Annotated in this window: 45 protein-coding genes (1 of these 45 only partly in view); 12 read left to right on the top strand and 33 right to left on the bottom strand. The window is 35.5% G+C overall.

The features are described from left to right. Nucleotides 1-1,181, top strand: partial view of an alanine--tRNA ligase gene (alaS, locus tag WC644_03900; protein MFA5011079.1) — the final stretch only. It extends 1,549 nt beyond the left edge of the window; the window shows 1,181 of its 2,730 coding nt (coding positions 1,550-2,730); the start codon falls outside the window, past its left edge; its stop codon occupies nucleotides 1,179-1,181. Nucleotides 1,182-1,191: 10 nt separating this feature from the next. Then, nucleotides 1,192-2,181 (top strand): sugar phosphate nucleotidyltransferase, encoded by a 990-nt coding sequence (locus tag WC644_03895; protein MFA5011078.1) that lies wholly within the window; start codon nucleotides 1,192-1,194, stop codon nucleotides 2,179-2,181. A 51-nt stretch (nucleotides 2,182-2,232) separates the two neighbouring features. On the opposite strand, the gene lpdA is transcribed toward WC644_03895, so the two are convergent. The 10 genes from lpdA to WC644_03845 all read right to left on the bottom strand — a co-directional run bounded on the left by lpdA (nucleotide 2,233) and on the right by WC644_03845 (nucleotide 11,581). After that, complete coding sequence (lpdA, locus tag WC644_03890; protein ID MFA5011077.1) at nucleotides 2,233-3,639, bottom strand: dihydrolipoyl dehydrogenase; 1,407 nt, start codon at nucleotides 3,637-3,639, stop codon at nucleotides 2,233-2,235. Between the two features lie 77 nt (nucleotides 3,640-3,716). Further along, nucleotides 3,717-4,748 carry an MlaD family protein gene (locus WC644_03885; GenBank protein MFA5011076.1) on the bottom strand — a complete coding sequence of 344 codons (1,032 nt, stop codon included), beginning with the start codon at nucleotides 4,746-4,748 and terminating at the stop codon, nucleotides 3,717-3,719. 16 nt (nucleotides 4,749-4,764) lie between these two features. Continuing rightward, nucleotides 4,765-5,502 (bottom strand): ATP-binding cassette domain-containing protein, encoded by a 738-nt coding sequence (locus tag WC644_03880; protein MFA5011075.1) that lies wholly within the window; start codon nucleotides 5,500-5,502, stop codon nucleotides 4,765-4,767. Further along, on the bottom strand, nucleotides 5,502-6,263 hold the full coding sequence (locus WC644_03875) for an ABC transporter permease (GenBank protein MFA5011074.1): 762 nt from the start codon (nucleotides 6,261-6,263) through the stop codon (nucleotides 5,502-5,504). The genes WC644_03880 and WC644_03875 overlap by 1 nt, the downstream gene beginning before the upstream one ends. Nucleotides 6,264-6,267: 4 nt before the next feature. Beyond that, complete coding sequence (locus tag WC644_03870) at nucleotides 6,268-6,876, bottom strand: hypothetical protein (protein ID MFA5011073.1); 609 nt, start codon at nucleotides 6,874-6,876, stop codon at nucleotides 6,268-6,270. A 157-nt stretch (nucleotides 6,877-7,033) separates the two neighbouring features. Then, complete coding sequence (locus tag WC644_03865; GenBank protein ID MFA5011072.1) at nucleotides 7,034-7,894, bottom strand: bifunctional methionine sulfoxide reductase B/A protein; 861 nt, start codon at nucleotides 7,892-7,894, stop codon at nucleotides 7,034-7,036. A gap of 165 nt (nucleotides 7,895-8,059) precedes the next feature. Beyond that, entirely contained in the window at nucleotides 8,060-8,317 is a 258-nt protein-coding gene (locus WC644_03860; GenBank protein ID MFA5011071.1) for a hypothetical protein, read from the bottom strand. Nucleotides 8,318-8,559: 242 nt separating this feature from the next. After that, complete coding sequence (gene pyrE, locus WC644_03855) at nucleotides 8,560-9,138, bottom strand: orotate phosphoribosyltransferase (GenBank protein ID MFA5011070.1); 579 nt, start codon at nucleotides 9,136-9,138, stop codon at nucleotides 8,560-8,562. Next, nucleotides 9,138-9,938 carry a glutamate racemase gene (gene murI, locus WC644_03850; GenBank protein MFA5011069.1) on the bottom strand — a complete coding sequence of 267 codons (801 nt, stop codon included), beginning with the start codon at nucleotides 9,936-9,938 and terminating at the stop codon, nucleotides 9,138-9,140. Before murI ends, pyrE begins: the two co-directional genes overlap by 1 nt. 95 nt (nucleotides 9,939-10,033) lie before the next feature. After that, entirely contained in the window at nucleotides 10,034-11,581 is a 1,548-nt protein-coding gene (locus WC644_03845) for a DASS family sodium-coupled anion symporter (protein MFA5011068.1), read from the bottom strand. 98 nt (nucleotides 11,582-11,679) lie between these two features. Here WC644_03845 and WC644_03840 point away from each other — a divergent pair, with 98 nt between their 5' ends. Next, nucleotides 11,680-12,423, top strand: coding sequence for an ABC transporter ATP-binding protein (locus WC644_03840; GenBank protein MFA5011067.1), 744 nt, complete (start codon nucleotides 11,680-11,682; stop codon nucleotides 12,421-12,423). Here WC644_03840 and mnmA read toward each other — a convergent pair. After that, on the bottom strand, nucleotides 12,420-13,514 hold the full coding sequence (mnmA, locus tag WC644_03835) for a tRNA 2-thiouridine(34) synthase MnmA (protein ID MFA5011066.1): 1,095 nt from the start codon (nucleotides 13,512-13,514) through the stop codon (nucleotides 12,420-12,422). The genes WC644_03840 and mnmA overlap by 4 nt on opposite strands. A 99-nt stretch (nucleotides 13,515-13,613) precedes the next feature. Here mnmA and WC644_03830 point away from each other — a divergent pair, with 99 nt between their 5' ends. Then, nucleotides 13,614-14,168 (top strand): DoxX family protein, encoded by a 555-nt coding sequence (locus WC644_03830; GenBank protein MFA5011065.1) that lies wholly within the window; start codon nucleotides 13,614-13,616, stop codon nucleotides 14,166-14,168. Here WC644_03830 and WC644_03825 read toward each other — a convergent pair whose 3' ends face one another. From WC644_03825 to WC644_03795, 7 genes are all read right to left on the bottom strand, one after another. After that, a complete protein-coding gene (locus tag WC644_03825) occupies nucleotides 14,169-16,481 on the bottom strand; it encodes a TonB-dependent receptor (protein ID MFA5011064.1) in 2,313 nt (770 codons plus the stop codon). An 11-nt stretch (nucleotides 16,482-16,492) separates the two neighbouring features. Then, complete coding sequence (locus WC644_03820) at nucleotides 16,493-17,023, bottom strand: hypothetical protein (GenBank protein ID MFA5011063.1); 531 nt, start codon at nucleotides 17,021-17,023, stop codon at nucleotides 16,493-16,495. A 131-nt stretch (nucleotides 17,024-17,154) separates the two neighbouring features. Continuing rightward, complete coding sequence (gene priA / locus WC644_03815) at nucleotides 17,155-19,641, bottom strand: primosomal protein N' (GenBank protein ID MFA5011062.1); 2,487 nt, start codon at nucleotides 19,639-19,641, stop codon at nucleotides 17,155-17,157. 11 nt (nucleotides 19,642-19,652) lie between these two features. Next, nucleotides 19,653-21,146 (bottom strand): sodium:solute symporter, encoded by a 1,494-nt coding sequence (locus WC644_03810; protein ID MFA5011061.1) that lies wholly within the window; start codon nucleotides 21,144-21,146, stop codon nucleotides 19,653-19,655. Between the two features lie 15 nt (nucleotides 21,147-21,161). Then, nucleotides 21,162-22,007 (bottom strand): MBL fold metallo-hydrolase, encoded by an 846-nt coding sequence (locus tag WC644_03805; GenBank protein ID MFA5011060.1) that lies wholly within the window; start codon nucleotides 22,005-22,007, stop codon nucleotides 21,162-21,164. 76 nt (nucleotides 22,008-22,083) lie between these two features. Next, nucleotides 22,084-22,854, bottom strand: coding sequence for a hypothetical protein (locus WC644_03800; GenBank protein MFA5011059.1), 771 nt, complete (start codon nucleotides 22,852-22,854; stop codon nucleotides 22,084-22,086). A 17-nt stretch (nucleotides 22,855-22,871) separates the two neighbouring features. Beyond that, nucleotides 22,872-24,812, bottom strand: coding sequence for an ABC-F family ATP-binding cassette domain-containing protein (locus tag WC644_03795; GenBank protein MFA5011058.1), 1,941 nt, complete (start codon nucleotides 24,810-24,812; stop codon nucleotides 22,872-22,874). A gap of 551 nt (nucleotides 24,813-25,363) precedes the next feature. On the opposite strand from WC644_03795, the gene WC644_03790 reads away from it, so the two are divergent. Beyond that, nucleotides 25,364-26,995, top strand: a complete 1,632-nt coding sequence (locus WC644_03790; protein ID MFA5011057.1) for a nucleoside-triphosphatase — start codon at nucleotides 25,364-25,366, stop codon at nucleotides 26,993-26,995. 44 nt (nucleotides 26,996-27,039) lie between these two features. On the opposite strand, the gene pip is transcribed toward WC644_03790, so the two are convergent. The 11 genes from pip to WC644_03735 all read right to left on the bottom strand — a co-directional run bounded on the left by pip (nucleotide 27,040) and on the right by WC644_03735 (nucleotide 40,933). Further along, nucleotides 27,040-27,984: a prolyl aminopeptidase gene (gene pip, locus WC644_03785; protein MFA5011056.1), complete on the bottom strand. Its 945-nt coding sequence runs from the start codon at nucleotides 27,982-27,984 to the stop codon at nucleotides 27,040-27,042. A gap of 173 nt (nucleotides 27,985-28,157) precedes the next feature. Beyond that, nucleotides 28,158-30,179 carry an alpha/beta fold hydrolase gene (locus WC644_03780; GenBank protein ID MFA5011055.1) on the bottom strand — a complete coding sequence of 674 codons (2,022 nt, stop codon included), beginning with the start codon at nucleotides 30,177-30,179 and terminating at the stop codon, nucleotides 28,158-28,160. Between the two features lie 74 nt (nucleotides 30,180-30,253). Next, nucleotides 30,254-32,821 carry a T9SS type A sorting domain-containing protein gene (locus WC644_03775; GenBank protein ID MFA5011054.1) on the bottom strand — a complete coding sequence of 856 codons (2,568 nt, stop codon included), beginning with the start codon at nucleotides 32,819-32,821 and terminating at the stop codon, nucleotides 30,254-30,256. Nucleotides 32,822-32,976: 155 nt separating this feature from the next. Next, nucleotides 32,977-34,098: a UDP-N-acetylglucosamine 2-epimerase (non-hydrolyzing) gene (gene wecB, locus WC644_03770; protein ID MFA5011053.1), complete on the bottom strand. Its 1,122-nt coding sequence runs from the start codon at nucleotides 34,096-34,098 to the stop codon at nucleotides 32,977-32,979. A gap of 86 nt (nucleotides 34,099-34,184) precedes the next feature. Continuing rightward, nucleotides 34,185-35,576 (bottom strand): glycosyltransferase family 2 protein, encoded by a 1,392-nt coding sequence (locus WC644_03765; GenBank protein MFA5011052.1) that lies wholly within the window; start codon nucleotides 35,574-35,576, stop codon nucleotides 34,185-34,187. A 16-nt stretch (nucleotides 35,577-35,592) separates the two neighbouring features. Further along, nucleotides 35,593-35,985: a hypothetical protein gene (locus WC644_03760; protein ID MFA5011051.1), complete on the bottom strand. Its 393-nt coding sequence runs from the start codon at nucleotides 35,983-35,985 to the stop codon at nucleotides 35,593-35,595. Nucleotide 35,986: 1 nt separating this feature from the next. Then, entirely contained in the window at nucleotides 35,987-37,468 is a 1,482-nt protein-coding gene (locus tag WC644_03755) for a glycosyltransferase (protein MFA5011050.1), read from the bottom strand. Continuing rightward, a complete protein-coding gene (locus tag WC644_03750) occupies nucleotides 37,465-38,349 on the bottom strand; it encodes a hypothetical protein (GenBank protein MFA5011049.1) in 885 nt (294 codons plus the stop codon). Before WC644_03750 ends, WC644_03755 begins: the two co-directional genes overlap by 4 nt. 49 nt (nucleotides 38,350-38,398) lie before the next feature. Continuing rightward, nucleotides 38,399-38,635: a hypothetical protein gene (locus WC644_03745; GenBank protein ID MFA5011048.1), complete on the bottom strand. Its 237-nt coding sequence runs from the start codon at nucleotides 38,633-38,635 to the stop codon at nucleotides 38,399-38,401. Between the two features lie 253 nt (nucleotides 38,636-38,888). Next, the gene (locus WC644_03740) at nucleotides 38,889-39,689 is read right to left on the bottom strand and encodes a helical backbone metal receptor (GenBank protein ID MFA5011047.1); all 801 of its coding nucleotides are present in this window, start codon (nucleotides 39,687-39,689) and stop codon (nucleotides 38,889-38,891) included. 56 nt (nucleotides 39,690-39,745) lie between these two features. Next, nucleotides 39,746-40,933 (bottom strand): asparagine synthetase B, encoded by a 1,188-nt coding sequence (locus tag WC644_03735; protein ID MFA5011046.1) that lies wholly within the window; start codon nucleotides 40,931-40,933, stop codon nucleotides 39,746-39,748. 136 nt (nucleotides 40,934-41,069) lie between these two features. Between WC644_03735 and tsaD the strand changes: the two genes are divergently transcribed. Next, nucleotides 41,070-42,110 (top strand): tRNA (adenosine(37)-N6)-threonylcarbamoyltransferase complex transferase subunit TsaD, encoded by a 1,041-nt coding sequence (tsaD, locus tag WC644_03730; protein ID MFA5011045.1) that lies wholly within the window; start codon nucleotides 41,070-41,072, stop codon nucleotides 42,108-42,110. Here the strand turns inward: tsaD and WC644_03725 are convergent. Next, nucleotides 42,107-42,376 carry a hypothetical protein gene (locus WC644_03725; GenBank protein ID MFA5011044.1) on the bottom strand — a complete coding sequence of 90 codons (270 nt, stop codon included), beginning with the start codon at nucleotides 42,374-42,376 and terminating at the stop codon, nucleotides 42,107-42,109. The two genes, tsaD and WC644_03725, sit on opposite strands and share 4 nt — an antisense overlap. Nucleotides 42,377-42,461: 85 nt before the next feature. On the opposite strand from WC644_03725, the gene WC644_03720 reads away from it, so the two are divergent. Further along, entirely contained in the window at nucleotides 42,462-42,932 is a 471-nt protein-coding gene (locus tag WC644_03720; protein MFA5011043.1) for a hypothetical protein, read from the top strand. 144 nt (nucleotides 42,933-43,076) lie between these two features. Here WC644_03720 and WC644_03715 read toward each other — a convergent pair whose 3' ends face one another. Further along, the gene (locus WC644_03715; GenBank protein MFA5011042.1) at nucleotides 43,077-46,514 is read right to left on the bottom strand and encodes an ATP-binding protein; all 3,438 of its coding nucleotides are present in this window, start codon (nucleotides 46,512-46,514) and stop codon (nucleotides 43,077-43,079) included. A gap of 243 nt (nucleotides 46,515-46,757) precedes the next feature. Here WC644_03715 and WC644_03710 point away from each other — a divergent pair, with 243 nt between their 5' ends. The 4 genes from WC644_03710 to WC644_03695 all read left to right on the top strand — a co-directional run bounded on the left by WC644_03710 (nucleotide 46,758) and on the right by WC644_03695 (nucleotide 51,424). Beyond that, nucleotides 46,758-47,900 carry an acyl-CoA dehydrogenase family protein gene (locus tag WC644_03710; GenBank protein ID MFA5011041.1) on the top strand — a complete coding sequence of 381 codons (1,143 nt, stop codon included), beginning with the start codon at nucleotides 46,758-46,760 and terminating at the stop codon, nucleotides 47,898-47,900. 18 nt (nucleotides 47,901-47,918) lie between these two features. Further along, on the top strand, nucleotides 47,919-48,863 hold the full coding sequence (ftsY, locus tag WC644_03705) for a signal recognition particle-docking protein FtsY (protein ID MFA5011040.1): 945 nt from the start codon (nucleotides 47,919-47,921) through the stop codon (nucleotides 48,861-48,863). Between the two features lie 8 nt (nucleotides 48,864-48,871). After that, a complete protein-coding gene (gene mutL, locus WC644_03700; GenBank protein ID MFA5011039.1) occupies nucleotides 48,872-50,701 on the top strand; it encodes a DNA mismatch repair endonuclease MutL in 1,830 nt (609 codons plus the stop codon). A gap of 84 nt (nucleotides 50,702-50,785) precedes the next feature. Continuing rightward, nucleotides 50,786-51,424: a sterol desaturase family protein gene (locus tag WC644_03695; protein ID MFA5011038.1), complete on the top strand. Its 639-nt coding sequence runs from the start codon at nucleotides 50,786-50,788 to the stop codon at nucleotides 51,422-51,424. A 444-nt stretch (nucleotides 51,425-51,868) separates the two neighbouring features. Here the strand turns inward: WC644_03695 and WC644_03690 are convergent, their stop codons facing one another. Then, nucleotides 51,869-53,473 (bottom strand): PNGase F N-terminal domain-containing protein, encoded by a 1,605-nt coding sequence (locus tag WC644_03690; protein ID MFA5011037.1) that lies wholly within the window; start codon nucleotides 53,471-53,473, stop codon nucleotides 51,869-51,871. 296 nt (nucleotides 53,474-53,769) lie between these two features. On the opposite strand from WC644_03690, the gene WC644_03685 reads away from it, so the two are divergent. Then, a complete protein-coding gene (locus WC644_03685) occupies nucleotides 53,770-55,353 on the top strand; it encodes a methylmalonyl-CoA mutase family protein (protein ID MFA5011036.1) in 1,584 nt (527 codons plus the stop codon). Nucleotides 55,354-55,409: 56 nt separating this feature from the next. Here WC644_03685 and WC644_03680 read toward each other — a convergent pair whose 3' ends face one another. Continuing rightward, a complete protein-coding gene (locus WC644_03680) occupies nucleotides 55,410-57,491 on the bottom strand; it encodes a T9SS type A sorting domain-containing protein (protein ID MFA5011035.1) in 2,082 nt (693 codons plus the stop codon). Nucleotides 57,492-57,671: the final 180 nt, after the last annotated feature.

Genomic DNA, 57,671 nt, shown 5'->3' with positions numbered 1-57,671 from the left:
TAGATAGTAAGAACAATCATTTTATATATGTCAAAAATTATGACCATAAGAATCTCCTGAACAAAAACGTAACAGCTGTTATTGATATCAAAAGACGGGAATCGATTCAAAGAAATCATTCTGCTACTCATCTTGTTCATGAAGCGCTAAGACAGGTTCTAGGTCCTCACGTAAAACAAATGGGCTCTTTAGTTTCAGAAGAACATCTAAGGTTTGATTTTCCTCATTACCAAAAAGTCAGCACTGAGGAAATTAAATCTATAGAGAATTTGGTAAACTCTAAAATTTCTGAGAATATACAGGTTCAGACTCTCAATGACCTTCCAATAGATGATGCCAATAATATTCCACAAGTTAAGAAATTCTTCGGTGAGAAATATGGCAGCAGGGTAAGAGTTGTTATTATGGATAAAGATTATAGTATTGAATTCTGTGGTGGTACGCACGTTCAGAATACAGGTGATATAGGTCTTTTTAAAATAGTAAAAGAGGAAAGTATATCTTCTGGCGTAAGAAGAATTTTTGCTCGAACTGGCGAAGGTATAGTCAAACTGCTTGAAGATAGAACATCTGACATTGAAAAGATAATAAATGAATTACCCGAGAAGTATTCATCTAATTTTATTGCCGGTATTAAATCTTTCAAAGAAGGTTACAGAAAAACTGATTTCAAAGATACTTCTATCATGAAGCTTCTTCTTGAACAACAGGATAATAACATTAAATCTCTTTATGAATTCAGGGAAAAGTTTCTTGACGAAAAGAGGCTCCAGAATAAAAAGCTTATTAAACTAAATATTAAAAAACATACTAATATACTGAAGTCTAAGATTGATAAAGTTGAAAAGATAAATGGCAGTGTTATACTTGCAGAAGTTCTTAATATTGAAACTACAGATGAATTCAAAGAAATTGGTGAAGAAATGAGAAAGATACTAAAGAATGGTATAATCCTTGTTGCTTCTGTCATAGATAATAAAATTTCTCTCGTCTGCGCGGTTAGCGATAATCTTATAAAGGATAAAGGATTCTCTGCCGGTAAATTTATCTCCGAAATCGCTAAACAACTTGGCGGTGGTGGTGGTGGGAGACCTCAGCTTGCTACAGCTGGGGCAAAGGATGTATCAAAATTGAATGAAGTATTAAATTCGTTTATAAATAATATAAAAAGTAAACTTTAAAAATATATTCATGAATGTCATTATTCCCGTTGCAGGTGTTGGTACAAGATTAAGACCTCACACCCTGACTATGCCAAAAGTGTTAATGAATGTTGCAGGACATCCGATGATTTATTACATCGTAAATGAACTGATTCAAAAGAAAATTGCCGATCGAATAATTTTCATCATCGGTTATAAAGGTGATGAAATCAGGAATTATCTGAAACATACATTTAAATTCAGATTCGATTTCGTAGAGCAGAAAGAAATGCTTGGACTTGGCCATGCTGTCCTTTGCGCAAAAGAAAAGTTCGATCCAATAAAAAATGAAGAGGCATTAATTATTCTTGGTGATACGCTGTTCGATGTTGACCTGAAGGATATTGTTAAAAATAAATTCTCTGCTATAGGAGTCAAAAAGGTTGATGATCCTAAAAGGTTTGGGGTTGTTGAAACAAATAAAAAGGGATTTATTTCAAGGTTTGTTGAAAAACCTGCCTCGCCTGAAGTCTCATCTTCAGATGATGCAATTGTAGGCATTTATTTAATTAAAAATTCCAATTTACTTTTTAATTCTATAGAACACATAATAAAAAACAACATTACAACAAAGGGAGAATATCAGATCACCGATGCAATGGAAGTGATGATAAAGCAGAATGAAAAGTTTGTTCCGTATTATGTTGAAGGCTGGCTTGATTGCGGAAAGCATGAGACAATTCTTGAGACTAATCAATACTTGCTGGAAAAGAATATCAAAAAGTATAGTTATAAAAATTGCATGCTAAATTACCCTGTCTTCATAGGTAAAGATGTTACTCTGGACAATTGCATAATAGGACCGTATACTGCTATTAATGACGGCTGTATTTTAAAAAACAGTATAATTATGAATTCAATAGTTGAAAATAATACACATATAGAAAACTCAGTAATAAGAAATTCTCTTATAGGGAAACATTCAAAAATTATTAAAAAGAGTAAAATAATAAGTTTAGGAGAATATTCTGAAATATAATTAATAAAAATGGGGCTTACGCCCCGTTTTTATTTACATTTCTCTGTGAACTTATAGGTTTATTGCTTCGCCGTAAGCAACCCCTGCAGCCTCAAGTATTGATTCAGTAAGGGTTGGATGTGCATGTATTGTTTTTATAATTGACTCCCCTGTCCCCTCAAGTGATTTCACCATAACAAGTTCGCTAATAAGTTCTGTTGCTTCAGCTCCCACTATATGAGCCCCTAATAATTCACCGTATTCATCATCAAATATTAGTTTTACAAGACCTGCAATCTCTCCGGCTGCTCTTGATTTACCATTTGCTGAAAACGGAAACTTACCTATTTTAAGTTTATATCCTGCCGCTCTGGCTTTGTCTTCTGTCATACCAACTGAGGCAACCTGTGGCTGGCAATATGTACATCCGGGAATATTATTATAATCGATATCACCAGTTGTATGCCCTTTGATTTTTTCTACACAGTTAACAGCTTCTGCAGATGCAACATGAGCAAGCCATGGTTTTCCCTTTTCGTCTATCAATGCGACATCACCAATTGCATATAATCCGTCAACATTAGTCTTGTAATCACTGTCTACCTTTATAGCATTCTTGAACAACTCGACTCCAAGGTTTTCAAGTCCAAGATTCTCGATATTTCCAGTAACTCCAATTGCGAGAAGAACTGCATCGGATTCAAAAGAATCGTTTGCTTTTCCGCTAACCTTTGTAATCACCTTATTTCCTTTTACTTCGACACTTTCCGTCTTCGTTTCAGTAAATATCTTCATGCCACTTTTCTTAAATTCTCTGGCAACTACATCAGATATTTCCTTATCCTCAATCGGAAGAATTTGAGGCAGCATTTCAATAATCGTTACTTCAGATCCTAAGGCATTATAAAAATATGCAAATTCCATTCCAATAGCTCCGCTACCCACAATGGTGAGTTTTGACGGAAAATCCTGAACAAGCATTGCACCGGTTGAAGATAAAATCCTTTTCTCATCAAACTTAATGCCAGGTAGAGTCCTTGCACGTGCTCCTGTTGCTAGAATAATATGTTTCGATTTTATAATCTCAACTTCCTTACCGTCTTTATCTTTAATCGATATTGTCTTGTCCTTCTTAAAGGATCCTGTCCCATTGATAATAGTTATCTTGTTTTTCTTCATCAAAAACTGAACACCCTTCTCAGATGCTTCAGCAACTTTCCTTGATCGTTGTATTATTTTTGGAAAATCAAAACCAACTCCTTCAATCTTAAGTCCATAATCACCTGCATGCTTAACTTTGTTCATCATCTCAGCACTCTTTATAAGAGCTTTTGTCGGAATACAGCCCCAATTCAGGCATACCCCACCTAATTTATCTCTTTCAACAATGGCTGTTTTAAATCCTAATTGTGCGGCTCTTATAGCTGCTGTGTATCCTCCCGGACCACTTCCAATAACTGTTATATCATATTCCTGCATTTTATTATATTTTATATTTTTAATAGGTTACACTATTTAAAATTCATATTAGTTATTTGTAGTTCCCATACGAATAATTATTTCTCTTTCAATTTCCTTTCATAATTATTGATTAGATTATTAAGGCTGTCCAGTTTAATTTGTGATTCTTTGAGCTTTTGCATTCTGTTATCGTATTCTATCTCAAATTTTTCCTTATCCCAGTAACCCATATCCTCAAAGTATCCTTTAAAGAAGAAATTATGCTTTAGTGCTTCCATATTTTGATTAAAACTAAACGAACCTCCTTCAAGATTTTTTGCTGTATTCCTTGCCGATTCTATAGTTTCCTTCAAATTATTTGAGAAGAGTGTATCTGTTAATAATGTACCAATAAAACTCTCATTCGAATTAAGTTTACTCGTAATTGAAGACAGATCTTTTACTGTAGAATTAAGTTCTTTCGTTAGTTTATCAAAATCATTTGAAATTCCAGAAATAGCAAGACCAAGATTTGCAAATATTCCGTTTAAATCTTTTGAATGAGCTCCGAAACTTTGGAGTACATTATTAATAGATTCATAAAGTGAATCATTTGTTAATAGTTGTCCTACAGTGCCCTCCCCCTTATTAATACGGTTTGTAATATCCGCGAGATCCTTTGTAATTAAGGTAGCATTATCACCGGTTTCTTTTAACGATTTCATTATGTCCTCCGCTGTAAGCGGTTTAATCGATGTAAGTACAGCTCCATTTTCAATTTCTGGTAAACCCGGAGTACCTGCTGATATATCAATAACTTTACTCCCGACAAGTCCTTCAGATACTATCGAAACCCGTGAATCGGTTTTAATATATTTCTTCACCTTAGATTCTACACGCATTATTACTTCAATCTTATTCCCTTCCACAATATTAATATCAGTTACAGAGCCTACATCTATTCCCGAATATGTAACATTGGTTCCGGATTTTAAGCCGGAAACATTCTCAAAATATGTAATCACTTTTATTGTGTGTGTAAAAAGATTATCGTTGCTGCCTATATAAAATATTATAAATGTAAATAGACTAATGCCAACAATGGTAAATAATCCTACAATAAGGTTCTTTTTAAAATCACTATTCATATTATTATCTAAATTTTTATTCAAAAAATGATTTAATAAATTCGTCTTTTGATTTCCTGACTTCATCATAAGTGTCATTAATAATAAACTTTCCGTCCTTTAATACAACTACTCTGTCTGCAGTTATTTCAACACATTCCATATCGTGGGTTACTACAATTGAAGTAATATTTCTTTCTTTCTGTATATTTCTGATTAATCTACTTATTTCCCTTGACGTTGCAGGATCAAGACCCGTCGTGGGTTCATCATACAAAATAATCTCAGGTTGTAATATTAAAGTTCGTGCTAACCCTATCCTCTTTCTCATCCCGCCCGATACTTCTGACGGCATTTTATTTATAGCTTCGAGCAATCCAACCTCTTCTAAAGATTTTTTTACCCGTACTTCAAGTTCATTCTTTGAAAGTTTATAATGTCTCTTTAAAGGAAACTCAAGATTTTCTCGCACACTCATCGAATCATAAAGTGCTCCGCTCTGAAAAAGAAAACCTGTTTTCTTTCTGAATGCATTAAATCCTTTTTCAGACATAGAAAATATATCGTCTCCAAAAACTATAACTTCACCATTTTCAGGTATTAGGAGACCTATAATACATTGTAAAATCACAGATTTTCCGGTTCCTGACTTTCCAAGTACTACTATTGTTTCTCCTCTCTTTACATTGAGGTTGATATCTTCAATAATACGTGTACTATTGAAAGATTTGTTCAAATGTTTAATTTCAATAATATATTTATACTTATCAATCATTAAATGAGAGTTGAAAGTTGAACCATTATTAAATCAATTAGAATTATTAAAAGAGAAGATAAGACTACAGATGAATTTGCAGCAATTCCTACACTTTCTGTACCTCGCGAGCAATTATAACCTTTGTAAGAACCAACAATACCTATAGTAAATCCGAATAGAAAAGTCTTAAGAAATGACGGTAATACGTCAATAAATCCCAACACATTAAGTGCGGTCGTAAAGTATAACTGAAAGTTTGTGTTACTGATTAATTTCATTGCAATATATCCTCCGTAAAGGGCTAATAGATTGGCGTATACAATTAATAGAGGAACACCGATTGTAGTTGCAATAACCCTTGTGACCACTAAATACCTGAAAGGACGTACCGCTGAGACTTCCATCGCAAAGATCTGTTCTGTCACTTTCATTGAACCGAGTTCAGCACCAATAGCAGATCCCATCTTACCAGCACATATTAAAGATATAATAACAGGCCCTATTTCACGAAGTATTGAGACAGATAATAGTGAAGGTATCATTGCATCTGCACCAAAAGATCCAAGAGTAGGCTTTAATTGCAATGCGAGTGTTAATCCAATAATAATGCCTGTTATACTAACTAATGGAAGGGAATTAACTATTAGATAATAGAACTGTCTTGATATCTCTCGAATTTCGAAAGGAGGTTTCAATGATTCTCTAAAAAAACGCAGGCTAAAAAGAACTATAAGTCCTGCCTCGCTTATTTTAATTTTTATTAACTTAGTATATTTCATCTTCTCAAAATTTTTTTCTTACTTTGCTTCCGGTGAAAGGATTTGCGATTCCAAACATTACACCAAATGAAAAATCAAATAAATTCCCTTTCAAGTCCTGCATTAAAGTAAATCTAAATTTTGCATTTGGATATATGAGTAGCTTATTATTTCTTATTGAATACCCGATACCAATTTCTGGAGATATTCCGCTTAATGAAAAATCCGTAAAATAAGATAATCCAAAAGTGACTGCGGATGATGTTTGCAATGTGTTCGATGGCTCTATATCTTTCAGTAAATAATCATATTTGTACCCGAGTCTAAAATGCTGTGTATTCTCTTCTCTGAAGATATAGGCATAATCAGCTGAAATCCTGTGCTCGCCAAAGTGACCAAATCCAACAGAGAATTCTTTATTAAAACCAAGATTTATCCTATCATTTTCGAACAGTATTATTGGATTTAAAAGATAAATTATAGAAGCAAACACTATAGAATAAGGAAGAAAAGAATCAGCCGTTTTCGAAACCGAGAATGAATTTTTGTTGGATAGATCATATTTCTCTAAACTTTGACAAAATAAAGAATTGGAAGAATTTATAAAAACTAATATTATGAAAAGTTTTTTCAATCTTTTTAATTGTTTGACAGATTATTAAGTTAATTAAAAATGTGAGATTTATAAATATAAAAAACAGGTATTAGTACTTTAGATATTAATCACTTTTACACACAATACTTTTATTAAAGGATATATCTATTTAAAAATTAATGTTTTCATTCCGTTTTCAATCAAAAATCTTTTTATATGTATGACAGTATGGCTGTTTGCCGGTAACCTCATAATAATCCTGATGATAACCTTCTGCTTTCCAGAATTTATTAGCTTTCTTAATTTCTGTCGATACTTTGTAACCTTTTTCCGTTAATATTATAATTAACTTTTCCATTACTTTTTTCTGCTCATCAGTTGTATAGAAAACCCCTGAGCGGTATTGTGTTCCAACATCAGGACCTTGTCTGTTTACTTGTGTGAAATCATGTATCTCAAAGAAAAGTTTAGCTAATTCTTCAAATGAAATAATTTCGGGATTGAATAATATTTCAAGGACTTCAGCATGACCTGTTTTTCCAGTACAGACTTCTTCATAAGTCGGATTTTCTTTAACTCCACCAATAAAACCGACAGTAGTTGATATTACACCATTCTTTTTCTTCATTAGATACTCTACACCCCAGAAACACCCTCCCGCAAAATAGGCTGTTTCAGAATTCTGTGAATCTTCTTCAAATACCAGTGATATTGAATTGACACAATGCCTTGTGTTTTTTTCCGTAAATCCTTCTCCCATAAAAACATGCCCCAAGTGCCCCCCACAGTTACTACAGATAATTTCAGTACGCAATCCATCCGTATCAAGTACACGATTTACAGCACCTTTAATTTCAAGATCAAAACTGGGCCATCCGCAGTGTGAATCAAATTTATTCTCAGATTTAAACAAAGGTGCATTGCATCTTTTGCAACAATAAGTACCCTTTCTCTTATTGTCATTGTATTCCCCTGAATATGGTCTTTCAGTACCTTTGTTGACTAAGACATATTCTTCTTCAGGTGTAAGTGTTTTATATTTGTTAATAGAGTCCATGTTATTTATGTTTGTGTTTAATAATTTAGATACTGACCTATCCTGCAAGCAACCGGTTAATGATAAGGTTAGGTATAAAAATATTAGGAATATATTGCTTTTCATAATATTCAAAACGGAATTTATACTGAATAAATTCCGCTATTCCTTCCTTCTAAAAATTCATTATTTCCCGGATTCTTCTTCCTGAAAGTTCTTCTTCAGTGAGTCAAGAGCATGTTGATATTGTAGTAATTGTTCTTCTTTAAGCTTATTGACTTCATTAAGACTATCAAGTGTTTTATCATTAATTTGATTTAGTGTCTTCAGAGAATCTAAAGATATCTTAAGATTCTTAATATCCTCATTCAACTTACTTGAATCGGATGGAGAACAACCAATGAGAAACATAATTGGAATAATCAAAAAGTATATGTGCTTCATAATCATAAATTTTATTAAAGTTAGTTATATTAAGAAGAATATTCAAACAATAAACATCCTACATAAAAATGCTTAAATATTTGGATATGTTATCAGTTTTAGAATTCAAATACGGTTAGCAAAACTTATTAATTTAGAAGGATATTCGTTGAACTTTACTTTCAATCTTTGGGATCGAGTGATTTAGTAATAATAAGATTTTAAAATAAAGCTATAATTAAAAATTAAAAAACGAAAAACGATTATTTTTGATTACTTCTGCTCCCTGGTTTAGTTACTTGAATAGCAGCCAGCCATTCCGGTAATTCTTCTTCAGCATATTTAATTACATCAAATTTTGCTAAGGATATCTGCTTGGTTTTGAAATCAATCCTGCCATTAGAACGGTCAATTATAAATCCAACACCTGCAAGTTCACAAAAAGAATCCCTAACAATATTTATTAATTCAAAGACACTTCCGCCGGTTGTGACAACATCTTCAACACACAATACTCGGAGTCCATTATCTAACGAAAAGCCTCTTCTTAATTTCAGCTTGTTTTCTACTCTTTCTGCAAATATACTTCTTTTATTCAAAATTCGTCCTACTTCCGTACCCAAAACTATTCCACCAATAGCAGGGCTTAGAATTATATCAATTTCATCATTAATAAAATAACTTGCAATTTGTTTCGCAAAGTTAGTAAGATATTCTGGGTACTGTAATACTTTAGCACACTGAAAATAATGAGGACTATGATATCCTGACGTAAGTATAAAGTGACCCTCAAGCAATGCCCCTGTTTTCTGAAATATTTCTATAATTTCTTCCTGTTTCATCAATGAAGTTTTACAAGTTTAACATTTTTAATTTTCTTTCCAAGAAACCTCTCTGCAATTTGGTGAAAATTATTCGGAGAATCAGTCACAAAATATTTATGCTCTCCATTTTTCTTCTTAGTACTAAGTAAGTTTCTTTTTGCAAGAATATTTTTAACATCTCTGGCTGTTTCTTCACCCGAATCAATCAATTTAATTCTGCTTCCCATCACTTTGCCTATTGTTTTCTTTAATATCGGATAATGAGTACATCCTAAAATCATTGTATCTATCTTTTGATTTTTAAATCCATGAAGATATTCCCATGCTGTAAGTTCAGCAATTTTATTATCAGTCCATCCATCCTCGGATAATTGAACAAACAAACTGCATGACTTTGAATGAACTTCAATATTCTTATTTATCCTTCTTATGCATTTACCATATGAGCCGGAATTAATCGTTCCCCGCGTACCAATTACACCAATTCTGTTATTCTTTGTTGCTTTGACTGCTGCTTCAGATCCCGGTACTATGACTCCAATTACCGGTATTCTTGTAACTTTCTGAAGAAACGGAACAGCAACAGACGAAGCAGTATTACATGCAACAACTACCATTTTTACTTTTTTAGAAAGTAAAAATTTAAGACATTCAATTGAATAGAGTATAACTGTTTCTTTAGATTTTGTACCGTATGGAAGCCGGGCAGAATCACCGAGATAAATAATATCTTCATTCGGAAGCGATTCAAATAGTGCTCTTGCAACCGTAAGACCTCCGATTCCTGAATCAAAAACACCAATCGGGCGTTTATGCAAATTTTTAATCTGTAATGAATTCACTAACTAATTTATTAAATTAAATTTAATTATTTCAAATTAATTATTTATAATTGTTTATTAAATGTATTAAATCAGGCAAGATTAAATAATGGAAGCAGTAATCTAAGAATAATCCAAATCAACAATCCGCCAATAACATCAAAAAACACTCCTGACCTTATCATTTTAGTAATTGGAACCATTCCCGACCCATAAACAATAGCATTTGGCGGAGTCGATACCGGAAGCATAAACCCCCAGCTTGCACCAATCGTAGCACCTATAGCAGGCGGGACAGGATTTAAATTTCCAGCAATACAAATGGATATCACGACAGGAACGATCATGTTGGCAGATGCAGTATTTGATGTTGCTTCGCTGACTATTATAGATATGAATATAGCAGCGAATGTAATTCCCCAAATTGTATCAAGTCCGCTAAAATTAATAAATGACGTCCCGAGATATTCAGCAAGTTTTGTTTCAAACATCAAATTACCGAGAGAAAGTCCTCCGCCAAACAGTATCAAAGTACCCCAATCAATCTTAATTGCATCCTTCCAGTTTACGGTAAACTCAAGTTTCTTGACTCGTACCGGGAGCAGAAAAAGTAAAGCCGCTCCAATTAAAGCAGCTATTGATTCAGGCAGATGGTCATTATAAATTTTATATTCAGATGAATCCGTTCCGTAAATCAATGCTAGGAAACCGGGTATTAGCCACAATATAACAGTTATTACAAAAGCAATGATTGCATTAAATTCCCCTGCTTTCATAGAACCAAGTTTATTCTTAAAATCAGATATAAAAACAGAGGAAGTATTTAATTTTGAAGTTTCGGGTTTGTTTAGATAGTATATCAGAATAAAAAGAAAGCCATACATTATTAAAAGCATTGGTAACGCTATCATAACCCATTGAAAGAATGATATTTTGAAGAAAGCAAATTTCTCAATCATAGCAATGCCTATCAAGTTAGGAGGGGTTCCAACCGGAGTTCCAATTCCCCCAATAGATGCAGAATATGCTGTCATTAACATCATAGCAGTGCCAAATTTAAATCTCTTTGGGTCTATTTCAATTCCTTTTTCATCTCCAATAATTTTAGCTACAGAAGACACAACACCAATAGCAATTGGAAGCATCATTGCAGTTGCAGCTGTATTACTTATCCACATTGAAATAAATGCAGTAATTGCCCCGAAAGTGAATAGTATTCTTCCGGTACTTCTACCTACATACTTTAATGATAGAATTTTCAAGGCAAACCTTTTGTCAATTCCATGCTTACTCATTGCAGAAGCAATAATAAAGCTTCCTAAGAATAGAAAAACTATTGGGTCTGCAAATGGAGCAAATATCTTCTTGACATCGGCGACATTAAAGACGACGCAAAGAACTGCTCCAATCAGTGATGTTGCAGGAATTGGGACAGCCTCAGTAATCCACCAAACGATTACCCACAATATTATCGCAGCAAGAGTATGTGCTTGATAAGAAATTGATGAATATGGTAAGAAGTAAAATATAACAAAAATAACAGGACCTAAGAATAGACCTAACTTATTACGCCATTTTTCAAATTTTTCTTCTAAAGGGGAAATAACTTCCTTCGGAAAAACTTCATCAACTGAATCCATTAATAGTGCAATTTAAACTAAAATAAGTGTTCTTGATTTCAGTATAAAGGAAATTAATTTTCTGTATTAATTTACACAATAAAATCATAATTTTACACATGATCGAAATTAGAAATATCAAGAAAAGCTTTGGCAATAAAAAGGTTTTGAATGGTGTAAACCTTACAATAAATAACGGCGAGACTCTGATAATAATAGGAAAAAGCGGCTGCGGGAAATCTGTATTATTAAAGCTCATAGTTGGTCTCCTTGATCCCGATGACGGCGAAATTATAATTGAGGGACAATCACTTCAAGGAATGAAAGGGAAAGATTTGTATTCAATTAGAAAGAAATTTGGCTTTCTATTTCAGGGTGCTGCACTTTTCGATTCGATGAATGTTGAAGAAAATGTAGGTTTAAGCTTAAGGGAGAACAAAAGATATCCGGATAAGAAAATATCGGAGATTGTTGCTAATAAATTAGAACTGGTTGGATTGCCGGGAATTCAGAAACAAAGTCCGGCTGACCTTTCAGGTGGAATGAAAAAGAGAGTTTCTCTCGCACGTGCAATTGCAGACGATCCTGAATTCATCCTGTATGATGAACCAACAACAGGTCTTGATCCTGTGATGAGTGATAATATAGACGAACTGATTCTCGACTTAGCAAAAAAGCTCAAAGTAACATCAATAATCGTTACGCATGATATTTTCAGCGTTATAGAAATTGCCGATAGAGTTGTTATGATGGAGGGTGGAATAGTTTATTTTTCAGGGACTCCTAAAGAGTTGTTTGAATCAAATGATTCAGTCATTAAGGAGTTTTTAAACCGAACCAATAAACAATTTAAGAAGTCTTAGTCTATAATTTCCCTAATCACTCCCCCGCCGATTACATCATCATCATCGTAAAATACAGCAGACTGACCCGGGGTTATTGATTTCTTTGGTTCATCGAATATTACTTTTACTGTGTCATTATCCGTCTGTTCGATGGCAGCAACAGAACCTTTATCTTTGTAACGTATCTTTACATTTGCTTTCATTGGATTCTTAATGTTAGCATACTTCATCAAATTAATTTCTTTTGCAATAAATCCCTTTTTATAAAGCCCTTGTTCGTCATCAATATAAACTCTATTACCTTCAGCATCTATCTTTGTGACATAAACGGGTTTACCTAAAGCAAGGTTCAGTCCCTTGCGCTGGCCAATCGTGTAATAAGGGAAGCCTTTGTGCTCACCGACTTTTTGATTGTTGTAAATTATTTCACCCCGGCTTAACTTTTCCTTAATTCCTTGAATTCTCGCTTCAAGTAGTTGCCTGTAATCGTTATTCGGCACGAAGCATATTTCCTGTGAATCGGGTTCGTTTGCAGTTTTTAGATCGAGTGATTCAGCAATTTTCCGAATTTCAGGTTTTTTAAAGTCACCGAGAGGAAAAAGAGTTCTGCTGAGCGCTTCTTGCGAGACTCTCCAAAGAGCATATGTTTGATCTTTACGTTCATCCTTTGAATTTGAAACATAGTATCTGCCATCTTCTGAATTAATCTTTGCATAATGACCGGTAGCTATGAAGCCGGCACCAAGTTCTTTCGCTCTGTCGAGCAGCACGCCCCATTTGATGGTCTTGTTGCAAAGTACACAGGGATTCGGTGTCTGGCCGCTCATGTATTCAGTAATAAAATTCTCAATTACTATTTGATTGAATCGTTCCGTAAAATCAAATGTATAGTGGGGTATGCCAAGCTTTGCGGCAACGTTTCCTGCATTGTAGATTGCTTCAAGTGAACAGCATCCTGAATCGTTAACGGGCAAATCATCATATCCCCAGGTCTTCATTGTAATGCCGATTAGATTATATCCCTGCTCTTTTAGCAGGGCTGCTGCGACTGAGGAATCAACACCGCCGCTCATGGCTACAACAACGGTTTTATTCGAATTAGTATTCATATAAATGTAAACGATTAGTGACCATAAAAAGTTAACTTTTTATTTCAATAAAATGCTTATATTCAGTAAAAGTATAGAATCAATTAATCATATAATAATATGAGTATTTTCTTTAAAGCAAGAGGTTCATCGTCTTTCGGTTTACTTTTAATCCGATTAGTAATTGGCTTTACTTTCCTTATCGCAGGCACGATTAAAGTGCTAAACCTTGAAGCGTTTGTTAACCACGTAAAATCTTTTGAGATATTTTCACAAAATGCTGCTTTCATTCTTGGGTTTATTCTTCCCTTCATGGAAGTTTTTTTCGGTGCACTCTATATTATTGGTTTCTTCACGCCGCTGACAAGCCTTGTTCTTACGGTTTTGACCATAAGCTTCTTAACTGCCGGCGAAGGACTTTTTACTGCACCTGAACCATTTACGCTGCCCGTCGGGGTTTATTACTTTATCATTCTCTCATGCACGTTAGCGACCCTATTCGGTGGCGCTGGTGTAGTTTCTTTCGATGCTTTATTCGATAAGAAAAGGAAAATAGCTGAGGTGCAAAAGCAGGAGCCAATAATTCCTGAATTAGTTAAACCACCGGAAGCGATTAAGGATGTCAGTTACACCGATTTAGAAAAGGAGAAGCCGAAGGCTGATGAGATTCAGTAATTAGAATTCTAAATTAATGCCCGCGTTGAAGTTTCTATTCGGAGCGGCGATTCTTTCAAGCTCCTGGTAGAACTTATCTGTGAGGTTATTAACGGCAACAAATAACGAGACGTGCTTTCCCAGAGTTTTTGAAAGCTTCATGTTCATTATGAAATAGTCTTTGGGTTCTTCATACTTATAGAAATAGACTTCCTCAATCTCGCTGACGTATTTTCCGTTAACATTTAGATTAAAGCCGAAGTAAAATAGATTAATGGTCGAATTTAAAAGGTGCCTGGGCTTATAGGGCAACAAATCGTCGCCTCTTCCCTGCGACAAGTCCCTTGCATCCAGATAAGTATAATCGAACTCAATGCCGTATTCGAATTTTTCCCCTAAGAAATTAGTGTGTGATTTATAATCTATAAGAAATTCGAATCCTCTCACCTGAGCTTTAGCGACATTTTGAACCTGAAATGGTCCGTTTGGAGTAGGTCCGATGTTGACGTACTGTATTAAGTTTTCATATACATTGAAGAAGAAGGAGACGTCGATGTTAAATCGCTTTTTGAATTGCTTTCTAAAGCCGATTTCAAGGGAAGTCATATCTTCCGGCATTAAATTAGGATTGTATATGAAGTTAAACCCTCCGAATAACTCCTTCTTAAAGTAGAGTTCGGCGATTGAGGGTGCTCTGAAGGCTCTTCCAAGAAGGAACCTATAAGAAGTGTTGTTCAATACAGGAGATTTTGACTGAGGGGAATAAAGAAGCGACAGCTTTGGACTAACTTTCAACTCCTCGAAACTACCAATGAATTTGTTATAATCGAACCTGCCGCCTATGGTTGCGGAAAGCACAGGTATTTCCTCCTTCATAAATATATTCCATTGTTCCTGAATGTATGCACCTATATTATACTGCTGCTGGTCGCCGTAAAGTATCTCTGAGGGTGAAGAACGAACAACATTCCATTGAAGGTCTATACCTCCAATCAAGTAATGTCTGTTATTTATATTGTAATCGACCTGTGATATATTGCCAAAGTTGTACGAGGTTATAAAAGTTTCAAAATTCTCTCCGGCTTGCCCGTACTCTATCGAGACAGGGTTTTTAGGATTATAAGTTGATTTGCTGTAAAGCTTATAATAGTAGAATCGGGAGTTATACTTTGTCTTTGAGTTTGCTACGGCGTTATAATTTACATCAACACTTTGTGTTTCCTTGTTAATTTTGTCGCCAATATAGTAGGGGTTTGTTTTGTAAGGCTCGGCATACTTCCCCGGGTCAACCCTCCAGTAGTGAGGGAAGCCGCTTTCGGAATTAGTATATTGAAGTGTTAGTTCAAGGTCGCGGTTTCCAAAAAGGTCATAAGTAAACTTGCCAAGACCGCTGTAGAATTTGTATTCAGTCTGCTCTGCATAGCCGTCGTTTTGCTTTATATCCAGATTTAATAGATAAGAAAACTTGTTCAATGTATTACTATGCAGGACATTTATCCCTTTAAAGCTTAAGAGTTTATCAGTAAACTTAAGACTATCGGAAAGTTTTTGGTAGAAGCCGGTGTTTAAGTTAACAGATGTGTAAGGTTTGTAAGTCGGCTTCTTTGTTATCACGTTAATTACCCCGCCAATAGCGCTCGAGCCGTATAATGACGAGAATGCCCCTTTAACAACTTCCGTCCTTTCGATGATTGAAACGGGTATCAATGCCCAAAGTGCTCCCTTTGAATCACCGGTAAGAGAAGGCCTTCCGTCAAGCAGGAGCAAGACTCTGTTTCCGATTCCTCCGCCCGCAACGTCCGAGCTTCCCCTTATAGATAATGCATTAACGTTTATTCCGCTTGTTCTGTTTATGGTTACTCCCTGCACATCTTCGAGAACCTGATCAAACGTTATTTTATTTTTACTATTAATATCCTCGGAAGTTATAAGAAAGATAGAGGAAGGCGTTTTCTGGAGTGTTTGTTCCGTCCTTGTTGCAGTAACGTTTATCTTTTCTGTTTCAATCCATGCGGGCACTATATAAATGTTCAGTATTTTTTGCTCGGAAGGCTCTATCATTATATCGGTTTTGTATTCATCATAACCGATTCTACTAACGGTTAATGTATATTTGCCCTGTGTTAAATTAGTGAAAGCGTACTTGCCGTTTAATTCCGATTCTGTTTTGTAAATATTGTTGGTCTCGTTATTCTTTAACTGAACAACCGCTGAAATAACAACCTCATGAGTCTCATCATCAATAACGAGCCCGGTTAATGATCCGGGCTTGTTATCAGCAAACATATATCCATTTATGAAAAGTATGAAGAAGATTATTATTCCCGCTCTCATGAATTAGACTGTTAGAACGTATATATTTTACTCGTTGTGTCAGTCCATGACAGGAAGTCAATTCCTCCCACGCCTGTATTGCCCTGTATCGACACGCGCGCATTAGTTGTATCGAATATCTGAGCAGGATTATGCGAGGTGTCGCTTCCATACTTCCCCAGACCGTAAACCGATCCCGATGTGTAAGGAAGTCGTATATAAGCACTGGTAACCGTGTAAAACCCGTTGGCAGGCACCAAAATTTTATAGTCAACAATGAGCTTACCGCTTTCAACCTTTGGGAATATCTTCGAACTTGCCGACGCGGGACCCATTGGCGGCCATTGTGCAAACGCTGATATATTGTAATAGCCGTTTGCTGTATCGGTAAACTTGTAATAGCCTGACGTATCCGGAAATGTAATCCTGCCGTTGATTGTTAATTGGTCATAAGACGTGCCTGATGGCGATGTTAAGTTGTCATCACTGCTGCAACTGTAAGCAAGTGATAATAAAGATATAAGCACCACGCCAAACGCGGTGTTTGTTAATAGCTTTTTCACAGAAATTTCTCCTTTTCTTTTTAGATATTTGGAATATTAAAATATTAAACACAAATATTTACAAAAAGATTTGTATAAAAGGAAATAATATTTCTTACAGACTTTGCGAATTGATTATTATTATATTATACTTATATGAAACTATATGAATCAATGTCGTAAGTAATTTTAACTGATTTGATGTGCTTTATGTTTTCTTTCACATGTCGGAATGCATCTATTAAAAGTCTGCCGGAAGGATCGGTCTTCTTTGAGGACTTAACAATAACATGAAACCTGTGTTTGTCTTTTATCTTCGAGATTAACGGCTGTACTACGCTTCCGACAAAAAGATACTTTGAATGTTTGAATCCCTTTAGGAGGTCGTATATCTCAATCGCGGCTTGCTTGCTTTCCTCGTAAACCTTCGACTTCACTTCGATAAGAGCAATCCGCGAGAAGGGTGGGAATCCTGCTTCTTCGCGTGTCTTAATCGTGCTGTGGTAAAAGCCATCGTAGCTATGCTCGCGAACATTATCAAAAAGTTTGTACTCATAGTGCCGCGTTTGAATATAAACCTCGCCGCGCTTATCGCTTCTGCCGCTTCTTCCCGCAACCTGAGTAAGCAATTGGAATGTTTTTTCCTCCGCCCTGAAATCAGGCAGGAGCATTCCTATATCAGCATTCACAACACCCACAAGTGTAACGTTCGGGAAATCGAGTCCCTTCGAAATTATCTGAGTACCGACAAGTATGTCAATCTCGCCTTTCGCAAATTCATTGAGGACCTTCTGATACTTATATTTAGACGTCATTGTATCGGAATCCATCCGCTCGATGCGGGCGTTTGGAAACACAACGTTAAGCTCTTCTTCAATCTTTTCTGTACCAGCCCCGCCTTCGACAAGCTTCGTGCCTCCGCATTCGGGACAAGACGTAATTTTCTTCTCGGTAAACCCGCAGATGTGGCACTTAAGGTAATCAATGTTCTTGTGGTACGTTAGCGAGATATTGCATCTGTTGCATAATTCAACGTGTCCGCAGACAATGCACTCAATATAGGAATGATAACCTCTGCGGTTTTGCAAAAGCATAACGCTTTCCTTCTTTTCAAGCCTGCTCTTTACGGCATAGAGCAATTCCCTTGAAAGAAACCTGTTCCTTAATTTGTCTATGACATCATCTTTCTGAAAACCGTCGGTCCTCGAAAGGTTCTTCATATCAATAATCTTTACGTATGGAAGCGAAGCATCGGTTGCCCGCGAAGTAAGCTTAAGCAGTTTATACTTCCCCGATTTAGCGTTGTAATAGCTTTCCACAGAAGGCGTCGCAGAGCCAAGAATGACGACGGCGTTGTTCAGCTTTGCCCGAATCACAGCCATGTCGCGGGCATTGTATCGCGGTGAATTCTCCTGTTTGTAAGAAGACTCGTGCTCTTCGTCAACAACTATAAGACCTATGTTCTTCAAAGGAGCGAATAACGCCGAACGCGGACCGATAACTATCTTAATTTTGCCTTCTCTGATTCCGATAAAATTATCAAGACGCTCCCCGTCGGAAAGTTTGCTGTGTATCACGCCGACTACATCGCCGAACTTATGCTTAAACCTTGCAATGAGCTGAGGTGTTAAGGATATTTCGGGAACAAGCACGATACCCGTCTTGCCTGCTTTGATGACTTCAAGCAAAATGCGTATATAAACCTCCGTCTTACCGCTGCCGGTAATGCCATGCAGAAGAAACGGCTGGAACTTGCTTTCGGTTACATGCTTAAGAATCTCTTCGAAGCAAACCTGCTGCTCGCTATTAAGGGTAAGATACTTTTCCTTCTCCTCGAAAAGCGACGCGGGCTTACGAAATCTCTTAACCTCGAAAACTTCAAGAAGCTCTTTCTTTAATAACGAATTAACGGTCGAAGCAGAAAACTTAAACTTCTTCGTGAGCTCGGCTAATTCTATCCTGTCATTATCCATGAGCATCTTCAATAACTCTTTCTGCCTATCAACCTTTATCTTGTTATCCCTGAAGACCTCCTCCGCATCGTTGTTCTTAAACTTTCTTCTTACGTACTTCGTAAATGCCTCCGCCGTCACGGAAGAATAAGACTGTTTCTTCTCAATTACGTTATGCTTAACAAGATACTCAATGTAATATGAAAGATTTGAACCAATCTTTTTCTCAAGCTGCTTGCGAGTCAATGATTTGCCTTTGGAAGCGGAGATAGCCTTAACAACATCGTACACAACGGGATTAGGCTTCTTCAATCTGTTTAGGTTTTTATAATGCTCGGCGGAGAGATAATAGAAAACTTCACTGTGAACGGAGATATTCTGAGGAACAAACAGGGAGACTATTTCGCCAAGTGGCGATAAATAATAATCTGATATCCATTTGGCAAAATCAATCATCTCTTTATTAAGAACTGGCTCGGCATCGAGAACGGAAAGCACCTGTTTTAGATTATCAACGCCGGCTCTGTCTGTAAAAGAAATAACATAACCCGTGAGTGTCCTGTTGCCGAAGGGAACAAGCACACGCGAACCTATACTTAAATCGTTCGCGAGGTAATCGGGCACGACGTAAGTGTAAAGCCCGTCGACGTGGGCATCAATAGCGATATGTGCAAATAGGTCTTTCAATCTCCATACTTCTAAGCTTTAGACAAGAATTTATTTCTTAAGAAGTAAGATATATTAGCTGTTGCAAGCGATACAATAACTCCAATAATGACATACCATGTATAAGCAATCGTTGTGAAGTAAATCACGAACACCATAGAAATTATACTCAAAATAAATCCCCAGATCGCGTCAGTCTGATTAACACGCTTGAAGAACAAGCCAAGAAAGAAAGCCCCCAGCAAGCCGCCGTACGTAAACGATGCAATCGAAAGACCAATCTCCACAACAGGGTTTGTTGAATCACGAAACAGCATAGCACCTCCAATCAAAATAACCCCCCAGAACAGCGTGAATATCTTTGACCAGAAAATTTCCTTTGATCTGAACATATCCGACTTAACAGTTGCAAACAAATCGAGGTAAGTTGACGACGCAAGCGAGCTGATTGCGGAAGAAAGCGTGCCCATAGCCGACGCAAGCACACCTGCTATAACAAGACCCGAAATTCCCGATGGAAGGTTCTCAACAATAAACTTCGGAAAGATTTCATCCGATGACACGAGGTTCAAACCTGTCGAGCTGAAAATCAACGACTTGAAATCGGCACCGTGGTAATACGCATAAAGACAAAGACCAAGGAACATGAAGAAAGCAAACTGCAAAACAATAAGCAAAGCATCGAGCATGAGCGCCCTCTGGCTTTCCTTTTTACTCTTACACCCCAGCAGACGCTGAACAAGCAGCTGGTCTGTTCCGTGTGATGCCATAGTCAGGAAAGTACCTCCAAGCAAACCCCCGAAAATCGTGTACGGGGACGCAAGAAACATAAAGAAACTGTTGCCAAAATCGAAATTGAAGACTTTGAACTTATCGAGCCCGTTCACCGATGCATAATGGAAGACGTCGCTCACACCATTCGGCAACGCATAGATAGCAACCATCATCGCGGCGATAGCTCCGCCTATATAAATAAACAACTGAATAACGTCCATCGAAACAACGGCTTTGATTCCTCCGAGGTAAGTGTAAAGCAGAGTGAAAATTCCTATGATTGCAATGCTTGTGGGATAATCGAGACCTGTAATAATATGAACGGGAATGGCAGTAGCGAAAAGCCTGACACCGGACGCAAGAACTCTCGTAACAATGAACACCGAAGAGGTGAGTTTTCGTAGTTTCTGACCGAAACGCTGTCCGAGGAAATCATAAGCGGTTACAATATCGCCTTTATAATAAGCCGGGATAAAAATTATCGTTACAAGCAGACGGCCAATAAAGTAACCGATGATTAATTGCATAAAAGTCATGTCGCTTTTGTACGCAAGACCGGGAATACTGATAAACGTCAGAGTGCTTGTTTCGCTGGCGACTATGGAAAAGCCTACAGCCCACCACTTCATTTCCTTACCGCCGAGGAAATAATCTTTAGTTGTCTTCTGTTTTCTGGCAGTGTATAAGCCTGCAAACACTGTCGCAAGAAGGTAAACGATAACGATTACATAATCAACGAGTGAAAATTTCATTTCATATAACCTGTTCTATATGTTGAATTTCTCTTTAAGATAGTAAGACTTCTCGTGTAAACAAATCTTACCTGCTTCAACATAAGGGTCGTGCTCGAAAAATACAGTGTAGTTATTTTCGTATATTTCTTTAAGGTATTTTCTCTTTTCTTCGAGTGTAACCAGAGGAAATAAGTCATAGCCCATGATGTATGGAAGAGGAATATGCGAAGCCATAGGGATGAGGTCAGCAACAAACAAGAAAGTTTCATCCTCATCGGATACTTTAACCATTTGCATGCTTCGCGTATGACCATTCAAAGGAAGTAAAGTAATAAAGTCATCAAACTTATATACTTCGTTTAACACTTTTATTTGTTTTGCTTCAATAATAGGTTTATAATTCTCGGGGAAGAAGCTTGCTTTATCGCGTTCCGAGGGGTTCAAAGCCCAGTCGAGGTGTTTTTCCTGAACGTAATAAACAGCATTCTTAAAAGTAAGTTCGGGCTTCTTATCCTCGTTAAAGAAAGTAGCACCGCCTGCATGATCAAAGTGAAGATGAGTGAATATTACGTCCGTAATATCATCGGGCTTAATGTTCAGATTGGCGAGACCTTTCTCGAGTGTATATTCGGAATAATCGACTCCGTATATTTTGTTCAGTTTATCGGACATCTTATGACCTATGCCTGTATCGACAAGAATCTTTTTATCATTGCTTTCGAGAAGAAGAACGCGAGTACACATTTCAATTCTGTTCGAATCGTCAGAAGGATTAGTCTTATTCCAGAGAACTTTAGGGACGACTCCGAACATAGAGCCGCCGTCGAGTTTAAAAAGCCCTGCCTGAATAGAATGTATTTTATAATCGCCAATAATCATTTATTGAATTTTAAGTTAATAAAAAACCCGTTATTTATAAAACAAACAACGGGTTAATTAAAATCCGGAATATATTTTAGAGAGCAAACCTTACGCCTGAGAAAAAAGTAAAGTTTGATGTTGTGATTTTTTCAACTGACTGACTGCTCATCAGATTATTAAGTCCACCATATTTGAATGTTGTTCCGAATATAACGCTGAATGGGTAAAGGAAAACATAGTTAGCAGTAAGAGTTGCATCGAGACCTAAATCGAAATTTTTATAACCAATATTTCCATAAGTATTGCTGGGCTGTGACATTAAGAAACCCATGTAAGGACCACCCGTAAACCAAAGACCAACATCTTCAGAAACCATACCGCCGATGTTTAAGAATAACGGGATAGTCAGATAGTTAGCGGGAAGATATCCGCTTTTCGCTGAAGTGTCAGCGCTTGTGCTTGCGTCAGTAGTTGTTGAACCTGAGACAGAAGGTTTCTGGAAGCCAAAACTTTTTCCGTCGAATGAAAGACCTGTCGTGAAATTTAAAAGTCCGAATACATTCATGTAAACGAGACCTCCGACTGTATAACCGAGTTTTGCTTCTTCTTTAACGACTGTTCCAGTAGTAGTTGTAATGTTAGGTGTTGTAGAGCCGACACCAAGTTGGAAGTCAACATAGAATGACACGGGCTTTCCGGACCTGTAGTTAAACTCCTTAAGAGCTTTTTTATAGTCATCTTTAAATTTCAGGTTAACTTTAAACTCATCCTCACCGAATGGTTTATACGGGTCTTTATCTGCGTAAGCATTCAAAGTGAATGACAGCACAAATAAAGCGATAAGAAGTTTAGCAAATGATTTCAATTCATCTCCTTTTTATTTTATAGTTTATTAAATTCTTCAAGCTTATTTGATTCCGACTCCCAGTCGGCAGTCAATTTTTCAATCTTGTCTGCAATCTCAAGATATTCAAATTTAATTTCAACTGCAAAATCCGCATCTTTATAAAAATCGGTTTTACTCATTTCGTTATCAAGGTAACTTTTCCTCTGCTCGAGTTCTTTTATTTCAGATTCGATTGCAGCAAGACGTTTCTTTACGGGCAAAGTAAGTTTATTCAATTCTTTCTTCTTCTTCTTTGCTTCTATTCCTACCTGATAATTATTCTTCACTTCTTTCTTTTCTTCAATATCTTCTTTTATTAATACATTATCGCTTTCAATTTCGTTCAGGTATTCGGAAGATTTTCCGAGGTATGTTTTAATACTTTTATTCTTTACTTCAATAATCTTATGAATGATACCGTCTATGAATTCTCTGTCGTGAGATACTATGATTACTGCACCTTCATACTTTGCAAGAGACTCCTGCAGAACTTCTTTTGAGCGGATATCAAGGTGGTTTGTGGGCTCGTCAAGAATGAGCAGGTTGGATGGTTCAATAAGCATCTTTGCAAGAGCGAGACGGGATTTTTCGCCTCCTGAAAGTACTCCGACCTTCTTAAACACATCGTCACCCTGAAAAAGAAAACCGCCGAGAATGTTCCTGATTGCAGCCTGTGTTTCTGTGCTGTTTGCTTCTTCCATAATTTCCAGAGCATTTTTGTCGGGATTCATTTCATCCGCCTGATTTTGTGCAAAGTATTTTGGTATGGCATTATACCCGTATTTAACAACGCCTGAATTATATTTTTCTGTACCTGCGATTATTCTTGTGAGGGTTGACTTCCCTGCCCCGTTTTTACCCACAATGGCAATCTTCTCACCGCGCTCTATCATAATGTCAACATCTTCGAGAACATTCTTTTCGTAATCGTAAGATTTCGTAAGACCTACAATCTCTATAAGAATCCTTCCTGAATGAACTGCGGGAGGAAACTTAAACTTAATTTTTCGGGCTTCATCTTCAAGTTCAACCTTTTCGATTTTTTCAAGCAATTTAATACGGCTTTGCACTGCACGGGCTTTAGTTGCCTTGTATCGAAAGCGCTCGATGAACCTTTCCTGTTCCTGAAAATATTTCTGCTGATTCTTGAACTGATTTTCGAGAAGTTCTTTTCGTTTCGCCTTTTCCGCAACGTAAAAGTTGTAATTGCCGCTATAAGTATTCATATCGCCATTGTGGATTTCAATAGTTTTTGACGATATATTATTCAGGAATTCTTTATCGTGTGAGACAACGACAATTGCACCTTTGTAGTTGATAAGATAACGTTCAAACCAAATTAGGGATTCAAAATCGAGATGGTTTGTCGGTTCATCGAGTAAAAGAACAGTGGGATTTTGCAGTAGAAGTTTGGAAAGCTCTATTCTCATTTGCCACCCGCCGCTGAAAGTTTCAACATCTTTATCGAATTCATCCTCTTCGAAACCAAGACCTATAACTACCTTTTCTACCTGAGACTTAAGCTTATGACCTTCAAGTAAACTAAACCTATCCTGAAGTTCGGAATAGGTAGTCAGTAGATCGAAATAGTCTTCGGATTCAGTATTATCAAACAGCTTCATTTCAGTCTCAATCTGTCGGATTTCATCTTCAATGTTTTTGATATCTTCGACAGAATCATAGACCTCGTCGAACAACTTCTTACCTTTTAACCTGACTGTTTCCTGCGGGAGATATCCGATTGTGGAATGTTGAGATTTGATTAATTTACCGCTATCCTGATTAAATTGACCAGCGATAATTTTAAGTAAAGTACTTTTACCGGCTCCATTAACACCGACGAGTGAGACCCTGTCTTTACCTCCAAGACGCAGACTAACATCATCAAGCAGCTTACGTGTACCAAAACTAACCGATATATTCTCTAGAATTACCATACAATCAGTGAAAATACTTAAAATTGATAGAATTAGAAATGGGGAAAGTGATAATTCAGACGGAAATATATTAGAAAATTAAGAAAATCCTTAAATACGGAAGATTTATTTCAATTTGAAAGGTATTACCAGTGATGGACTGGAATACGGCTCTACTTCAAGCGAAATACAGGAGAAATACCTGAGGTATAGGTACTATAATTGTACAATTATCGTATTATTACTGGACTTTTACCGTAAAATTATGAGAAATGCTGTTTTTTGATATGTTTAAGCTATTTTTACAGTAGATTATATCAACCTATATAATAAAATAATGCTATAATAGCTTAATTTTAAGGCATTATTAATGTAATAATATTTTTTGCTAATGTCAAGGGGAATAATTTGGATTTTTAGAAAGTTGAGAATCAAAATTTTGCAGTATTAATATGATTTTTATTGAACATTAATAATAAAGTTAAGATTAATATTTCCATGTTTTAAGCAAGAGTTATTAATTATTTTGTGAAAACTGAAATTTTAATATCAAAACAAAATCGGATATATGGATGAGGGCTGCGGTGCTGGGAAGCATCTGGGCATCTATTGAAATAATTGTGGGTAATTTTCTGCATGGTTTCAGAATGCCGTTTACGGGAGAGATTTTAACATTCTTCGCAATATATTTTCTGACAGCAGCAAGTGTAAGATGGAAGTTAAAAGGCTTGATATGGCGAGCAGGTCTTATATGTGGAATGATGAAGTTCTTCACACCCGGAGTGAAGGTTTTTGGTCCTATTATTGGAATAGTATCAGAGAGTATTATGCTTGAGATTGCTTTGAGAATTTTTGGCATGAATGCTTTAGGGTTTATTCTTGGCGGCGGACTTACTTTGTGTTTGCCGCTGATACAGAAACTTGTTAACCTGCTGATTGTGTACGGCTGGAACCTGATAGTTGTTTTTGATAAGAGCATTGAATTCCTTTTTAAACTTATCAACTTAGAAAATACAGATTCGATTGTTGTGCTACTTGTATTACTTTCGATAAACTTTGTGTTCGGAGGACTCGCGGCAACACTCGGTTATGTATCGGGAAAGAAGAATACAGTCTTTGACTTTGAAGACAAAAATAACAGTTTTTTCAGACCTACTTTGGTTTATGAAAAGAAGGAAGGAATCGGATTAATATATCTGAATATAATTGTTAATGCGGGCATAATAATTACAATTCTATTTTTTATTAAAGAGTATCTCTTGGTGTGTTCGGTGCTAATTGTGAGTTATATTGTGTACGTAATTTTTAGATACAAAAATTCAAGAAGGATATTCAGGAATTACAAGCTTTGGCTGCAGATACTAGTATTTACAGGGCTTACGACATTTGTATTAACTTTTGTTTTGAATACTGAATTGGATAAGTCGATATTAACAGGCATAGAAATGTTTTTAAGAGTACTGCTTATAACCGTTGGCTTCAGTTCGATAAGTTCAGAGATTAGCAAGAATACATTTACATCGTTTCTTCACGGGAAATTGAATAAAAACTTTTCGGAAGCTCTTAATCTTGCCTTTGCAGCAGTACCCGAGATTATCAATACATCTAAGGGAATAACTTCCATTCTTAATCCGGGTAGGTTTATCAATGAACTTACCTATCTGACTGATGTCTGGCACGAAAGGTTTAAGGCAATGACGAAGCAGATAATTATTATCACAGGTTCACAGGGTAAAGGAAAAACGTCATACATCGAAAACATGATAGACAATAGAACAACCGGTGTTTATTCAAAAGTGATTTATGATAATGATGTGAGGATTGGATATGATGCCGTTATAATTAATGGTAACAAAAGAATGCCATTATGCAGAGTTGACTATAATTCAGGTTTGAGACTTGGGAAGTTTGGTTTTTATAAGGAAACTTTTAGAATGATAACAGATAAAATTATGAGTTGGGACAAGAACTCGTATGACAAGATAATAATAGATGAAATAGGTCTTTTGGAAAAGGATAAAACGGGATGGTATGATTTGATGACATGGGCTAATTCCGAAAAAGATATAAGGTTAATTATTTCGGTGAGGAAGGATATAGTAGAAGGAATCATAGAATATCTTAGCGGAAGAGATTATGAGGTTGTTGATTTGGACTTAAGAATAGAGAAAAGAGCGAACGCTGAAAGAACTGATTTTATATGATTTTCACTGGAATAGAATTCAAATATAAAAGTTTTAAAATTATTTTATTTCCAGTTACGGAGGGCATTCAGCAGAGCCAGCTGCATATTCGGATGTGATGACATGTGTCCAGCTTCGGGAATGAGATGGAATTCAGAATGCGGAACAAGCTTATGCAGTTTCCAAGCATTAACGGGAAGGCAGACGAGGTCATTCATACCGTGTATAATAGTTAAAGGTATTCCGCTGATTCTACCTATATTTCTAAGAATCTCTTTGTCTTTGAGGAAAAATCTGTTTGCCTGATAATAAATGTTAAGACACATTTCGATATAAACTTTATCAAAGTTGGACATCGCTTCTTCGAAATCTTCTTCAGAAACGTTGAAGAAACTGTATTCATAATCTGCGAGAAGACGACACCACTTCTTTCTCCCCTTTTTATCTGATGATTCGAAAAGATGGTTAATTCTTTGCTGTAAAGTACCTTTACCCTTTGGTAATGATCTAATAAGATTATTCCACTTTACGGGAGAAAATCTTGCAGCACCATCGGCTCTGTAGAAATAATCCTGTTCTTCGTAAGTACAAGTAAAAATGCCGCGGAGTATCATTTGCTTAATATTTTTTGGAAATTTTTCTGCATACAATAAAGCAAGAGTTGAACCCCACGAACCTGCAAAAATAGAAATGGGTTTTAAAATGTTCAGATGGTTACGAAGCTTTTCTATATCATCAATTAGAGCCTGAGTGTAATTCTCTTTTAATTCTCCGAGGGGTGTGCTTTTTCCGCAACCACGCTGGTCGTGAGTAATTATAAAGTACTTTTTCGGGTTGAACCAGCGTGCATCATTATCATCACAGCCGCTACCGGGACCGCCATGGATGAAAAATACAGGATTTCCTTTTGGATTACCATAGAGCGCATATCTTATTCTATGAATATTGCTGACCTGAAGATAATCTTCGTCAAACGGGTTTAGAGCAGGAAACATTTTTAATGTACGCATGTTATCGGATAAATTTATTTATTGTTACTAAAAATAAATAATAAAATATTCAAAATTGTATATTAATTAAATTTAGATTAAACATAGAGAATTTTCCATTCAAAAGAAAGCTGTAATAAAAAAGCGGCTTCCAAGAAAGCCGCTTTCTGAATGCAGAATTTATTATTACAGATTTATTTAATAAGCATCATACGTTTCACGTCGGAGAATGACCCAGCATTAAGAGTATAGAAATAAACACCGCTTGAAAGCTGTGAGCCATCGAAAGTAATAGAATGATCACCGCCGTTCATATTGCTGTTCAATAATGATTTTATGAGTCTTCCTGACAGGTCAAAAACATTAATGGAAACGTTACCCGAAAAGTTTTCCGGTAAAACAAAGCTAATGCTCGTTACCGGGTTGAACGGATTCGGGAAGTTTTGCCTGAGAGTAAACACTTCTGCGACTTTATCTTCATCTTCATTAATTTGTGCAAACGGATTCATTGAACCACTTCCTATTACTGGAAAATCAACGTAAGAATTTGCACTTAGATAAATCTTGTTAGTGAAATTTGTCATAACAGGCAGAACATAAGGATTCGTACCAAGGAATTGATAATTCCAACGTTGGTCGAGGTTAGTCATAACGATTCTTATTTTACTACCCGGCTGGAAAATATGTGCATGCGAATTTCCCGGGATTGTAACTTGTTTACGAACGTTTACAGTATTATTTCTGTCAGTAAAATTAATGCTGGTAATATACTTTGCCACACCCGAGCTACTAACTTCAAATATCTGGAAATTAAACTGTGCGACTACTTTATTTGAGATATAATCGAGTCTCAATGTCGGAGTACCTATCATTTTCATACCATTCTTAAGCACCGGTGATTCATAAATTGTTGAATCTTTCACAAAGTTATTTTTAAATCTTGTACCTTCGAATTCATCGTTAACTATCTGCTTCATAGTGTACGAATTCTTGATAGTGTTTTTCAAAGGATTTGTTGCATTCTGATTATTGTTAACGGTTGTTTTCAATTTCTTGTTGGCATTGAAATACAAGCGGTAATTAGCAATATTCTGCGGGGGCCAGACGCTTGAGCTGTCATGCTTATAAGACCACATGTTTCCGTTTACCGGGAAGGTGGTATAAGCATAATGAAATTTAGGACGAGTCAGAATGTTATTTTGATAACCGAACAGCCAGTAGAAAAACCATTCATTAAAGAAATTCATGTGCCACTGGTCTTCTTCCCACGATGTATCACCGCCATGACCCATAACTGCACCGAAATAGTAACGTGATGGAGCTGTCATTATCGGGATTCCATTTATGTTTCCAATAGCATTAAAAAACATATCCTGCCATGAATTCTCCAGAACTATTGGTATTCGATTATTTGCAATGATATCGGAAAAATCCCTATTTAAAGGTAACCATCGTGAAAGACTATCCCATTTATCTTTTTGCTTGGAATAAATCCATTCAGACATTCTGTCAACCTGCGGATTATACCTTGCAATATCCGGTGTGTATTCAATAGTCCAAAGCAATGTCATCTTTATAGAACCATTTTCAATCCAGCTTGACGCAAAATCGGGTGAAGCAAGAGCTGAGATAATTGCTCTAACATGCATACCCATTGATGCAGCCATATAAGGAAGCATACCGCCTTGAGAACCACCCATAATAAGAACTTTACTCGTATCAGAACCAGTAGTTTGTTTGTCTTTTTTGACATAATCAACAAACTCTATTAAATCCTGAGCTTCGGTTCTGCTGATGAGATTAGACAGACCTGTTGAATTCCCCTGCCCTCTAACGCTGTAAGTGTAAACGACATATCCATACTGAGACTGAGCAGATGCCAATCCTTCAAGAACTTCTTTTCTATCACCATAACCATGGACCATAATAACGACAGGGTAACCTTCAGGCAAATAAGGATTAGGCTGAGAAGGATAAAACTTAGATGCGTCCATTAATGCATTATCCCTTAGAGTCAGGATAAAATCCTGTTTAATAACACTCATAGGAGCGTAATTAGGATTGCCAAACAATTTATTAATGTCCGGCAGAACAGGGATTTTATACCTATCCTGTTTGTATTTAGTCCCAAGATCCTGGCCCATAATCGGGCCTGCAAATGCTGTAAAAACCAGCAATAACAGACACGCTGTTTTAATGATTCTAACTTTTATCATTTCCTAATAATTTGATTTACAAAAATCTTAAAAACTTTAAAGAGGCTGGCTTTATAAAGCCAGCCCCTAATAATTTATTTTATTAATGTCATTTTCTTAATTAACGAGGTTCCGTCTGTTGAAGAAAGTTTATAAACATAGACACCGGTTGGAAGTTTACTGCCGTCGAAAGTAACTTTAAAATTACTAACGGGTTTCATATTTCCATTAAGAAGAACAGCTACTTCCTGTCCAAGCATGTTGTACACTTTAAGAGTGACAAAACCTTCTCTCGGAATACTTACATTTATGTTAGTAACCGGGTTGAACGGATTCGGATAGTTTTGTGATAGTTCAAAATCCTTTACCTGTGTTTCAACACCAGAAATACCGACTGTGTTCGGAATAATTCCAGCACCCTTAACGGAAAAGTCGGAATAGGTCATAGAAGGATTATGTAAAACTTCCTGTTTGAATAATACGAGTGATACTGTGTTTAAGTCCGCAGGTGCACCATTAACCATGAAACTGCTTAGAGGAATTTCATGAATTGAATAGTCGCTTGTAAGGTTTATGTTTACGTATGGATAGTAATACTGGTTGTTAGCCCAAGCTTCCAGCTGAACAGTCAAAACGCCTGTACCTTTGGCTTCGAATCTAATTTTGTTAAAATTAGTAAGGCTGATACCCTCGTATGTTGCATCAAGAGACCGTCCAATATAGAGTACATCGTTTGTATAACCGTAAATTCTTGCTCCACCAGTAAATGCCATAGTACCCGACGGGAACTGAGGAGTTGTATTGACTATATTTTCAAATCCGCTGATAACGCTATTCGGACCAGCAAACGGTGCGTATAACCCTCCACCTACAAAAACTGCATCTTTAAATCCGTTCTCACAGTTCATTGTGATGTTTGCTCCTGAAAGATAACCGAAAGGAACTACAACTTCGGATACTTCAGGTTGAATGTTAATATTAATAGTTGTTGTTTGCTCGGGCATGCCCTGCTGAGGTCTATAAGTTACAGTGAACGGAAGTGTTTTAGCTACAGTAGTGCTGTTGGAAAATTTAAATCTCAACTTTCCGTCGTTGTCATAACTTGCTTTCTTTATGTATATCTCAGGATTAATTATCTGGGTTCCGACGTATGATACAGATTTCAAAGTATTGAGCTTTGAAATAATATTTGTAACGATTTCTTTTGCGGAAAATTCTGTACCAGCCCATGCCTGGAAATTATAGACATTGATAGCCCCTGAAGGGACCTGATGCTCTTGAATTGTCCATTTGTTATCGACAATAAATCCAGTAACTGTTTCATAAACGCTGAATGTTATTGAATAATCCGTAACATTTTTTCTCGGATTAAGCAATTTTGCCATATAGAAATCTCTGCTGTTAAGGTTCACACCTTTGAGGTCAATTAATTCATATTTCGAATATCGGTCGCAAGTTGCTTTAGTGTGATTGTAAACATCGGGCGGATTTGTTGTAGTTGCGAATACAGCTCCGACTCTATTTGAGTTAACTTTATAATCACATGCAAAAGCGGAAGTTGCATTTGAAATACCAAGAATATCAAAAGGAGTTGTTTCCACCGCAAATGAATTAAACGGTCCATTTACAGGAATTACATCCTGTAGCAAATAATTTGGAGCAAACATAAAGTTAGTTTGTGCAAGCATTCTCTCTGTTTGTCCGCTTCTTATTTTCATGTATCTTTGAAGCAATAATTCACCCAGATCGTAAGAAGATTCAAGACCTCCGCCGTTACCACCGCTGGTTGAATCCCATGTAATTTCACAAAAATCAATCTTATTACCGCTCTTAGCCTGAGCAAGAGTAATTTTTTGTTTTACATCTGGATTTAAACTATGAATAAAAATTGTTCCGGGAGAAAGTACTATATAATTCGAACTTGCGGAAATCTTTGTGTTAAAAGATGTATTTTTCGTGACTGTAAAGGTTGGAGTGAAACCATCCGGACCAGTAACGAGAGAAGAAGTACTTAAAGTACCTGTAGTTGCAGAAAGAGAGACAGTAACGTTAGGAATACCCACTCCAAGTTCGTTGACCACTTTAACTTTTAAGACTGCTGGAACCAGCGGATCCGGTATGACGTTAACAGGTACAATCTGAATGTTTTTTATAGGAGTCCCAAAATCAGGATGAGCTGCTGCATCCGCAATTATCTGTAATGTTCTTGTTTTAACAGAGGAATTATTAATTGTGTTTGCATCTACATTATCGCTAAAATGCCATATTGCGCACTGTACGGCTGCAGCTTCGATATTTACATCACTATGCGCACCGGAATACGGGTGTTGTTTATACGGCATGTAGTTTAGCAGAATGTAATTAATCGAGACTTTAGAATAACTTGAATCATTATATATCTCAGTAGTTCCACCTATATAATTCCTGATATCAATGCAATAGAAACCTGATATGTCTCCATCATCAATTTTTCCAAGAATCACACCAGCCCAAGTATTTTGAGTAGTGTTTGTATAAGGATTTAAGAATGAAACATTATTAGTCCCATTTCCTAAGGAAGTGTAATGCACTTCGGTTATTCCCCTGTCGTCAGAAAATCCAGCGACTGAGAGAAAACTCATCAATAAAAAAACTGATAAGCAAAGCGAAAATCTCTTTTTCATAGTTTTTATTTTAATTTATAATATTTATCATCATTCAAATACCATGCCATGATACATCCTAAAATATTCAAAAAAACATGTTATTGAAGAATCTTTTATAGTTGTTTAACTCTGTTTTCAATGTATGTACTATTAATACTTTTTTCATTCGATAATTATTTATAATAATACTTTTTAAGTAATTCAAAGATCTTTTTACTTGTATCACCATTCCCGAAAGTGTAATCATATTCATTATTCACGTTGCTTTTGAAATATTCTGCATAGTCGATAAAGTTAGCCACCTCATCATAATCGAAATTCAGCAGTTTTGCATTTTTATCAAGAACCTCAGGACGTTCTGTGACTCTTCTCATAATACCACAAGGAATGTTGAAGAAAAGTGTTTCTTCCTGCAAGCCACCTGAATCTGATATAACAGTATGCGCATTTCTAACCATACCAAGCATTGCAAAATAATCGTTTACCGGATCTTTAATCTCGAACAGCTCATGAGTACCATCAACGAGACCTTCAGAAAAGCTTTTTCTAATTGCAGGATTTGGATGCAGAAGATGAACAATTTTTCTCCGGGTTTTATCTTTTTTCAAAAGTTTATTAATAATCGAAGAATAATCTTTTACTTTATCCCAGTTTTCTCGTCTGTGCAAAGTACTTAGAATATAATCCTTTTCAGGATATTCAATAATTTTTTTCTCATTTAAAAGAGTTACGATTGCGTCATTTATAGTATTACCAACTATAAAGCATTTATCTTCACTAATACCTTCTCTAATCAGATTTCCATAGCTTATTTTAGTAGGACAGAAATTAAGGGCAGAGACTCTACCTATTGATTCTCTGAAGAACTCTTCGGGGAATGGATTCAGATGATCGAAAGTTCTAAGCCCAGCTTCCACGTGAAATACAGGAATCTGATTCAAGAAACTCCAAACAGCACCTGCATAAGCAGACGCAGTATCGCCCTGAACGACAACGCCGTGTACGTCATTTATGCTTAGACCTGATTCTCCTTTAACAAACTGTCTGTTAAGGTCCTGCATAAGATGTGCAACAAACAGTTCCAGGTCAGCACTTCGGTTTGGTATTTCTTCCGCTGACATATCGAACTTCAAATCTAAATACGAAAGAATATCCTCAGAAATAGTCTGCTGTGCAGAGTTAAAAAGTATTGGATTAAATTCACATGAATTTTTCAGTTCTCTGTACAGAACGAATAGTTTAATAATTTCGGGTCTTGTTCCGAGAATAAATAGTATATTCTTTTTATTTGTCATATAGTTTTTTTATGCTGTTTATTAGACGTAGAAATCCGCTGAATATAATGTAAAAATTAAATTACAATAATATTTTGGGATTCAGATTAATAGTGCGTCGTTGAATCCCAGACGACTTTTGCTTTCGATTTTGTGTTTTTGTAAACGCTGAAGGATCGGGCAATTGCAAAGAAATTAACGATTGTATCTACTGGTAATCTGAATAAACTGAAGAAAGCATAACTGAAGCCATACCAGTTGTATGTAAAAATAAATCTATGTGATAACCTGGAAATCATAAATATCAGGTTTGAAATCATAAGCAGCCAGAGGACTGAACTGTGACCAACAAGTGAGTTAACGTGCGTCCACTGAAATATCTTACTAAGCACCGCAAACAAGAGGTACAGAAGCACCACATTTGAAAGAAATGCGCTGAAGAAGCTGAAGACGGATTTTCTATCTCTGAACAGAAAGTATTTTGTTACTAAATTACCTGACCATTTATGAGATTTCCAATTTTGAAATACTATCCCTGCAACCCATCTGGAGCGCTGTTTTACGGCAGACCAGAAAGTATTTGGGAAAAATTCTGCTGTTGCAATACGGGAAGCATCATCATCTTCATCAAGTTTTACATTAAAGAAGCCTGTTTTAAAACCAAGCTCGTGGAATCTAAAACCGAGTTCATAGTCTTCAGTCAGGTTTATATCGTTAAAGAGACCTTCTTTCTTTTGTTTCGGTCTTATTGTTATCGGACCGTGAGGTGCGACTTGCTTAGATTCGACTTTCTTTTGAGTGCGATCTGATTTTAAAACAACTTTCTCTTCAACCTTTGTTGTTTCGTCTAATTTAACATTTGAATCATGTTTTAACTCCTGTTCATCAGAAGAAAGAGATGATAATCCCTCTTTCATACTACTAATTTTCTCGTCAAAGTGTTCAAGTTTGTCTTTCAGTAAATCTTCGTTTGACTTTTTATCTATCTTTTTTGATTCTTCATAAAAAGCATTAAACATTTTTGTGAATAATGCTCGTTCTTTATCGGATAATTTATCAGCTGTGACTTCTTCAGATTTGTTACTTAATGATTGACTATCTGTTAACATATTGAGTTTTGAAATTCTATCCTGTATATCACTGATAGTTCCGGACAGATCTTCTTCCTTCTCTGAATAATCAGAATATTTACCAGCTGCCTGAGAAAATAGGCTGTGTGTACCATCAACATTAAGAACCGGGTCTTTGATAGTTGATTTCATCTCGGGTGATGAATCTTGAAGGTTCTCCCTGAAAGAATCAAGTTTCTGTTTAAGGTACAGATCGTTTTCTATCTGTTTACGGCTTATATTGCTATTCTGCGACGATTTATTTTCGTACAGTCCACGAATTCTTTCTTCAATTTCTTTAATTTTATCATCAATAGACTGTTTATTTTTACTATCGTCGTTCAGGTGATCGCCGAGATTCTTAAATATATTCTGTTCACTGGAAGTCATGATCTTATTGTTGTAATTATTTGTTAATTTTATTTTCGTTATTATTATTTTGCTTCGCTTGTAAGTCATCAGGCGAAATACTAATTTTATTTTTCAATCTGTTACCACGCAGCGTATCAGCATCACTACCGGAGTAAATAACGAAGATAACCCATCCGGCCAGAATAAGCATAAAAAGAATCGTAAATACCTTTATAAATGCTGATGTTGACTTTTTAGAAGTCTCTTTCTGATTACCTCTTAGAATTTTAAAGGGATCGTCGTTAAAGTTCGTCGAATTAAAATTTAGAGAATTCAATTTAGAAGAATCCGTGCTAATTGTTTCTTCTTCGTTGTTATTGAAGATGAAATCTTCGTCTTTCAATCCCAGACTCTCGAAATAACTGTTGTGCCCTGATTTTTTCCCCATTTTAGTAATTTTTTGTAATTTGTTTAACCGGTTCTTTCAATTTTGAAATATCCCGTCTTGCGTCTATTAGTTTATCGTAATCTGAAATGATAACTCTGTAAATATTCTTACCATCAAGAATTGACAGTTTTACTGAAACAGATTTACCCGATAAAATACCTGAATAATTTAGTTCATTAACCCTCTTTCCTGCTGAAAGTTCATTACTCCAAGTGGATTCAATGATGCTGAATTTATTAATTCCGGATTCTGTATAGAGAACATTGTATTTAATATCCGAGAAACCATTGCTCACACTAACAATTTCCTCGATAGGAATACCTGATTCGGATAAGTCATATTTGCCTGATAATTCACCCGACATATTACTTTTAGCTATAGCGTCACCGGGAGAAAAATTCAGATTATTCATTAAATCACTTGAAGCAAACATAGAATCATTTGATTCAGTATTTCCAGTGTAAACAAGGAATGAAATCCACCCGATTATAATTGCCATAAACAAAAACGTATAACTCCTGAGATAATCCTTTATTGACCTGTTTGACTTACCGTTCTTAGGATTTAAGGTTTTAAACGGATCATCCTGGTATCTTGTCCTATTGACATGAATAGCTTCTTTGTGCGTTTCGTCATTTTGAAAAACCAAGTCTTCCTCCGTGAAGGAAACATCTTTTTCACTTACAGAGAAATCGGGCTGATAATTCGTGTTGAACGGGTCAACATAATTATTTTCCTTATTTTTACCGTTTAAATTCTCATGGTAATGCTTTTCAAGAAAGTTAAATGTTTTTCTATGAAATCCCATACCAGTTCCCGCAAAAGGAATAAACGTACCCATAGCCTGGCGAACTATCATGTCTTTAGTATGGACTTCTGCAAAAGCATCGCAATAAGTGCGATGGAAGAGTTTACCAAGCTTGCTTTTGATTGGAATAACGGGAATTTGAATTGCATGATATCCCTTGTAACCAAGCAAAAGGTTATAAAGCTTTAAAGAAAACGGATGAATAAAATCTTCAGCATCATGTACGAGAATGATTTCAAACTTTCCGTATTGTTTTTCATATTCAATAAGACCTGCATACAACAAATTAAGATTATCAGCTTTTGTTGTCGGACCGTTAACGTTATTTACGCAAGGTATAACTCGAGAGTCTTTTTGCGAAACTTCCTGAACAACCTTTAATGTTTCAGGGTCGTTAGGATACACACCAATAAAAAATCTATAATTTTCATATTTTAAATTTGTCACCGCATAACTCAATGTTCTACCAATAACGCCTGATTCTTTCCATGCGCCGATAAAAACTGCAATTGGCTTTTCGGGTTTTTCAAACATCTCCGAAAAATCCGGCAATTTTCTCTTGTAATTACCTTTTTCGAACCAATACAAAAGGTCCAAATAAAGATCATCAACCCCGCTAATAAACAGCATGATTGCGGTAATCCACAGTAATATTTGGAAAATGTCATAAATCATAGTTTTGTATTATAATATAGTAAAAATCCTGCTCTCACAGTAAAAAAGCTCCTCATATCTCCGGCAAAATACACAGATTTATTTGTTTTCGGGTCTATACTAACAAAGAAGTTTCTGTACACGCCCTCAACAAAAAACACCGGAAAACTCTGGATGTTTGGTTTAAAAGTAACTCCCGCACCAAAATCTAAATAGTTGTTATAATCAAATTGTTCTGTATCAGCTGCAACTTCCTGTTTCAGATAAAACTCAAAGTAAGAATATCCGCCAAGCATGAACCTAAGGGCTTCTTTATTCTGCAAATTGACGAATACATTTCTAAACTTGTAATCATACAAAGCAGAAGTGTAAATATCGTAATAGAAGCTCTCGGTATTTTGCGATCTTGAGGGTTTATAGAAGTGAGCCGTTCCAATTCTTTTACCCATTGAAAGAATTGGTTTAAAACTAAAACTGTTTTTCTTAAAATCAATTTCTCTGACATAACCCATTCTGACTTCAAAACTCATCCAGTCTGTAATAGTAAATTTAGTAAATGCCCCAAATTCAACATATCTGTCATTTAAAATATTACCTGGTTTTGATTTTGAATCAAAGTATGTATCAAAATATGGTCCGACATGAATACCTTTTGTAAGTTTCACGTTTAAATGGGTGAGTAGATTTCCAACATAGTTTTGGTAATAACTATCATAAAAATTATGGAAGTACAGGTCAAATGACACAACAGAATTCTGTATCATTTTTTCTCTAATGTAATATCTGGAAATTGCAGCCTTGTCAATTTCATTATCGTTGTAAGAAAATTCCATAACCTTTCCAAAACTATTGTAGGCGCTCTCATATTTTCTGCTTGCATCATAAAGATATCCAAGCTGCAAGTGTATCTTTGAATCTTCAGGTTTTGTTTTTAAATATTGATTAAATGAATTAATTGCTTCTATTATACATTCTTTTGTTAGTATAATCGTATCCTCTGTTCAACAATTCAATTTCTGATGCGTTTGGTATTGTGTCTTGAGGTAAGAATTCTTCTGAAACAATGTTAGATAAAGTCAATTTTGTACCGTTTTCATTATCATTCAAGGATATAAAATCTTGTGCTGCTGAAAATCCGACTGAACTTAAAAGTAAAACAACTGCTATATTTAAAATTTTCTTTATCAAAATGTTTATTTTAATTCAATTTTTTAATTTCATAAATACATATAGTTTGTGTAGCAATTAGTGTGCCAAAATAACAATTTAGAAAAATAAAATAAAGCACGTATTATCAGTAGTTTATGTACTTTTTATATATAATATAGAGGATAAATGCAGAATTTATATTTAATATCATAGTATATACGTTTAATAATATAGTATGTATACTATTATACTTCATGAATAATTTACATATAATATTCAATCATAACAATTTTCAAGGTATGGTTTTTAACATTTTAATAGAATTTAACACCCTTGGACCCGGTCTTGTGAATACATTTTCGTCCAGTACAAAATAAGATTTTTCCCTCACGGATTTAAGTCGATCAAATCTTTGCTCAAGTTCTTTTATGATACTTAATTCTTTTGATTTATCAGCGAATATGAAAAGATAATCAGGATTTCTTGAGAAAAGGTCCTCCTCTGCAATTGAAGGATAATCAAGATTTTCATTTTCGTATACATTAGAAAAACCGCTCATTTTAAAAACATCGTTGAGGAATGTTTTTTTATTAAAAGTGATGAGTGGTTTCAGTGCAAGAAATCCTGCATACATTCTTGTTTGTGAATCATCGGATAATGATTTCAATTCCATTTTAAAATCTTTAAGTACACTATCGCTAACAGGATTTTTAAATATTAAATTCAATTTTTCAAGTGAGGACACGATACCATCAACATTTTTAGGATTAAGGACAAAAACCCTTAAACCAAGGTCTTTCAATGATTTATATGTAATCTGTGAATTACCTTCCGTTGTAAGGAAAATTAAATCTGGGTTCAGATTTGTTATTATCTCCAGATTAGGATCAAGCATACCGCCAATGTTAGTCTTCAGTTTTGCTTGTTCCGGAAAATCACAGTATTGTGTGACCCCGATTAGATTTGAATCGAGTCCAAGAAAAAAGATAGATTCCGTAATACTCGGAGCGAGTGAAATTACTCTTACAGGTTTTTCATTGAAATCAAATTCATTCCCAAGGTCGTCAATTACTGAAATTCGTTCTTTATCCATTTCTGTTTTGCATGAAATGAAAAAAAGTAGTAAAAGAAATATTAACGAATATCGTTTCAAGTCTTTAGCTTCTTCTTTTTTGCTGCCGGAAAAAGTACATTGTTTAAGATTAGTCTGTATCCGGGGGAATTCGGATGTAAATTCAATTCCGTCGGTGGTGCACCCACAAGGTGTGCATAGTCCTCCGGGTCATGACCTCCGAAGAACGTAAATGTCCCCTTTCCGTAATTACCGTGTATATACTTCACAAGATTTAATCCCTCATTCATTCCCATCACTATTACATTCTTCTTAAGAAATTCTTTTCTGAATCCGCTCGTCTGTCCAAGAAAACCCGCAACCAGCGCCGTATGACATTGAGTCAGCATCGAAGGTACAGGATCTAACTTTGCCGAAAATTCTACAAGCTTGAAGTAATCATTAAACTGTCCTATGTTAAGCAAATCCTGCGTGATATCGATGTTTGAATACCTGTAAACGTAAGGGTTCAGCTCCACCTGAAAATTTTCAAGCGCCATGCATTCCGAAAAATCCAGTTTTGAATTTGCATCCGGGTCGAAAGGGTCGCCGTCGTACATCACATCGCAGATATCAGTGTACTGGCTCGCAAGCGCTATATCGTAAGTGTCCGTAGCACTGCACATCGTAAAAAGGAATCCCCCGTTCGAAACATATTCTTTCAGTTTTTTCACTACGGCTAATTTTAGCTTCGATACTTTGTTAAACCCGAGCTTTATTGACATTTCTTCGTTTACGGCTTTCTGTGTCATGTACCAGGGCGATGCTCCGTAATTCGCAAAAAACTTTCCGTACTGCCCCGTGAAATCCTCATGATGAAGATGTACCCAGTCAACACCCTTTAGCTTGTCAGATAAAACTTCCTCATCCCAGAGTTTTTGATATGGGATTTCTGCATAGTCCAGAACAAGCTGAACTGCATCATCCCAGGGCAAAGCATTTGGAGGTACATATACTGCTATCTTGGCAACCTTTTCGAGCCGTATTACATCCATGTTATTGTTGTCATCTTTTACACTTGCGTAAACCTGTGCAGCAGCGGTACCGTCCAGAAGTTCATAACTCACACCCTTCAATTTGCATTCATCTTCAATTCTCGATGAATAATTAAACATAAACGCACCACTTTTGTAATTCAGAAGCCAGTCAAGCTCCCCTCCTTCAAGAAGAAACCTATATGCAATGCCGTATGCTTTAAGGTGATTTGCCTGACCTGATGTTTCCATTGGTACCAAAAGCTTTGATTGGGAAAAAACAAAGCCATTACATAAAAACAGTATAAATATTAATTTTAATGTTTTAAAATTCATTTAATCGAATTAATTTGCATACAAGACACCCTATTACAAATTGTAACAATCTTTGAATACATATAGTTTAAATATTTTAGCTTTTGAATCGTCGTGCGATGAGACTTCTGTGGCTGTTCTGCAAAATGATAAAGTGCTTTCAAACATTATTCTTTCGCAGGAATACCATAAGACTTTCGGAGGCGTAGTACCAGAGATAGCTTCCCGCGAACATCTCAGGAAAATCACAGAAATGACTGAAAAAGCACTTGCTAAATCAGGCCTCAATCTGAAAGACATTAATCTTATCGCAGCCGCTTCCGAACCGGGTTTAATCGGGGCAATTCTTATCGGTCTTAATTTTGCAAAATCTCTCGCCGCTTCGTTATCCGTCCCCTTCATTCCCGTGAATCATATTCATGCACATTTATATTCCCCTTTCCTCAGTAATAATAAACCGCATTTCCCCTTCCTTGCGCTTATTGTCTCAGGCGGACATACATTACTAGTTCTTGTGGAAGATTTCTTCAAGCATAAAATTCTTGGTACAACTATTGACGACGCAGTAGGTGAAGCTTTCGATAAAGTCGCTAAAATGATGGGACTCGGATATCCGGGAGGTCCGCTTATCGATAAATACGCAAAATATGGCGATATCAACTTTCATAAATTTCCTATCGCACAGCTTAAAAATACTAAATACAATTTCTCATTCTCCGGTCTGAAAACTTCTGTCTTGTATTTCCTGAAAGAAATTGAATATGATTCGAACAGGTCAGATGAGCTTATTAGCAATATTGCTGCCTCATTCCAGCATATAGCCGTTGAGACACTCTATCTTAAAGTGAAGAAAGCTATAAAAGAATTTCATGTTGATTTTCTTACTGTCTCCGGAGGCGTATCCGCAAACTCTTACTTAAAGAAAATGTTTTACGAACTTCAAAAATGCAACGTAAAGGTTTACATTCCTGACATTGTGTATTCCACCGATAACGCTGCAATGATAGGTATCACGGCATATTTCAAATACATTATATCAAATAATCAAGATTATTTTATAAAAGAATCTCTCTCTGTAAAAGCAAGACCACGCCTGGACTACATTAAATTTTAATCCTTTTTCTTCATCTTGCCCTTGCCGTATTTCCCAAATCCCGACCATACCATTACTGCTGCAATCAAATGTATCCAAAACCACGGACTCGAAGTCCCGAGGTTTTCCGCAACAAATATTAATATCAGAACTCTGGGCAGGAATATTGTGAGCAGTACATCTCCAACAAATGGTACCTGATTATATGGTATCTGATGAATAAAATAATAAATAAGTAGTGCTATCCTCGGCAGAAAAAGACTTAATACTAAAAATATTGTATCCATATTCTATGTATTTAATTTGACTTGAACGCTTTTTAAAGCATTTGTATTTTATACAATAATTTAATAAAATTTCAATATAAATGTTATGAATATAATTTCCCTTCTTGAAAAGAATAAAGAAAAAGTTATTGAAGATTCATGCAGACAGATTAACGAAGTAAAACTGAAAGGTTACACAAAAGAAGGCTCCTCAATTACAAAACAAAAGCTCACAAACCTCTACAAAAAGGTAATTGAATGCGCAAATAAGAAAGAACTTATTCCGATGCTAAATTATACAGAGAAGATTGCTAAAGAAAGGTTCGCCAGCGGCTACGACCTGCATGAAGTTCAAACTGCTATTAACGCCCTCGAAGAAAACATCTGGCAGATTATTTTCAAAAATATAAAACCCGATAAGCTTGCCGAATCGCTCGGTCTTGTTAGCTCTATTCTCGGCGCGGGCAAAGATAACCTTGCTAGAAATTACGTCGCTCTCGCAACACAAACGAAAGCTTCGACTATCAATCTGCAAAGCCTTCTTAGCGGAAGCGAAAGCATCGCTGATAACGGATAAAAACAATAATCTTTCTTTAAACCGTCAGATATCTGTCTGTGATTAAAAATTTGTTTTGATAGAATCTTTTTTAATATTTTTTATCGTTGAGATTCTTTATTTTAATCTAAAGAAATGTGAAATAATAATCAGGCAGTAATAATATTATACTCTCGGTAGTTCAATAATAAACTTGCTCCCTTTTCCTAATTCGCTTTCTACACTTATATTGCCTCCGTTAAGTTCTATCATTTCTTTGCATAATAAAAGACCTAAGCCGGTTCCTTTCTCATTCATCGTACCTAACCGTGTATATTGCTGGTCAATTTCAAATAATTTCTTGATATCTACATCATCCATTCCTACTCCATTATCAATGATTTTAACTTTTACCACACCATTTATTGTTTCACTTTCAATTTTGACTTCTCCGTCTTGGCGGGTAAACTTTAATGCATTTGATATTAAATTTTGTAGTATGGAATTCAGCATATTAACATCAGCTATTATGTAAATATCCTTATTAACATTATTGATTAGGGATATTCTTTTTCTGATAGCATTCGAAATCAGTAGTTCAATTACGGAATTCACTTCTGAATATAAATTCAGTTTCTGAGGTATAACTTCTATTCTGTTCGTTTGAAGTCTCGACCATTGTAAGAGATGGTCAAGTAAATTATGTGCATTTCTCGCAGACGTTCTGACATGTCCTATGTATTCTTTCCTTTCTATTTCTGTCAGTACATCAAAATCGGTGTAAAGGAATTCTGAAAAACCCAAAAGTCCCTGAAACGGACTTTTTAAGTCATGTGCTACAATCGAGAAAAATTTGTCTTTACTTGCATTCAAATCCTTTAATTCTTTTGCATGTTTTATTAATGCTTCCTGTATCTGAATATGTTCTGTCATATCCATTGCAACGCCCCTTATTCCAACCGTTTCACCGTTCTCTATTTTTGGAGCAGCATTAACACTAATGGGTATTCTCTTCCCTGTCTTTGTAATACATGTATAGTTGATGTTATACAATGTTTCATTCCTTAGTATATTATTAAGGTTTTCTTTCAGGTAAGCATGCTCCGCAGGTATTATGATTTCTGAAATATTAATGCCCTTTTCCAATTCTTCAGATGTTATGTTAAGCATTTTTAATCCATAACTATTCACAAATATAATATTACCTTGTATGTCAATCTCATAAACTGTTTCCGGTAATAGTTCAATTAAATCCTGATATTTTCTTTTGCTGTCAATTAATTCTTGTTCGGTTTTTTTACGGATTTGAATCTCCTTTTCGAGTTTGACATTCTGTGATTTTTGATCCCGTATTTTTACAAAAGACGCTACCATGCCGCCAAAGATAATTAACATCAAAAAAAGGAACCACCATGACTTATAAAATGGAGAATTTATTTTTATTATACCCGATGTTTTTACTTCACTCCATTCGCCGGAGAAATTTTTCACCATAACACTAAACTGATATTCACCGGAATTTAGGTTTACATACTTTACCTTATCAAGCATCGATTGACTTATTTCCTGCCAGTGTTTATCGTATCCATCTAATTTATATTTGTATAACATCGATTCTTCATTCACATAAGAAATACCCCTGAAGTTGAATTTAAGAGTATTATCGTTATGCGAAATAGAATTTTCATCATAAAGATTGTACTTAAATCCTTTACTGTCCTCGAAATCCAGTATTTTTAACTCAGGTACAGAAACAGGTATTTTATTGTATTCAGGCAAAAAACAGGATAATCCCAAATCTGTTCCTACCCATATACGTCCCTCTGAGTCTATTATTCCCGCAGAACGGTTTGTTTCTATACCGGCAAGTCCATTTTGAGTGTTTATTAATTCAATATTCTGTTCTCCATTCCATTTTATCACACCATCATTTGAACCTAACCAATAATTACCCTCTTTATCCTGTATAATAAAATAAATTGGTTTTGATATCTCAATCCCATTATTATTATACTTCACAAGTAGTCTATTGTCAATAAAGTACAAACCTGTGGATGTACCAACAAATTCTGTTCCTGATTTATTTTTATAATATGAATAAGCATTTATTTTATTTCCGATTTTTGACGGTATCTGTTTTGCTCCTTTATCATCTGCATACCAAACTCCATTGTTTCCCAATACGTACATTCCGCCTCTATCTGATGCATACAGCTTTCTATTTGTATTAATTATATTATCGCTGTATTCATATTTAACCAGTTTGTTATCTTTAATTATAAATATATCATTTTTTTCAGAAATAGTGCCCACCCATATTCTTCCTTTTATATCCTTATTTATACTATTAAATTGTTTTACGTTTTCACTTTTATACCATTTTATCTTTCCGTCAGGGTACATTTTCCCCACGCCGTTCCCAGAGGCTGAAAACCACACATTCCCGTCATTATCTTTGATCATATCCAGTACTCTTGCAGAGTTGGTTCTATCATACTCGAATTTATATCTCTTGAAATTGTTATCCTTTTCAAGTACTGTCAAACCATTAATATGTCCAAAAACAAACTTACTCTCCGTTACTTCCGTTATTGCGGTTACATCATTGTCAAGAAGCCCGCTGCTGACAAAATAATTTACTAAAGATAATTTATTGATTTTATCCACACCCCTCGTATCTGCAAACCAAACATTCTTCTCTCTGTCAATAAACAACGATGCAGCACCGTTTGATGAAAATCCGTTTGATGTCATTAAAGGCATCATTTTGTCCGAATCTCTGCTTATAAAATATTTAGAATTATTATTACCGAATATTATTCTTCCTCTTTCGTGAAAACCTATAAATCCGGATTCGTTCGTGTAAAATGTTGGAAGTTGTAAATCACTTTTATATACTCTGAAATTATCATCTTCAAAATATCCCAGTCGATCGTAACTTAATACCCATAATTTCTCATTCTGCTTCCCTGTATTTTCAAATTCTATCGTTAGAAGTTCGTCCTGCGTAAAAGTTAATTTCTCATTTAAGCTTCGGTCGATTTTCTCATTTTCAATAATATATATTCCCGACTTTGTTGCGAAATAAAATTTTCCCCCTTTAGCTATTACACGATTTACATAATTATCTCTTGAGTTATCTGTATAATAAAATCTTTGCCATAATTCATCTTTATACATATAAATTCCATTGTTGCCGCCTACGCATAATAATGGTTTTTCATCAATGTACATCACAGCAAAATCTGTTATCATAAAAGTGTTATCTGGAATGTTTAATATTTTAAATCTATTTAAACTATTCTTATCAAAGTAAATTATAGTATCATTATTGTAAAATGGGAAACACCATATTATGCCCTTTTCATCAAGTTTTACTCGCTTATAATGCTGCTCTGGTAATCCGTCGGTTCTGTCATAATTCTTAAAATTAAACCCATCGTATGAACTTATTCCATCATGTGTTGCCGCCCATATTATACCGCTGCTATCCTGGCAAATATCATAAACTAATCTAGTTGCCAGACCGTCCTGTGTATTATAAGATTTTATGAAGTATTCCTGAGAAAAAACATTCAGAGAAAGAAATGTGAATATAATAATAAGTAAAAATCTATTGCGCATTAAAAATCACCTTTGTAGATTATTATGGGAATTATTTGCAAAAAAACACTCTTAAATTTAATTTTTTTGCTTTCAATTTACAAGGATTTTCTATATACTGATTATTATAAGAAAAATATATAATAATCCTTATTGCGGCTTATCTGATTGACACAATTTTATCGTTTAGAATTTTATTCGGTTTCAATTGTTTAAATTGATAAGATAATATAAATTATTTGTTATTAAAAATTTAAAGTGAATATGGACTTTAGACTATCGGAGAATCAGTTAGAAACGCAAAAACTTGCTAGAGACTTTGCTCAAAAAGAAATCGCCCCTGTTGTTATGAAATACGATGAACCGCAGGAATTCCCTCACGAAATAGCAAAGAAACTCGGCGAGATGGGATTTCTCGGAATAACCTTTCCCGAAGAATACGGAGGTGCAAATTTAAGCACACTCGAGTACGCTTTGATTATTGAAGAGATATCAAGAGTGGATCCCTCTGTTGGTCTGATTGTTGCCTCTCATAATGGTCTCTGTACTAACCATATTTGTTCTTTTGGAAATGATGAACAGAAAAAGAAATACCTTCCCGACCTTGTTACTGGTAAGAAATACGGAGCGTGGGGTCTTACTGAGAACGTCTCAGGGAGCGACGCTGTATCTATGGCAAGTTTTGCAGAGAAAAAGGGCGATAAATATATTTTAAACGGCAGCAAGATGTTCATTACTCAAGGTACTGTTGCCGGAACGTACGTTATTACTGCCATTACAGCAAAAATAGAAGGTAAAAACAAGATTTCTGCTTTCATTCTTGAACCGAGAACTAAAGGATTTAGAGTCGGAAAGAAAGAAAACAAGCTCGGTATGAGAGCCTCTGATACGGCTGAACTGATTTTTGAAAATGTTGAAATCCCTGCAGAGAACCTTATCGGCGTTGAGCATGAAGGTTTTAAGCAGGTGATGAAGATTCTCGACGGAGGAAGGATTGCTATCGCCGCTCTTTCACTCGGTCTTGCGCAAGGTGCACTTGATGCAAGTATAAAATATTCTAAACAAAGAAAACAGTTCGGTAAAACTCTTAGTGAGTTCCAGGCAACTCAGTTTAAACTCGCAGAAATGCAGACAGAAATTGAAGCCTCAAGACTTCTTACATACAAAGCAGCTGCTATGAAAGACGCAGGAGAAAACATAAACATGGCTGCCTCAATGGCAAAACTCTTCGCGAGTGAGGTTGCCGTTAGAGCCTCAAACGAAGCAGTACAAATTCACGGCGGATATGGCTTCATAAAAGAATTCCCAGTGGAAAAACTTTACCGCGATGTTAAACTTCTAACTATTGGTGAAGGTACTTCTGAAGTTCAAAGAATGATTATTGCAAAGAACTTAACAAAAGAATAATAAGACAACGGAGGAATAATGTCTTTTTTAGACAAGATTGGATTCAATAAGCTAAAGGACGGATTAACAAAAACAAAAGATGACCTGTTCGGAAAAATTAACAGACTTGTTTACGCTAAGAAGAAGATTGACGATGATTTTTTGATCGAACTCGAAGAAATCCTCTTATCATCAGACGTTGGTTACGATACAGTTGAAACTATTCTTAACAGCATTAAAGAACGAGCTAAAACCGATAAGTATGAGAATGATGATGAGCTTAATAACTTAATTAGCGAAGAAGTAAAAAAGATTTTTGCAAATTCAACATCTCAATTTAAAACATTCGATTTCTCGATAGCCCAAAAACCGTTTGTCATTATGGTTGTCGGTGTAAACGGTGTTGGGAAAACTACTTCAATCGGAAAACTCGCTCATAACTTCAAGAAAACCGGCAAATCTGTACTTATCGGCTCTGCAGATACTTTCAGAGCGGCTGCAAACGAACAGCTTGAAATATGGGCAAAGCGTGCGGGTGTCGACATTATTCAGAATCCTTCTACAAAAGACCCTGCATCTGTAGCTTACGATACTATCTCTGCAGCGGTTTCAAGAAATGTTGATGTGGTAATTATCGATACTGCAGGAAGACTTCATAACAAATCTCATTTGATGGAAGAACTTAAAAAAGTTAAACGAGTTATGCAAAAAGTTATTCCGGATACACCGAATGAAACGTTTATCGTAATCGATGCGACAACAGGTCAAAACGGTCTCAATCAAGTCAAAGAATTTGCTAATGCGCTTGGTGAAGTTACAGGTATTATACTCACCAAGCTCGATGGCACTGCAAAGGGCGGTATTGTCATTAAAATAAATAACGAGCTAAAAATCCCCGTTAGATTTATCGGTGTGGGCGAACAGATTGATGACCTTCAGGTTTTTGATAGCGATGATTTTGTAAAAGCCATTTTTGAGAAATAAATTTTACCTTGAGCAATAAAATAAAAATACTCCCGCAGGTGCTGTACAATAAAATTGCAGCAGGTGAAGTAGTCGGCAGACCCGAAGCTGTTGTGAAAGAACTTGTGGAAAATTCTATAGACGCTGGAGCATCTGAAATTATTGTAATCATAAAAGATGCAGGCAAAGGCTTAATTCAGGTAATTGATAACGGTTCGGGTATGTCTGAAGATGATGCAGTGGTAGCTTTCCAAAGACATTCAACCAGTAAAATCGAAACATACGAAGACCTTGAAAATATACAGACTCTCGGTTTCAGAGGCGAAGCGCTTGCTTCTATTGCCGCTATATCACAAGTTGAACTTAAAACGCGTACATCAAACGATGAAGTGGGCTCTCTCGTAAGGATTGACGGAAATGAAATTATAGAAGTTTCAAAAGTTAATACCGATATAGGTACTTCTATATCAGTGAAGAATTTATTCTATAACACCCCGGGCAGAAGGAATTTTCTGAAATCAAACCAGACGGAATACAGGCATATTTACGAAACCTTTGTCAGACAGGTTGTGTCAAACCCTGAAATCGAGTTTAAACTTTTTAACAACGATGAACTTGTATTTAACTTAAAGACTGCTGATTTATTCGGACGCCTTAAAGATATTTTTACAGATGATTTCAGCAAATCCCTTATTCAAGTTAATGCTGAAGGAGCATTTATTAAAGTAAACGGATTCATCTCTAAACCGGGATTTACAAGAAAATCAAAGCAAGACCAGTTCTTTTATCTTAATAATAGATTCTTCACCAGCAAAAATCTTAATTTTGCTGTTTATTCCGGTTACGATGATTTAATCGAGAAAGGAAATTACCCTTCTTTCTTTCTGTTCATTGATATAGACCCGACAAAGGTTGATGTTAACGTTCATCCGTCTAAGCTTGAAGTTAAGTTTGAAGATGAAAGCGCTATTTTCGGTTTCTTGAGAAAAGTTGTTAAAGATAATCTTCGGGCAAGTAATATTACTTTTGATATTGGTTTCGGAAATGATAAATCTCTTGGTAAAGTTCCCGATACTCTTGAACATAAGAATTATAATCTTAACATTCCCGATAATAAAAGTTTCTCTTCCTCCCCTTCTACAAGAGGAACAACTGCTATACACAGCATATTCGAGGCTTCAAAGAAAGATGATGCCGATTTCGGAAACGAAAATGTGAATTTAATTCCTGATGAAACAGAGGTTGATAATCGAAAAGATGTTTTTGAGCATACAAAGAAAGATACTGACGAAAAATTTAACGTATGGCAGTACCAGAATAAGTACATAATGTGTGAAACTGATGCCGGCCTCATGATTATTGACCAGCACGCGGCTCACGAAAGGATACTCTATGAAAAGGCACTGATGAGGCTTAACTCAAATTCATCTTTTTCCCAGCAGTTGTTAATACCTATAAAAATTCAACTTACAAAAGTTGATTACCAGCTGGCTAAATCACTGCAGGATGAAATTCATAATCTTGGCTTCGCCTTAAAATTTACCGTTAATGATGTTGTTGAAATTAAAGGTATTCCCTCTGATGTGAAACCCGGAAATGAGAACAAAATATTTCAGGAATTAATAGACCAGTATAAAGAATACGAAGTCAGTTTGCATCTCGAAAAACGTGATAATCTTGCAAAATCTTTCTCTTGTAGAAATGCCGTTAAATCAGGTGAAAGATTGCAGACTCAAGAAATGATTAACCTTATTGATTCTCTTTTTGCCGCAGAACTGCCCTATGTATGCCCGCACGGAAGACCAACTGTCATTAGACTTTCAACTGAAGAACTTGATAAGAGATTTTCTAGAACTTAAACTTTTTAAAATTTGTTTTTTAATATTGTTACCTTTTTAATAATTTGTTCTTACTAAAAAATAATATAATTCATATTTTATACTATGTCAAAAAGGCTTTTTGTATCTAACAGGAATGAATCAGTCAGATTATTCAAGAATAATTTTCTTGAATATTTTTCACATATACATCCTGCAACACCTGTCGTGGTCTATGTGCCCCTTGTTATTATAATTTCCTATTTCGGTTTGCAGAGAACTTCCATCGGGTCGTATGCCCTTCTCTTTATTGCCGGCTTGGCTCTATGGACTTTGTTTGAATACGTTATGCATAGATTTGTTTTTCATTATCAGCCAAAATCAGAAGTAGGTAAGAAGGTTCATTTTCTTGCTCATGGCGTTCATCACGATTATCCCAGAGATAGAACCAGACTCGTTATGCCTCTGCTCGTAAGCATTCCTTTAGCAGTTATTCATTATTTTGCATTCTCACTTATATTCGGATATAATTATTTCCTTGCCGTACTCTCTGGATACATAATTGGTTATGTTCTTTATGATACTATTCATTTTGCGACCCACCATTGGAAAATGACAAGTCCGCTTGGCAAATTTTTAAAAGAATATCATTTAAAACATCATTACGTCGCACCCGATACTGCCTACGGAGTTAGTAATCCGTTATGGGATTATGTGTTTTTCACTGTTCCTGTTAAAGAAAAAGCAGCCGAGCCAATTGAATAAATTCATTCAAGTTGTCCGATAAAAATGGCGGGTTTAAATCCGCTATTTTGTTTTAAATAATAAATTCTTACCGAATTTTTTATAGTTTTCTGACTTGACTTCCAAATATATTTTTTGTATCTTAAGTAAAGATTCAGTTAAGAGGAAAAGTGAAAAAATATAGCAAATATAAACTTTTACAAAAAATAAACACTGCTTATTCTACTGTAATATCAGTATCTTATTAACAACATGCCTTCAAATTGCCTTTAACATGCCATTATTATGCCTTTAACATGCCACTTAACCTCAATGAATGACCGATTTATCCTCAATGAATACATAATCACACCACGATAACCATAGTATTCTCTGTATGTTTTCTCTTTTAAAATCAACCTAAAGTACAAATCATTATTAGGTTTCTCAAATTGATGACAATCGATAAATCTTTCAAATTTATAACTATTCACCCGTCAAACAACCGGATACATTCCAGTAACTGTTCTCTCCGGAAGGTATTATCAACTTAAATTCATGCTCACCTGAATGTACATCATCAAGCATTATCTCAAAGGGTGTTACTACAATCCCGGGACACCAGTTGGATCTGCTGTAATCAGAAGATGACATTCCATTTTGAAAGTTTCCTGATGCAGGATTGTTTTCTCTGTAACTTGCACAATCCGTCCTCCATGGAATTAAATTAAATACTTCTTTACCGTCAACAAAAATCTTATGTACTTTAGGAGTAAATTCATCATTGCCGTGTCCCGTTGTCACAAATTTTAATTTTATATTCTTGAGCCCGTCGGGTATTACTGCTCTTACTTTTAATGTGTCCGTCCTGAATAAATCCATATATCCCTGCCCTTCCATTTCCATATAACTTACTGTATTGAATAATGGCACCACCCACTTAACTTTATTTTGATATCCTGTTTCCTCGAAATATTTTATTCGTAAACTTATTATATGTCCTCCTTTATCCCAGTTCCCTACAAACACACCTATATAAGCATCACTGCTCTGTTTTAATCCTTTTAGTTGATCTGTTACTTCAAGTCTGTATACTATTGAGTCCTCCCAATCGAGCCCCCCGATTTTGTTATCCTTTCCGTAATAACCCGACCCGAATGATGTTATAAATCTCATTAATTCAAGCGGAGGTTCATATTCTTCTGTTATTACTATTCCTTCATAATCGTTTTTATACTTCGGAAGTACATCAATTCCATTTTGAAATGCTTCTGCGAAATTTCTCTTATCCGTTAGAGGTATTACAAATAAAGATCCCGTCCTGTCGTATGCATCGCCGTTCGAACGAACCGTCACTTCTGCAATTGCTATTGTGCTTTCGCTCATTATCGGTAGATTAACTTTCTTCAAAACTACCGAACCCTTCGCTGTTTTAATTACATCCTTGGTAAAATCATTTATATGCTCACTAATAAAATTCAGGTTTTCATTCCTGAATATCTCGTATGTTTTGTATTTGCTATCAATTAATCTTTGCTGGAATTCTCCTTCGCTTAGTTCGGTAATATTATTCGTTGGAATCATTGACTCTTTTATAAAATCATCAGAAGTATTAATATTCTTCGCATAAATCTCATAATTGTCATTTCTGATTACTTTTAATACAAGCCCGGGTATTTCTGCAATGTATAATAATGGTGTCCCGTAATTCTCTGCCATATCTGTATAATATACTTCTACCTTGTTCGACCGGATATTCAATGTTGTTTTCAGACAGGGATAACCTAATATTTCGCTGTAATCATGTGCAATTTCATGAAACTTGGTTTCATATTTTTTCCTGAATGCATAATACCCCTTTTCTCCATTCTCAAGCATTTGAACCGTCTGTCCGGATTTGAAATCAATATACTGCCTCTCCTTCCTGAACGACGGCTTTGTTATCTGAACTGTTTCTTTTGTCGTATAAACAACAATAGAATCGTTCAGTTCCTCTTTCCCGTTATTCCTTATTCCGTACACAATCTTCATCTGTGTAAACCCTGTGTTGAAGCCGAATGAGAAAAGGATCAATATTAAAAATATTTTCATGAATAGTTAATTATTTGCTCAAAGTTATGATATTATATTGTTATTTTAAACTACAAAAACTAATTTTACAAAATCAAAAATAAATGAATTTTTTTGAATAAATATTTGAACTTTTATAAATCAGTTATGTTTTATATTTCAAAGTTTTATTCCTCCTAAGCAAAGAGGTGTAGGGAACAATAAACTTCGGTTTACCCTTCACCTCTTTTATTATTTGAATCTAATTTTTGAAAATGAATATAAGTAAAAACAAGAAAGAGTGGCTCGAAAAAAATAAAGCATTAAAAACCACTGGGATGAAGTTCACTTCACTCAGCGGTAAGGAACTTGATGTAGTTTATTCTCCCGAAGACGTTTCAAATAATGATTATGATACTAAACTTGGGTATCCAGGCGAGTTCCCTTATACACGCGGCATTCATCCTAATATGTATCGCGGTAAGATTTGGACTATGAGACAGTTCGCTGGGTTTGGTACACCCGAAGATACCAATGAAAGATTTAAGTATCTTCTCGAACATGGCCAAACAGGTCTTTCTACCGCTTTCGATATGCCTACTCTTATGGGCTGGGATGCAGACGCCCCCCTTTCTGAAGGCGAAGTCGGTATCTGCGGCGTTTCAATTTCTTCTTTGAAAGATATGGAAATTCTTTTCAACGGAATCCCGCTCGATAAGGTTTCTACGTCAATGACTATAAACTCTCCAGCCGCTATGGTATTTGCTTTTTATCTTGCTGTTGCTGAAAAACAAGATGTTCCATTTTCTAAACTTCGCGGTACAATGCAAAACGACATTCTAAAAGAGTACATTGCACAAAAAGAATTTATTTATCCGCCGAAAGAATCTATGAGAATTATAACCGATATGATTGAATATTGTACGAATGAAGTACCTCAGTTTAATCCTGTATCTGTTAGCGGTTATCATATTCGCGAAGCTGGTTCTACCGCAGCTCAGGAACTCGCTTTCACTCTTGCTGATGGCTTTGCTTACGTTGAAGCATGCCTCGAAAGAGGTATGGACGTCGATGCTTTTGCTCCCAGAATATCTCATTTCTTTAATTCACATCTCGACTTCTTTGAAGAAATTTCTAAGTTCAGAGCAGCAAGAAGAATTTATGCCAAAAGAATGAAAGATAATTATGGCGCTAAGAATCCTAAAAGCTGGATACTCAGATTCCATACTCAGACAGCGGGTTGTTCATTAACTGCGCAGCAGCCTGAAAATAATATTGTCAGAACTGCAATCGAAGCCCTTGCTGCTGTTCTCGGAGGTACTCAAAGTCTGCATACTAATTCCATGGATGAAACTCTTGCCTTGCCGTCAGATAAAGCTGTAAAGATTGCTCTCAGAACTCAGCAGATTATTGCATATGAGCACGGTGTTATAAATGTTGCCGATCCGCTCGGAGGAAGCTATTATGTCGAAAAACTAACTGATGAAATCGAAGCCGAAGCAGAAAAATATTTTGATATGATTGACGCTCAGGGAGGTGTTATTGCATGTATTGAGAACGGTTTCTTCCAGAAAGAAATTGCTAATGCTGCATACAGATACCAGAAAGAACTCGATAATAAAGAGAAAATTGTCGTGGGTGTAAACGACTTTGTTGAAGAAAACGAAAAGATTGATATTCCGATTCTCCAGATTTCTAAATCTGTTGAAGAAATGCAGGTAAAGCGATTAAAAGAACTTAAAATGTCTCGAAATCAGAAAGATGTCAAAAATGCTCTTGATGAACTCGGTAAAGCTGCTCAGGATGGCAGAAACCTTATGCCCGTTATTCTCGATTGTGCCTGTAAATATGTTACTCTTGGTGAAATGATTAGCGAACTCAAAGAAGTCTTTGGAGTCTATCACGAAACTGCTGTTTTCTAAAGAAACAACATTTAAAAATTGAGTTGACTTTTCCCTGATATCTTTCCCCGGGTTTTCTATTTAATAAGAACAAACTTTTTCGTTATTATTGAAACCCCTGATTTTAAAACGTAGAAATAGATCCCGCTTGAAAGTCCATTCGCTTTAAATCTTACGTTATGTCTTCCTTTATTAAGTAATTTGTCGACTATTACTGCTATTTCCATTCCCTTTACGTCATAAACCTTTAGAGTTGTATATAAATCATTGGAAAGTGTAAAACTAATATTTGTTTCTGAATTAAACGGATTTGGGTAATTCTGAGAAAGTCTTATACTTTCAATATTTTCAGAATCATTATTAATATAAATTACACTCCCGTCAATTAATTTCATAATAAGTGAATTTTCTCCGCACATCCATCCTGAATTGGTATCTATAAAATCAAAACCAAAGATTTTTAATGATGTTGGAAAACGTATGTACTTCCATGATTCTCCCCCATTAGTTGAACGGTAAATTTTATCATACGACAACAAGTAACCTATATTATAGTTTAGAAACTTTATATTTTGAACATTCACTGGTAACGTTGAGGTTTGAATCCAGTTCATACCACCATCACTTGTTCTTAGTATAGAAGAAACTGAGTCCCCTTCAGACACCACCCAGCCGGTCAAATGATTAATAAAATAAAAATCCCTTATTAAATTATTCAAAACCTGATTCCAGGTAACACCTGAATTTGTACTCTTGTAAAGTTTTGTTCCGTTAAACCCATATCCGTTCTGACCATCAAAGAACACAGCTCTAATTATCGAATTTGTGTTTGCAATATTTATAAAATGAGCCCCTCCATTCGTTGTCATTAATATGCTATCATTTGAAAAAGCCCAGCCAGTATAGTTGTCGATAAAAGTTAGTGAGAATATCTCTCCTGAGTATTCATACAAAAGATTCCAGTTACTCCCAAAATTATATGTTCTTAAAATGTTCCCTCTGTCTGCTATTGAATATCCCGTGTTGTTATCCGAAAACTCCGTGAATTTAATTTTTAAAGATTTAGAATAATTATCAAAAATCCAGTTTGCACCGCCATCAGACGATTTCCAGTTTGAGTAGCTCGTTCCATTACACCATATTGCATTTGATGAAATGGATTGCACCCTGCTTAATGAGCTGCTATGTTTCCCAAGTAAAGTATCAAAATTCTGTCCTCCATCACTTGTTTTCATTACACTGCAGTTATAATCTGCTAAGAAAAATTCCGATTCATTGATGAATGAAGAAGCATTAACTCCGTTTACTTCTCGTATTAAAAACCAGTCCAGACCGCTATTTGTAGATTTAAGAACCCCTGTATTCGTTGTTACATATCCTGTAACGGAATTAGAAAAATAGATATTATTTGGTGTTGATGTATTATTTGGTATATGTGATTCGAACCAGTTTGTTCCTCCATTTGATGTTTTCATTGTATATAGTTTACCAAACCTAACACCTGCACACCAACCATTATTTTCAGCAAAATACAAATTGTTCATCTCAAGTGCGTCCACACCAGTATTGAACTTATTCCAGTTTAAGCCGGAATCTGTGGTTTTAAACACAAAAGCGTAATTAGTAGAGCCATTAATCGCCCCTATATATCCCGTATATGAATTAATAAAGTATATATCATTGAAATCATAAATAGTCGTTGTATCTGGATACATGAAAATCCAATTAAGACCACTATTAGTAGTAAGTCCTATACTATTGTTTATTGAAGCGAAACCCTTTTCAGAACTTATAAAACAGAGACTGCTTATCTCTGAGGGAAAATCGACATTGAATATCCAATTTAAACCTCCATTTAAAGTTCTGAATACCCTTCCTGAATCATCATATACATAACATATCTCTGCACTAACCTGGCTTTGCCCTTTTATATCAGAATTTATTGGTAAAACCTGCTGAATAAAATTTGTACCGCCATTGGTGCTTTTTAGAACAATTCCGTTGTTCCCAAATACCCATCCTGTTACTGAAACGAAATTTATTGAATTAAATGATTCGGGAGAATATGTAGGGTTTTGTATCTGAAAAATATTTTGAGCATTTGTTTTTACAGAAATTATGAAAAAAAGCAATAAACAGACAGATTTCAAAGATTTCATACAACAAAATACTCTTCTGATTCCTCTTTTTCAATATAAATTCTTTTCAGATCGTGAAAAATAATTTCATTCTAAATGGTACGACTTTATTCACATATCATAAATCATAAGACGGGAGAAGACATCTACTTTTCCAAACACGACGCAATTATTTATACAAAAAAAACACGATATTGATCA

It is taken from the genome of Ignavibacteria bacterium (genome assembly GCA_041649015.1).
GTDB lineage: Bacteria > Bacteroidota > Ignavibacteria > Tepidaquicellales > Tepidaquicellaceae > CAIKZJ01.
Note: the sequence above shows the minus strand (reverse complement) of the source record. Positions and strands in the feature narration are given on the sequence as shown.

Excerpts from the sequence above, each read along its gene's own strand:
- pip (MFA5011056.1), bottom strand. The coding sequence starts at position 27,984 with ATGCGTACATTAAAAATGTTTCCTGCTCTAAACCCGTTTGACGAAGAT.
- WC644_03790 (MFA5011057.1), top strand. The coding sequence starts at position 25,364 with ATGAGGGCTGCGGTGCTGGGAAGCATCTGGGCATCTATTGAAATAATT.
- WC644_03840 (MFA5011067.1), top strand. The coding sequence starts at position 11,680 with ATGATCGAAATTAGAAATATCAAGAAAAGCTTTGGCAATAAAAAGGTT.
- WC644_03775 (MFA5011054.1), bottom strand. The coding sequence starts at position 32,821 with ATGAAAAAGAGATTTTCGCTTTGCTTATCAGTTTTTTTATTGATGAGT.
- WC644_03825 (MFA5011064.1), bottom strand. The coding sequence starts at position 16,481 with ATGAGAGCGGGAATAATAATCTTCTTCATACTTTTCATAAATGGATAT.
- WC644_03845 (MFA5011068.1), bottom strand. The coding sequence starts at position 11,581 with ATGGATTCAGTTGATGAAGTTTTTCCGAAGGAAGTTATTTCCCCTTTA.
- pyrE (MFA5011070.1), bottom strand. The coding sequence starts at position 9,138 with ATGAAACAGGAAGAAATTATAGAAATATTTCAGAAAACAGGGGCATTG.
- mnmA (MFA5011066.1), bottom strand. The coding sequence starts at position 13,514 with ATGAATACTAATTCGAATAAAACCGTTGTTGTAGCCATGAGCGGCGGT.
- lpdA (MFA5011077.1), bottom strand. The coding sequence starts at position 3,639 with ATGCAGGAATATGATATAACAGTTATTGGAAGTGGTCCGGGAGGATAC.
- WC644_03735 (MFA5011046.1), bottom strand. The coding sequence starts at position 40,933 with ATGGAAACATCAGGTCAGGCAAATCACCTTAAAGCATACGGCATTGCA.
- ftsY (MFA5011040.1), top strand. The coding sequence starts at position 47,919 with ATGTCTTTTTTAGACAAGATTGGATTCAATAAGCTAAAGGACGGATTA.
- WC644_03830 (MFA5011065.1), top strand. The coding sequence starts at position 13,614 with ATGAGTATTTTCTTTAAAGCAAGAGGTTCATCGTCTTTCGGTTTACTT.
- WC644_03680 (MFA5011035.1), bottom strand. The coding sequence starts at position 57,491 with ATGAAATCTTTGAAATCTGTCTGTTTATTGCTTTTTTTCATAATTTCT.
- WC644_03760 (MFA5011051.1), bottom strand. The coding sequence starts at position 35,985 with ATGGGGAAAAAATCAGGGCACAACAGTTATTTCGAGAGTCTGGGATTG.
- WC644_03765 (MFA5011052.1), bottom strand. The coding sequence starts at position 35,576 with ATGACTTCCAGTGAACAGAATATATTTAAGAATCTCGGCGATCACCTG.
- wecB (MFA5011053.1), bottom strand. The coding sequence starts at position 34,098 with ATGACAAATAAAAAGAATATACTATTTATTCTCGGAACAAGACCCGAA.
- WC644_03895 (MFA5011078.1), top strand. The coding sequence starts at position 1,192 with ATGAATGTCATTATTCCCGTTGCAGGTGTTGGTACAAGATTAAGACCT.
- WC644_03690 (MFA5011037.1), bottom strand. The coding sequence starts at position 53,473 with ATGAAAATATTTTTAATATTGATCCTTTTCTCATTCGGCTTCAACACA.
- WC644_03725 (MFA5011044.1), bottom strand. The coding sequence starts at position 42,376 with ATGGATACAATATTTTTAGTATTAAGTCTTTTTCTGCCGAGGATAGCA.
- WC644_03880 (MFA5011075.1), bottom strand. The coding sequence starts at position 5,502 with ATGATTGATAAGTATAAATATATTATTGAAATTAAACATTTGAACAAA.
- WC644_03780 (MFA5011055.1), bottom strand. The coding sequence starts at position 30,179 with ATGATAAAAGTTAGAATCATTAAAACAGCGTGTCTGTTATTGCTGGTT.
- WC644_03805 (MFA5011060.1), bottom strand. The coding sequence starts at position 22,007 with ATGATTATTGGCGATTATAAAATACATTCTATTCAGGCAGGGCTTTTT.
- WC644_03810 (MFA5011061.1), bottom strand. The coding sequence starts at position 21,146 with ATGAAATTTTCACTCGTTGATTATGTAATCGTTATCGTTTACCTTCTT.
- WC644_03710 (MFA5011041.1), top strand. The coding sequence starts at position 46,758 with ATGGACTTTAGACTATCGGAGAATCAGTTAGAAACGCAAAAACTTGCT.
- WC644_03755 (MFA5011050.1), bottom strand. The coding sequence starts at position 37,468 with ATGATTTATGACATTTTCCAAATATTACTGTGGATTACCGCAATCATG.
- WC644_03865 (MFA5011072.1), bottom strand. The coding sequence starts at position 7,894 with ATGGACTCTATTAACAAATATAAAACACTTACACCTGAAGAAGAATAT.
- WC644_03740 (MFA5011047.1), bottom strand. The coding sequence starts at position 39,689 with ATGGATAAAGAACGAATTTCAGTAATTGACGACCTTGGGAATGAATTT.
- WC644_03875 (MFA5011074.1), bottom strand. The coding sequence starts at position 6,263 with ATGAAATATACTAAGTTAATAAAAATTAAAATAAGCGAGGCAGGACTT.
- WC644_03715 (MFA5011042.1), bottom strand. The coding sequence starts at position 46,514 with ATGCGCAATAGATTTTTACTTATTATTATATTCACATTTCTTTCTCTG.
- WC644_03795 (MFA5011058.1), bottom strand. The coding sequence starts at position 24,812 with ATGGTAATTCTAGAGAATATATCGGTTAGTTTTGGTACACGTAAGCTG.
- WC644_03720 (MFA5011043.1), top strand. The coding sequence starts at position 42,462 with ATGAATATAATTTCCCTTCTTGAAAAGAATAAAGAAAAAGTTATTGAA.
- WC644_03860 (MFA5011071.1), bottom strand. The coding sequence starts at position 8,317 with ATGAAGCACATATACTTTTTGATTATTCCAATTATGTTTCTCATTGGT.
- WC644_03685 (MFA5011036.1), top strand. The coding sequence starts at position 53,770 with ATGAAGTTCACTTCACTCAGCGGTAAGGAACTTGATGTAGTTTATTCT.
- WC644_03695 (MFA5011038.1), top strand. The coding sequence starts at position 50,786 with ATGTCAAAAAGGCTTTTTGTATCTAACAGGAATGAATCAGTCAGATTA.
- WC644_03885 (MFA5011076.1), bottom strand. The coding sequence starts at position 4,748 with ATGAATAGTGATTTTAAAAAGAACCTTATTGTAGGATTATTTACCATT.